A 55219-nucleotide genomic window follows, 5' to 3' on the forward strand; every position below is an offset into this window, starting at 1 on the left:
AGCTGCTGCCGATCGCCGTGCTCATCGGCACCATCTTCGTGATGGCCCGGCTGGCACAGAGTTCCGAATACACGATCCTGCGGACCAGCGGCCTCGGGCCCTGGCGGGCGCTGCGCACGCTGCTGCTGCTGGGGCTGGCCTTCGTGATGCTGACCTTCGCGATCGGCGACTACATCGCGCCGGCCTCGGACCGCACCGCGCAGCTGCTCAAGGCGCGCTACCAGCCTTCCCTGTCGCTGATCGGCAATACCGGTGCCTGGCTCAAGGAACGCCAGGGCGACTCCTCGTTCGCGGTCAACGTGGTCTCGATGGCGCGCAACGGCACGCTCAAGGACCCGCGCATCCTCGAATTCGACAGCCGCGGCTTCCTGGTCTCGCAGGTCTCGGCGCCCCTGGCGATGGTCGGCCATGGCCACTGGACGCTTGCCGGCGCCGAACGCCAGCAGTTCGACACCCGCGGCGCCGACAGCGCGCGGATCGTGACCACCACCGTGCCGATCCTCGAATGGCCGACCTCGCTGAGCAGCGAAATGGTCTCGGTGGCGCTGCTGCGCCCCGACCGCATGCGCACGCTCGACCTGTTCGACTACATCCGCCACCTGGAAGCCAACGGGCAGACCGCGCAACGCTACGAGATCGAGTTCTGGCGCAAGGTGTTCTATCCGCTGTCCTGCCTGGTGATGATCGTGCTGGCCCTGCCCTTCGCCTACCTGCATTTCCGGCAGTCGGGGATCACGACCTACGTCTTCGGCGGCGTGATGATCGGCATCAGCTTCTTCCTGCTGAACAACGTCTTCGGCTACCTCGGCAACCTGGGCAACTGGCGGCCATGGGTCACGGCGGCGGCGCCCGGCTTCATCTATTCGTTGATGTCGCTGGGGGCCTTCAGCTGGCTGGTCATCCGGCGCTAGCGACGATGCCCGGCGCACTCGGCATCGTCCTGTTCGCGCACGGCTCGCGCGACGAGCGCTGGCGGGCGCCGGTCGAGGCGGTGGCGCGCCAGGTGGCGACGCTCGACCCGACGGCGCTCGTGGCCTGCGCCTACCTCGAGCTGGTCGCGCCCGACCTGCCGACCGCGGCCGGCGCGCTGATCGCCGCGGGGGCGCGCCGCGTGCGCGTCGTGCCGCTGTTCCTCGGCATGGGCCGGCATGTGCGCGAGGACCTGCCGCAACTTCTCGACGAACTCCGGGCCAGGCACCCGGCCGTCGAATTCACGCTGCGCACGGCGGTCGGCGAAGACTCCGAAGTGGTCGCCCTGCTGGCCCGAAAGGCGCTCGAATCCTGAACTTTTGCTGCTTTTGATAGACCGAGAAGGCATAATGAATCCGAAAATGATACGGAATACGTTATGAATCTTCACCAGTTCAAGTTCGTTCAGGAAGCCGTCCGTCGCAACCTGAACCTCACCGAGGCGGCCAAGGCGCTCCACACCTCGCAGCCCGGCGTCTCCAAGGCGATCATCGAACTCGAGGAGGAACTGGGGGTCGAGATCTTCGCGCGCCACGGCAAGCGCCTCAAGCGCGTCACCGAACCGGGCCAGCACGTGCTGGCCAGCATCGAGCTGATCATGCGCGAGGTCGGCAACCTCAAGCGCATCGGCGAGCAGTTCAGCGCCCAGGACAGCGGCACGCTGTCGATCGCCACCACCCACACCCAGGCACGCTACGTGCTGCCGGTGCCGGTGGCCAAGCTGCGCGAGGCCTACCCGAAGGTCAACGTCAGCCTGCACCAGGGCTCGCCCGACCAGGTCGCGCGGATGGTGATCGACGAGATCGCCGAGATCGGCATCGCCACCGAATCGCTGTCCGACTACCCCGAACTGGTGACCATGCCCTGCTACGAATGGCAGCACGTTCTGGTGCTGCCGCAGGGCCATCCGCTGGCCGACAAGGAACGCATCTCGCTCGACGACCTGGCCCTCGAGCCGATCATCACCTACCACCCGTCATTCACCGGGCGCACGCGCATCGACCACGCCTTCGCGCAGAAGAAGCTGACGCCGCGCATCGCGCTGGAGGCGATCGACTCGGACGTCATCAAGACCTACGTGCGGCTGGGCCTCGGCGTCGGCATCGTCGCCGAGATGGCGGTGCGCGACGACACCAACGCGGACCTCGTGGTGCGGCCGATGGGCCACATCTTCGGCGTCAACATCGCGCGCGTGGCCTTCAAGCGCAGCGCCTACCTGCGCAACTTCGTCTTCAAATTCGCCGAGCTGCTCTCCGACCGGCTCGATCGCAACCTGATCGCCAAGGCCTTGAGCGGTCACCAACAGGACTACGAACTGTGAGTGCCATCGCCCGCACCCCCGAGATCCAGACCAAGCTGCCGGCCGTCGGCACCACCATCTTCACCGTGATGTCGGCGCTCGCGGCCGAGAAGAACGCGGTCAACCTGGGCCAGGGCTTCCCCGATTTCCTGTGCGACCCGAAGCTGCTGCAGGCCGTGGGCGACGCGATGGCGGCGGGGCACAACCAGTACCCGCCGATGCCCGGCGTGCCGGCACTGCGCGAGGCAGTGGCGGCCAAGATCGAGACCCTCTACGGCCGCCGTTACGACCCGGCCACCGAGGTCACGATCACCGCCGGCGCCACCCAGGCCATCATCACGGCGATCCTCGCGGTGGTGCGCCCGGGCGACGAGGTGATCGTGCTCGAGCCCTGCTACGACAGCTACGTGCCGAACATCGAACTGGCCGGCGGCAGCGTGGTGCGCGTGCCGCTCACGCCCGGCACCTTCCGGCCCGACTTCGACAGGATCGCCGCCGCCCTCACGCCGCGCACGCGCGCGATCATCGTCAACACGCCGCACAACCCGAGCGCCACGGTCTGGACCGAGGCCGAGATGCGCCGCCTCGAGGAATTGCTCGCGCCCACCGAGGTGCTGGTGATCAGCGACGAGGTCTACGAGCACATGGTCTACGCGGGCGGGCGCCACGAGAGCGCGGCGCGCTTCCCGGGGCTGGCGGCGCGCAGCTTCATCGTCAGCAGCTTCGGCAAGACCTACCACGTGACCGGCTGGAAGGTCGGCTACGTGGCGGCGCCCGCGCCCTTGAGCGCCGAGTTCCGCAAGGTGCACCAGTTCAACGTCTTCACGGTCAACACGCCGATGCAGCACGCGCTGGCGCGCTACATGGCCGACCCGGCGCCCTACATGGAGCTGCCGGCCTTCTACCAGCGCAAGCGGGACCTGTTCGCAGCCGGCCTCGCGAAGACGCGGTTCCGGCTGCTGCCGAGCGCCGGAACCTACTTCCAGTGCGTGGACATCAGTGCCCTGAGCGAGCTCGGCGAAGCCGATTTCTGCCAGTGGCTCACGCGCGAGATCGGCGTCGCGGCGATTCCGCTGTCGGCCTTCTACGGCGACGGCTTCGACCAGCGCGTGGTTCGCTTCTGCTTCGCCAAGAAGGACGAGACGCTGCAGACCGCGATCGATCGACTGGCCCGGCTCTGACAGCAAAGGTAGGCGGGCCCTGACTGCCGGAGGGCGCGCCTTCCCGCGATCCGCACGCGCTCCGAAGCAGAACATGAGGGCTTCCAAACAAGCAAAGCCCTAGGAGAAGTCCATGTCCCTCTCGTTGATTCTGCTGATCGTCCTGATCCTGCTGCTGGTGGGCGCACTGCCGAGCTGGGGCTACAGCCGCAGCTGGGGCTATGGGCCCAGCGGCGGTCTCGGCCTGGTGCTGGTGGTGGTGATCGTGCTGCTGCTCATGGGACGCATATAGTCCGCCGCCCGTTCGAACATGAAGGCCCGCTTCGGCGGGCCTTTTTGCGTCCGGCGCTCAGTGGCCGAGCTGGGCCCAGAGCTTGTCGAGGCGCTTGATGCTGACCGGCTGCGGCGTTCGCAGCTCCTGGGCAAAGAAGCTCACGCGCAGTTCCTCGAGCAGCCAGCGGAATTCGCTCATGCGCTCGTCGGCGGCGCCCTTGCGTTCGGCCAGCAGGCGCCAGTAGCGCTGCTCCTGCGGCCGCAGCTCGGCGAGCCGCTGGGCGTCCCGTGCCGGGTCGGCCCGCAGCTTGTCGAGCCTGAGCGTGATGGCCTTGAGGTAGCGCGCGAAATGCTGCAGCCGCGGCCACGGCGTGTCGGCGACGAAGCGCTTGCCGACCAGCCGCTGCAACTGCTGCGCGGCATCGGCCGTGGCCTCGGGCTGGATCTTGGTGTCCTTGATCTTGCGGGCCGCCAGGCCGTATTCCACCAGGATGAGGCCTGCCAGCCGCGCGATCTCGTTCGCGATCAGCGTGAGACGGCCACGACCCTCCTCGAGCCGCCGCTTGAAGGCGAACTCGTCGGTCGGCAACGGCTCCTGCAGGAAGGCGCGGTCGATCGCCACCTCGATCACCTGCGCCCGCAGTTCCTCCGCGGTGCCGAGCGCCATGTAGCTCACGGCCATCTTCTGCAGGTCGGGGATGTTCTTCTCGAGGTACTTGAGGGCATCCTTGAGCTGCAGCGCGAACAGGCGGCGCAGTCCCGCACGGTGCTTCGCGGCCGCCACCGCGGGCTCGTCGAAGACCTCGATCGTGACCGCCTCGCCGCCGTCGACCAGGGCCGGGAAGCCGATCAGCGACTGCGCACCGCGGCGCACCTCCATGAGTTCCGGCAGCTCGCCGAAACTCCAGGCTGTGTAGCGCTGGCCGGCGAGCAGGCTAGGTGCAGGGGGCTCGGCGGTCGCAGCGGCCGCCGATTCGATGCGAGCGCTGCCCGCCTTCGACGGCGCGTCCGGCGCAGCCGCGGGCGCGGCCCGCACATTGAGCCCCGCGAGCGCCTGGAAGGCCCCGCGTGCCTGCGTGCCGAGCTCGGCCTTGAGCGCACCCAGGCTCCGGCCCATGCCAAGCTGCCGCCCGTGCTCGTCGACCACCCGCAGGTTCATGAACAGGTGCGGCGGCAGCATGTCGAGCTTGAAGTCGGCGCGCTTGACATCGAGGCTGGTCTGGTCGCGCACGCGCTTCAACAGCGCATCGGTCAGCGAGCCGTGGCCGAAGACTTCGGGCGCGCCGAGCGACTCGGCCAGCCGGGCCGCCGATTCTGGCAGCGGCACGAGACGCGCACGCGGCTTCTGCGGCAGGCTCTTGAGAAGCGCCTGGATCTTGTCCTTGAGCATGCCCGTGACCAGCCATTCGCAGCGTTCGTCGCTCACTTGGTTCAGCACGAAGAGCGGCACGCTGACCGTCAGGCCGTCCCTGGCGTCGCCGGGCTCGTGCAGATAGGTCGCCGCGCAGTCGACGCCGCCCAGTCGCAGCGTCGGCGGGAACGACTGCGTCGTGATGCCCGCGGCCTGGTGTCGCATCAGCTCTTCGCGCGTGAGGAACAGCAGCCGTGGCTCCTCCTTCGAGCGCGTGCGGTACCAGCTCTCGAAGCCGGCGCCATTCGAGATATCGGGCGGCAGCTGGGCGTCGTAGAAGGCGTAGATCAGCTCCTCGTCGACCAGCACGTCCTGACGGCGCGACTTGTGCTCGAGGCCCTCGACCTCGCGCACCAGCTTGCGATTGGCCGCGAGGAAAGGCAGCCTGCTTTCCCACTGGCCGCCGACCAGCGCCTCGCGGATGAAGATCTCGCGCGCCGCCACCGGATCGACCTTGCCGAAATCCACGCGGCGCCCGCTGTAGACCACGAGCCCGTAGAGCGTGGCCCGTTCGAACGCCGCCACCTGCGCGCCCTTCTTCTCCCAGTGCGGATCGAGCAACTGCTTCTTCAGCAGATGGCCCGCCACCTGCTCGAGCCACTGCGGCTCGATGTTGGCGATGCCGCGGCCGAAGAGCCGCGTGGTCTCGACCAGCTCGGCGGCCACGATCCAGCGGCCCGGCTTCTTCTTCAAGTGGGCGCCCGGGTGGCGGTAGAACTTGATCCCGCGCGCGCCCAGGTAGGCCTCGTCGTCCTCGAGCTTCCAGCCGACGTTGCCGAGCAGGCCCGAGAGCATCGACAGGTGCAGCGGCTCGTAGCCCGCGGGCTGCGCATTGATGCGCCACTTGTGCTCGGTCACCACCGTGAGCAGCTGCGAATGGATGTCGCGCCATTCGCGCACGCGGCGGATGTTGATGAAGTTGGCGCGCAGCAGCTGCTCGTACTGCCGGTTGCTGAGCTTGTGGGTGTCACCGTGGCCGCCGCGCGCATCCGCAATCCACTTCCACAGCCGCAGGTAGCCGCTGAACTCGCTCTTCTCGTCGTCGAACTTCGAATGCGCCTGGTCGGCCTGCTGCTGCGCTTCCATCGGCCGGTCGCGGACGTCCTGGACCGACAGCGCGCTCGCGATCACGAGCACCTCTTCCAGCGCGCCCCGCGTGCGCGCCTCGATGATCATGCGGGCCACGCGCGGGTCGAGCGGCAGGCGAGCGAGCTCGCCGCCCATCGGCGTCAGCTCGTTGGCGTCGTCGACCGCGCCGAGCTCGTTGAGCAGCTGGTAGCCGTCGGCGATGGCGCGCCGCTGCGGCGCCTCGAGGAACGGAAAGCGCTCGACGTCGCCCAGGTGCAGCGACTTCATCCGCAGGATCACGCCGGCCAGCGAGGAGCGCAGGATCTCGGGGTCGGTGAAGCGCGGCCGGCTCTCGAAATCCTTCTCGTCGTAGAGCCGGATGCAGATGCCGTTGGCCACGCGTCCGCAGCGGCCCGCCCGCTGGTTGGCGGCCGCCTGGCTGATCGGCTCGACCAGCAGCTGCTCGACCTTGCTGCGGAAGGAATAGCGCTTGACGCGCGCGGTGCCGGCATCGATCACGTAGCGGATGCCCGGCACCGTGAGCGAGGTCTCGGCCACGTTGGTGGCCAGCACGATGCGCCGGCCGCTGTGGCTGTCGAAGATGCGCTCCTGCTCGGCCTGCGACAGCCGCGCGAACAGCGGCAGCACCTCGGCGCTGCGCATCAGCGGCTGATGGCTCAGGTGGCGCCGCAGGTGGTCGGCGGCCTCGCGGATCTCGCGCTCGCCGGGCAGGAAGACCAGGATGTCGCCCGCGTTGTGCGGGTCGCGCCAGAGCTCGTCGACGCCATCGGCGATCGCGTCGTTCAGGTCGTGGTCGCGCGACTCCTCGAAAGGACGGTAGCGCTGCTCCACCGGGTAGGTGCGCCCCGAGACCATGATGATGGGCGCAGGGATCATTGGCCCCCACGCTCCGCGCTCCGCGTCGTCGCTGCCCCCCGAGGGGGCTTCGCCCGCCTTGGGGCGGCCCTGCGGCGAAGCATCGTCGCTGCCCCCCGAGGGGGCTTCGCCCGCCTTGGGGCGGCCCTGCGGCGGGCGAGCCGACGCGAAATGCTGCGCGAAGCGGTCCGCATCGATCGTGGCCGAGGTCACGATCACCTTCAGGTCCGGCCGGCGCGGCAGTATCTCGCGCAGGTAGCCGAGCAGGAAGTCGATGTTGAGTGAACGTTCGTGGGCCTCGTCGATGATGATCGTGTCGTAGGCCTTCAGCAGCGGATCGGTCTGGGTCTCGGCCAGCAGGATGCCGTCGGTCATGAGCTTGACCGAGGCATCGCGCGAGAGCCGGTCCTGGAAGCGCACCTTGTAGCCGACCACCTCGCCGAGCGGCGTCTTGAGCTCCTCGGCGATGCGCTTGGCGACCGAGGTGGCGGCGATGCGCCGCGGCTGCGTGTGGCCGATCAGCCGGCCCTTGCCCGGCGGCGCGTTGCACTTGCCGCGTCCCAGCGCGAGCACGATCTTGGGCAGCTGCGTGGTCTTGCCCGAACCGGTCTCGCCGCAGACGATCACGACCTGGTGGGCCTCGATGGCCGCCATGATTTCGTCGCGCCGGGCCGACACCGGCAGGGATTCGGGGAACTCGATTCGAAGAGGGGACGAAGACAAGGCGTGCAGTTCGGGGAAAATCACCGATTATCTTGCGCCCGGCCCTGCTGCCACCCCGACCCTGCCAATGTCCACTGTCTTCAACTTCACCTTCGTCCCCTGGTTTCGCTCGGTGGCGCCCTACATCCACATGCACCGGGGGAAGACCTTCGTCGTGGCACTGGCCGGCGAGGCAATCGCGGCCGGCAAGCTCGCGAACATCGCGCAGGACCTGGCGCTGATCCAGAGCATGGGTGTCAAGGTGGTGCTGGTGCACGGCTTCCGGCCCCAGGTCAACGAGCAGCTGCGTGCCAAGGGCCACGAGGCGCGCTATTCGCACGGCATCCGCATCACCGACGAGGTGGCCCTCGACTGCGCCCAGGAAGCCGCCGGCCAGCTGCGCTACGAGATCGAGGCCGCGTTCAGCCAGGGCCTGCCCAACACGCCGATGGCCGGCTCCACGATCCGCGTCATCTCGGGCAACTTCATCACGGCGCGGCCTGTCGGGGTGGTCGACGGCGTCGACTTCCAGCATTCGGGGCTGGTGCGCAAGGTCGACACCGCGGGCATCCGGCGCGCGCTCGATTTCGGCGCCATGGTGCTGCTGTCCCCGTTCGGCTTCTCGCCCACCGGCGAGGCCTTCAACCTCACCATGGAGGAAGTCGCGACCAGCGTCGCGATCTCGATCCAGGCCGACAAGCTGATCTTCCTGACCGAGGTGCCCGGCATCGCCCAGGACCCGGCCCTGCCGATCGACGAGGACAACCCGATCGACACCGAACTGCCGCTGGATGCCGCCCGCAAGCTGCTGCTCGCGCTGCCGCCGCCGCAGCGCCCCACCGACACCGCCTTCTACCTGCAGCACTGCGTGAAGGCCTGCGAGCACGGCGTAGAGCGCAACCACATCCTGCCGTTCTCGGTCGACGGCTCGCTGCTGCTCGAGGTCTACGTGCACGACGGCATCGGCACCATGGTGATCGACGAGAAGCTCGAATCGTTGCGCGAGGCCACGGCCGACGACATCGGCGGCATCCTGCAGCTGATCGAGCCCTTCGAGCGCGACGGCACGCTGGTCAAGCGCAGCCGGACCGAGATCGAGCGCGATGTCGGCCAGTACACCGTGATCGAGCACGACGGCGTGATCTTCGGCTGCGCCGCGCTGTATCCGTACCCGGAAGCCAAGACGGCCGAGATGGCCGCGCTCACGATCTCGCCGCAATCGCAGGCCCAGGGCGACGGCGAACGCATCCTCAAGCGCATCGAGCAGCGCGCCAAGGCCTCGGGCCTCGAGAGCATCTTCGTGCTCACCACCCGCACCATGCACTGGTTCCTCAAGCGCGGCTTCCAGCAGGTCAACCCCGACTGGCTGCCCGAGGCGCGCAAGCGCAAGTACAACTGGGACCGCAAGAGCCAGGTGCTGGTCAAGAAGCTGTAGCCCATTCACCGTTTCCACCGAAGGAGTAGCGCGATGTTCCCCTGGCTCTGGTTCTGGTCCCCCACCCTGCACCTGCCCTTCAGCGGCAGCGTGGCGCAGCAGATCGAGCCCGACACGCGCTGGTTCTTCGCCGGCATCCCGGCCGAGGCCGGCAATGGCGAGATCGAGAAGAAGGCCTTCGAGGTCGCGAGCTACGGCAGCCAGCTCGGCTGGATTACCGAGGTGCTGCTGGCCAGCGCCAGCCCGGGCTCGGTGGAGCCGAAGCAGGCGGCGCGCTCGCTCGCCAGGCTCGAAAAGGCGCATGCCGAGATCGAGGCGGTCAAGAAGCGGAGCCGGGCCGAACTCGCCGCCGCAGCGAGCAATGCGCTGGCGAAGCTGCAGGAGGCCGATCCGGCCGCCTACGAGCAGTTGCTGGCCGCTGCGCCGCGACAGTCGCCGCGCCGGCTGCCGCGATAATCCAGGCCCATGAATCCCCTGCTCGCCAAACTGCAGCCCTACCCCTTCGAGCGGCTGCGACAACTGTTCGCGGGCGTCACGCCGAACCCCGACTACACGCCGATCAGCCTCGGCATCGGCGAGCCCAAGCACGCCACACCCGAATTCATCAAGAGTGCACTGGCCGCCAGCTTCGGCGCCCTCGCCGCCTATCCGGCCACCGCGGGCGACCTGGCGCTGCGCCAGTCCTTCACGGGCTGGCTGCAGCGGCGCTACGGCCTCGCGCTCGATGCCGCGACCCAGGTGCTGCCGGTGAACGGCTCGCGCGAGGCGCTGTTCGCGCTGGCCCAGACCGTGATCGACGCCAGCCGCAGCCCGCAGCCCGTGGTGCTGTCGCCCAATCCCTTCTATCAGATCTACGAGGGCGCGGCCCTTCTGGCAGGCGCAGAGCCCATCTACGTGCCGAGCGTGCCCGAGCGCAACTTCGCGGTCGACTGGGACAGCGTGCCCGACGAGGTCTGGGCCCGCACCCAGCTCGTTTTCGTCTGTTCGCCGGGCAACCCCACCGGCGCCGTGATGCCGCTTGGCGAATGGGAAAAGCTCTTTGCGCTGTCCGACCGCCACGGCTTCGTGATCGCCGCCGACGAGTGCTACAGCGAGATCTACTTCCGCGACGAGCCACCCCTGGGCGGGCTCGAGGCCGCGGCCAGGCTGGGCCGCAGCGACTTCCGCCGCCTGATCGCGCTGACCTCCCTGTCCAAGCGCAGCAACGTGCCGGGCCTTCGCAGCGGCTTCGTGGCGGGTGACGCGGCCATCATCAAGTCCTTCCTGCTGTACCGCACCTATCACGGCAGCGCGATGAGCGGCACGGTGGCCGCCGCCAGCATCGCGGCCTGGGGCGACGAGGCCCATGTGGTCGAGAACCGCGCCATGTACCGCGCCAAGTTCGCGGCCGTGACGCCGCTGCTCGAGCCCGCGCTCGACGTCCGGCTGCCCGACGCGGCGTTCTACCTGTGGGCCGGCGTGCCCGCCGCCTGGAACGGCGACGACGCCGCCTTCGCCCGCGCGCTCTACGCTCAATACAATGTGACGGTGCTGCCCGGCAGCTATCTCGCCCGCGAGGTGTCCGGCCGCAACCCGGGCCGCGGGCGCATCCGCATGGCATTGGTGGCCGACACCGCCGAATGCACCGAGGCCGCGCGACGCATCGTGAAATTCATCCAGGACTGAGCTACTCCAATGACCCAACAACTCCAGCAGACCATCGACGCCGCGTGGGAAGACCGCGCCAACATCTCGGCCGCCAGTGCGCCCGCCGAAGTCCGCGACGCCGTCGAGCACGTGATCGCCGAACTGAACAACGGCAAGCTACGCGTCGCCACGCGCGAGGCCGTCGGCCAGTGGACCGTCCACCAGTGGATCAAGAAGGCCGTGCTGCTGTCGTTCCGGCTCAAGGACAACGAGCAGATGCAGGCCGGCGCGCTGGGCTTCTACGACAAGGTGCCGACCAAGTTCTCGCACCTCTCGGCGGCCGAGCTCAAGGAAGCCGGCGTGCGCATCGTGCCGCCGGCCGTGGCGCGCCGCGGCAGCTACATCGCCAAGGGCGCGATCCTGATGCCCTCCTACGTCAACATCGGCGCCTACGTCGGCGAAGGCACGATGGTCGATACCTGGGCCACGGTCGGCTCCTGCGCCCAGATCGGTGCCAACGTCCACCTCTCGGGCGGCGTCGGCATCGGCGGCGTGCTCGAGCCGCTGCAGGCCGGTCCGACCATCATCGAGGACAACTGCTTCATCGGCGCACGCTCCGAAGTGGTCGAAGGCGTGGTCGTGGAAGAAAACTCCGTGCTGTCGATGGGTGTGTTCATCGGCCAGAGCACGCCCATCTACGACCGCGCCACCGACACCGTCATCTACGGCCGGGTACCCGCGGGCTCGGTGGTGGTCGCCGGCAACCTGCCCAAGCCGGGCGGCAAGTACAGCACCTATGCCGCCATCATCATGAAGAAGGTCGATGCCAAGACGCGCGCCTCGACGTCGCTGAACGACTTGCTGCGCGACTGAAGACGAAGCCGACGGCAACGGCCGCCTGAGGGGGCGGTCGGCCAGGTCCCCGAGAGTTCCGAGTTAAAGAAAACCCAACGCGAGGAGAAGTGCCGATGAACACGATGGAGCGAATTCTTCGACTGATGGCCGAGCGCAAGGCATCGGACATCTATCTGTCGGCCCACTCCCCGGCGCTGATCCGCATCAATGGCAACTGCATGCCGATCAATGCGCAGATCCTCCCGCCCGATGCGCCGCTGAGCCTGCTCAGCGAGGTGGTCCACGAGGCCCGCATCGCCGAGCTCGAACGCACCGGCGAACTCAACATGGCGATCGCGCTCGAGGGCTCGGGCAACTTCCGCATCAGCGCCATGCGCCAGCGCGGCACCTACGCGGTGGTGGTGCGGCACATCGCCTCCGTCATCCCGAGCTTCGAGGAACTGAACCTCCCCGAGATCCTCAAGACGCTCGTGATGGAGAAGCGCGGCCTGATCCTCATGGTCGGCTCGACCGGCGCCGGCAAGAGCACCACGCTGGCCTCGATGCTCGACTACCGCAACGAGCACGCTTCCGGCCACATCCTCACGGTCGAGGAGCCGATCGAGTTCACCTTCACCAACAAGAAGTCGATGGTGAACCAGCGCGACGTCGGCAGCGACACGCAGTCGCTGCAGATCGCGCTCAAGAACGCGCTGCGCCAGGCGCCCGACGTGATCCAGATCGGCGAGATCCGCGACCGCGAGACCATGACCGCGGCGATCGCCTATGCGCAATCGGGCCACCTGTGCGTGGCCACGCTGCATGCCAACAACAGCTACCGCGCGCTCAACCGCATCCTGAGCTTCTACCCGGTCGAGGTGCGCGCCACGCTGCTCGGCGACCTCGGCGGCGCGCTGCGCGCCATCGTCGCCCAGCGCCTGCTGCGCACGCCCAACGGGGCCCGCGTGCCGGCGCTCGAGGTGCTGCTCAACACCGCGCTGGTGGCCGAGCTCATCGGCAAGGGCGATTTCTCGGCTGTCAAGGAAGCCATGGAACAGTCGATGGCCGAAGGCTCGCAGACCTTCGAGGAAGACATCGCGCGCCTCATCACCGAAGAGCTGGTCACGCGCGAGGAAGGCCTCTCGCAGGCCGATTCGCCGACCAACCTGATGTGGCGGCTGCAAAACCGCAAGGCGCCCTCGGCCAAGGCCGACGAGCGCTCGCTGCTCGACCAGGTCGAGGAACCCACCTTCACGGACATCACGCTCGACGTGCGTCCCAACGGCCACTGATCCACCGAACTCTCGATGTCCCGAACGCTCCAGCTCGCCGAACAACTGATCTCCCGCCCCTCGGTCACACCGGACGACGGCGGCTGCCAGCAGATCCTCGGCGAGCGCCTGGCGCGGCTCGGCTTCCGGCTCGAGACCATCGAAAGCGGCCCGGCCGACTTCCGCGTCACCAACCTGTGGGCGGTGCGCGCAGGTGCTGCCGGCGGGCCGACCCGCACCATGGCGTTCGCGGGCCACACCGACGTGGTGCCGACCGGCCCGCTCGGCGAATGGACCAGCGATCCGTTCACGCCCACCCATCGCGACGGCCGCCTCTACGGCCGCGGCGCCTGCGACATGAAGACCTCGCTGGCCGCCTTCGTGGTCGCGATCGAGGATTTCCTCGCCGGCACGCCCGCGCCGCGCCTCACGCTCGCACTGCTGCTCACCAGCGACGAGGAAGGCCCGGGCATCGACGGCACGGTGGTGGTCTGCAACAAGCTCGCGGCGCGCGGTGAAGCCATCGACTACTGCATCGTCGGCGAGCCGACCTCGGTCGAGCGCTGCGGCGACATGATCAAGAACGGCCGTCGCGGCACCATGAGCGGCAGGCTCACGGTGCACGGGGTCCAGGGCCACATCGCCTATCCGCACCTGGCGAGAAACCCCGTGCATGCGCTGGCACCGGCACTGGCCGAGCTGGTGGCCATCAACGCGGCAGGTGGCTGGGACGCCGGCAACCTGCATTTCCAGCCCACCAGCTGGCAGGTCAGCAACATCCACGCGGGCACCGGCGCGAGCAACGTCATCCCGGGCAGCGCGGTGGTCGACTTCAATTTCCGCTTCTCGACCGAGTCGACGCCCGAGTCGCTGCAGCAGCGCGTGCAGGCGGTGCTCGAGCGCCACGGCCTCGAGCACGAACTGCGCTGGACCGTCGGCGGCCTGCCCTTCCTCACGGTGCCCGGCCAGCTGGTCGAAGCCGTCCAACAGTCGATCCGCGCCGAGACCGGCATCGACACCGAGCTGTCGACCAGCGGCGGCACCAGCGACGCGCGCTTCATCGCCAAGATCTGCAGCCAGGTGGTCGAGCTGGGCCCGGTCAACGCCAGCATCCACAAGATCGACGAACACATCGCAGTGGCCGACATCGAGCCGCTCACCGCCATCTATCGCGGCACGCTCGAGCGGCTCGAAGCGCTGCTTCATCCATGAACGCGCCCGGCCGCCCGAAGTGGCTCGCACCACAGCCGAAGACGAAGGTCGTCCGATGAGCACGGTCATCGAACTGATCGAGCACGGCGCAGCGCGGCTCGCCGAAGCCGGCGTGGCCTTCGGGCACGGCACCGCCAACGCCTTCGACGAGGCCGCCTGGCTGGTGCTGTGGCGCCTTCGTCTGCCGATCGACGACATCGATGCAGCGGCGGACAAGAGCGTGTCGCCGGCCGACGCCGCACAGGTCGGGGCACTGATCGAGGAGCGCATCGCCACGCGCAAGCCCGCCGCCTACCTCACCAAGGAAGCCTGGCTGCAGGGCGTGCCCTTCTACGTCGACGAGCGCGCGATCGTGCCGCGCAGCTTCATCGCCGAACTGATCGCCGACGGCAGCATCGACTACTGGCTCGGCGAGCACACCCGGCGCGTGCTCGACCTGTGCACCGGCAACGGCAGCCTCGCAGTGCTCGCCGCCCTCACCTACCCCGAAGTCGCGGTGGATGCCGCCGACCTCTCGGCCGAGGCGCTCGAGGTTGCCGCCATCAACGTCACGCGGCATGGCCTCGATGCGCGCGTCACGCTGATCGAATCCGATGGCCTCGCCCAGGTGCCGGACCGCTACGACCTGGTGCTGTGCAACCCGCCCTACGTCAACAGCGCGAGCATGGCCACGCTGCCGGCCGAGTACCGGGCCGAACCCGAACTGGCCCTGGCAGGCGGCAGCGACGGCATGGACTTCGTGCGCCGTCTGTTTGCCGACGCGCCCGCACGCATGAACGACCAGGCCGTGCTGGTGCTCGAGATCGGCAACGAGCGCGACTTCTTCGAGGCCGCCTTTCCGCGGCTCGAGGTAGTCTGGCTCGAGACCTCCGCGGGCGAGGACCAGGTGCTGCTGGTGACGAAGGCTGCGCTGGCAGCACTGGCCGCGCAGGGCGCCCCTTGCGCTTCCGGGACGCCCTAGCACCCGTTCATTCACCCGCCGCGCCCCGGCGCCCCCGCAGCAGACGCGCTGCGGATTCCCTCCATCCCGCGATGGCGCATTCCCCACTGTCACCGGGCCGAACGGGCCGCGCGGGATAATCGCCCCTACGCCTCCTTTTCCATGATCACTCTCAAGAACGTCATTCTTCGCCGCAGCGCCAAAGTGCTGCTCGACGGCGCCACCGTCACCCTCAACCCCGGCGAGAAGGTCGGCCTCGTGGGTCGCAACGGGGCCGGCAAGTCGACCCTGTTCGCGCTGCTCAACGGCACCCTGCACGAAGACGGCGGCGATTTCTCGGTGCCGAAGCACTGGCGCATGGCCCAGGTGGCGCAGAACATGCCCGAGACCGACGAATCGGCGACCGACTTCGTGGTCGGCGGAGACACCCGACTCGGCGAACTGCGCGCCGCACTGGCCGCCATCGAGGCCGCGTACGAGGCCAATCCCGACGATCCCGACATCGGCATGGAACTCGCGCATGCCTACACCGACCTCGCAGACGCCGGCGAGCACGACGCGGTGCCGCGCGCCCAGGCGCTGATCCTGGGTCTGGGCTTCAAGTCGCATGAGCTCGACGAGCCGGTCAACAGCTTCTCGGGCGGCTGGCGCATGCGGCTGCAGCTGGCGCGCGCACTGATGTGCCCGAGCGACCTGCTGCTGCTCGACGAACCCACCAACCACCTGGATCTAGACGCCCTGGTGTGGCTCGAGGCTTGGCTGCAGAAGTACGCCGGCACGATGATCGTCATCAGCCACGACCGCGAATTCCTCGATGCCGTGACCGGCGTCACGCTGCACATCGCCAATGCCCAGCTCACGCGCTATGGCGGCAACTACAGCAAGTTCGAGGACATGCGCGCGCTGCAGATGGAGCAGCAGCAGATCGCGTTCGGCAAGCAGCAGGAGAAGATCGCCCACCTGCAGAAGTTCATCGACCGTTTCAAGGCCAAGGCGAGCAAGGCCAAGCAGGCGCAGAGCCGGGTCAAGGCGCTCGAACGCATGGAGCGCGTCGCGCCGCTGCTGGCCGAGGCCGACTTCACCTTCGAGTTCAAGGAGCCCGGCAACATCCCGAACCCGATGCTGTCGATCAGCGATGCGAGCTTCGGCTACCGCGCCGAGGACGAGCCGCCAAAGACCATCCTGCGCGGCGTCAACCGCTCGGTGCTGGCCGGGCAGCGCATCGGCATCCTGGGCGCCAACGGCCAGGGCAAGTCGACGCTCGTGAAGACCATCGCGCGCGAGATGGGCGCACTCGCTGGCACCGTGACCGAAGGCAAGGGCCTCAACATCGGCTACTTCGCCCAGCAGGAACTCGACGTGCTGCGCCCGCAGGACACGCCGCTCGAGCACATGGTGCGCATGGCCCGCGAGCTCGGCAGCAATGCCCGGGAGGCCACGGGCGAACAGGCGCTGCGCGGCTTCCTCGGCAGCTTCAATTTCAGCGGCGACATGGTCAAGCAGGCCGTCGGCACCATGAGCGGTGGCGAGAAGGCCCGGCTGGTGCTGGCCATGATGGTCTGGCAGCGCCCCAACCTGCTGCTGCTCGACGAGCCCACCAACCACCTCGACCTCGCGACGCGCGAGGCCCTCGCGGTGGCCCTCAACGAGTTCGAAGGCACGCTGATGCTCGTGAGCCACGACCGCGCGCTGCTGCGCTCGGTGTGCGACGAGTTCTGGCTGGTCGGACGCGGCGTGGTCGGCGATTTCGACGGCGACCTCGACGACTACCAGCGCTACCTGCTCGACGAGGCCAAGCGCCTGCGCGAGGAAGCGAAGATCGCGACCCGCGACGCGGCCGCGGTGGTGGCATCGGCAGCTTCGGCCGAAGTGGCGAACATTCCGGCCGAAGTGCCGTCCCGCAACCAGCGCCAGCAGGACGCACAGGAGCGCCAGCAGCGCAACGACCAGGCCAAGCCTCTCAAGCGCGAGCTGGCGCAGATCGACCAGCGCCTGGGCGCAGCCGGCAGCGAGAAATCGGCGCTCGAGGAGCGTCTGGCCCAGCCCTTGCCGGCGACGGAAATCGCCGAAGCCGGCAGACGCCTCAAGATGCTGGCCGACGAGATCGGGCAACTCGAGGAGCGCTGGCTTGCGCTCTCGGATCAGCTCGAGACGCTCTCGGCCTGAAGCCCCGCCGAGGCTGCCGCCCCATGAGCTCTGCCATCGAACTCGCCCAGGGGGACCCGCAACTGATCGCGGCGGTCCGGCGCAGCCGCCGCCTGCTCGGCCGCAAGGCGCTGATGGCGGCCGCGGTCGGGGCGGTGCCCATCCCGGGCATCGACTGGGCCGCCGATGCCGCGCTGCTCGCACGCGTGGTGCCGCAGATCAGCGCCGAGTTCGGCCTCTCGGCGACGCAAGTGGAGCGGCTCGCGCCCCACGAACGCGAACGCATCCGCAAGGCGGCCGCGACCGTCGGTGCGCTGCTGGTCGGGCGGCTCGTCACGCGCGACCTGCTCCTCAAGCTCGCGAGCCATGCAGGCGTCAAGCTGACGGCCGGCCAGGCGGCAAAGTTCGTGCCTTTCGCGGGCACCGTGATCTCGGCCGGCCTGAGTTACGCAGCGTTACGCTCACTCGGCGAACTGCACATCAAGGACTGCGTTCGCGTGGCACGGTCGATCAGTCACCAGCTTCCACCGCCCGACGCCACTGCATCGCGGGGCGCGGTGGCTGCATCCGACGATTCGGGCCAGCCACCACGCTTCAGGTCGGTCAAATCGGCCTGGCATCGGTTGCGGCTCAGGTAGATCCGGCCAGTGCCGATCGGGCCGGCGCGCCCGACGGCCTGTTGGCCTACCACGACACAGGTGACAAGCGAATTGCGCACGAGGGTCATAATGGCCAGACTCGCGTCAGGGACAGGCCCCACAAACCGGATTGGATGGGAATCGGTTGGGGCGCAGGAGACAACGCGTTGAAACCAGAGTCGTTTCCGCACGACTGAACTCGGAGGAGCGGAACATGAACGAGATGGATCTTGCAGCGTCGGTGGAACGGCTCATGGCCCGGGTCGACTACTACCTGCATTGCGAACTCGATGAAGAGTACGACCACGAGCGGCCCGACACTGCGCGGCAACTGCTCGAGGCAGCGCTGAAGCAGGAGCTTGTCCGTGCCAGCGCCATCGGCCTGGTGTCGGCCGTCAGCCATGCACCCGACTCCCTGCTCGATCCGACCGACGGAACGCCTCACGCCGCCTGAGTTCTCACCACCCCGCCCACAGACCCGCTCTCTTGCGACAGCGGGTTTTTTCTTGCCCAGTCGCGGCCGGCTTCCATCGCCCTGGCGAAGCGGCCGGGTGGCGCAGAAGGTCTAAGCGCCTTGCGCCAACACACCCCGGTTGAACTCAATACGGCGGGTTGATTACCACGTAACCCGCGCCCTGTGGCTGGTACCAGACGCTGCCGCACTGCTGGTAGATCAGACCGCCGTAGTTCACGGGCACGCAACTCGGCGGCACGCTGTTCACGATCGATCCCACCACGGCTGCGGTCACGGCGACGCCTGCCGTCACCGCGGCCGCGGTCGCGACCGGGTGGTAGTGGTCGTTGTCCCAGCCGCGGTTGTTGTTGTTCACGACGACCGTGTTCCGGTTCACGTTGTTCACGTTGACGTTCCGGTTCGCGTTCACGTTCACGTTGTTGACGCTGGTGTTGCGCACGTTGTTGGCGCGGGCGTCGCGGTTCACGTTGTTGGCCTGCGGTCGGGCACCGCCCCCACCGCCACCGGCATGCATTCCGCCGCCACCGGCGCGTGCGCCTCCACCGTGTCCGCCCCCCATGCCGCCGCCGCCACCCGGGCGCGCCAACGCCTCGGGCGGCAAGGCCAGCGCCGCCATGGCAACGACCGAAAGCGAAACCAGGAAAGTCCGTGCGGATGTTGAATGCTTCATTTGGCTGCTCCTCATTTCGCGTCCAGCGCACGCAGTTCGACCTGCTTCGTGCCCGCGGGCGGCGCGAAGCGGAAGGCGTCTTCCCTGAAGCCGGGCTTCAGGTTCCAGTCGATCAGGGACATCGACTGCGGCCGCGCCTCGTCGGCGCGGTTGACGATCACGAGCTTGCGCGGCAGCGGCTGGCTGCCCGCCTTGATCCAGATCTGCCAGTCGTAGTTGCCCTGCCGGAAGGCATAGTGGTCGCACAGGTCGTTGCCGATGAAGTCCTGGCCTGCGTTCATGGCCGAGTCGATCCGGTCGAGCGGTGCGGCGTCGGTGCCCCAGAGGAACAGGTCGCTCAGCGGAATCTCCACGCCATAGCGCGATTCGAGGCGAGTGACGAGGCTGTCGACGTTGCCGGCGAAATCGACGGTGGAGTAGTACTTCTGCTGCGGCATGAACATGGTCACGCGCTGCCCGTCGAAGAAGATGACGCGCTCGGAGCGTGCGCTGAACATTCGCGCCCGCAGCTTGTTCGGGCGCAGGACGTCGATGTCGGCCGTGGCCGTGTGTTGCAGCTTCTGGCCGTCGGCCAGCACCACCTCGCCGGTCAGTTCGGTCGTGACACGAAATCGCTTGAGCGACTGCAGGTAGGCCCCCATGGCCTTGAGCGCCTGGATCGATGCGGCATTGACCGCGTTGGCGGGCGCCGCAGGAGGGGCAACTGCCGGTGTGGGCCTGGGTGCGGCCGCAACCGGCGCCGGTCCGCCAGCGGGTGGCGGATTCGGCGCCGTGGTGCCGCAGGCCACCAAGGACAGCGCCAGGACGGCGGGAACGAAGGTCTTGTACATCAAGCGGATCTCCTGGTGATGGCAGTTGAGATTCGGCCTCGCTGCCACATCACCCAGGGCATCGAGACCGCGATGTTCAGCAGCAGGCAGAGCAGGATGGCCGCCGTGACGCCGTGCTCCTGCGGAAAATTGGCCGCGGCCAGCGCCAGCGCGATGCCGGCGTGGCGCAAGGCGGTGGACAGCGCGAGCAGCGGCAGTACGACCGCGACGATCACCATTTCGTCACCTCAGCAGCGGCGGCACCGGCGACCACGCCAGCGCCATCGACACGATGTCGATCTCGCGCAGCAGATCGAAGACCTTGTCCAGCAGAAGAGCCAGCAGCGGCATGACGACGAACATCGCGATCAAGCATTGCAGGAAGAGCGAAGGCCGACGGCCGACGAAGAGCACATCGTCGACCGTGGCTTCGAGGCCTGAGCCGAAGACCGTTATCAGAATGCTCGCCTGCACGGCGAGGAGGATCAGATCATGGGTCGACATGGGGTGCCTGAGGGGCCCACCATACCTGTCGCCCGGCCGGGGCGCCATTGGCCTTTGGTGCAGGCGACGTCCCGTCACACGGCGCATCGCACGCCGCGCGGGCGAAAAAAAATCCCCAGATGCTCGAGGCAAATGGGGATTTCTCGGATGCTGGTAGGACGTACAAGATTCGAACTTGTGACCAACGGATTAAAAGTCCGCTGCTCTACCAACTGAGCTAACGTCCCGCGAAGATCGCGTCTATCGCCTTTTTCCTGCCGGCGTCGAATCCGGCAAAGCCTGAAATTATAGCGCGCCCTTGCGGGCTATCCGGTCGAGAACCCAGCCCGCGGCACATTGGCCGAAGGTCGCCGTCACGCTCACCACCGAGCCGTAGCCGTGGCAGTTGAGCGAGCCGTCGCCTTCGATCGCGCACGAGGGATCGGGCGGCGCCACGCTTTCGCGGCTGAAGACGCAGGCGACGCCGATCTTGCGGCCTTCGCGGGGCGCGCCGTGGTCCTTGCGGAGCCGCTGTCGGAGTTGCGCGAGCAGCGGGTCGTGCGTGACCTGCGACAGGTCCTCGATCTCGACCTGGTGCGCGAGGCGCTTGCCTCCCGCCGCGCCCACGGTGACGAAGCCGCTGCCCGTGCTGCGGGCCCAGGCCGCCATGGCGAGCTTGGCCTTGACCTGGTCGCAGGCATCGATCACCGCGCTCACATCGCCCTGGCCCTGTTGCGCGGTCGCAAGCAGTTGCTGCCAGTTCTCGGGCTCGACGAAATCGTCGATGGCGAGCACGCGGCAAGAAGGATTGATCTGTGCAATGCGGTCGCGCATCGCTTCGACCTTGGCCTGTCCCACGGTGGACTCGAGGGCATGAATCTGGCGGTTGATGTTGGACTCGGCGACGTGGTCGAGATCGATCAGCGTCAGGCGGCCCACGCCACTGCGGGCCAAGGCCTCGACCGCCCACGAGCCGACACCGCCGATGCCGACGACCAGCACGTGCGCATGACGGATGGCGGCCGCGCCCGGAACGCCGTAGAGGCGTTCCAGGCCGCCGAAGCGGCGCGCCAGATCGGCGTCGCCCTCACCGGCGGTGACGCCGGCAGCGGCGATGAGCGGACGCGCGGCGGTGTCCAAACGATACAGGCGACGACTAGCGCAGGCGCGAAAGGCGCTCGCGTCCGGCCTGCGCGGCCTCGGATTGAGGATAGGCCTTGGTCAGGTCCTCGAGCGTGCGCCGGGCCGCCTTGGTGTCCTTGAGCTCGATCTGGCAGTTGGCGATCGACAGCACGGCTTCGGGGGCCTTCGCGTGATCCGGCGCCAGCGAGAGCATGGAGCGGAAGTTCGCGATGGCCTCGTTGTAGTTGCGGGTCGCGTACTGCGCGTTGCCGAGCCAGAACAGCGCCGAGGCGTTGTAGCCGCTTTGCGGATAGCGCTTCACGAAGTCGGCGAAGGCGGTCTGCGCCTGAGCGAACTGGCCGGCACGGAAGATGCCCAGCGCGGCGTCGAAGTCGGCCTTTTCCTTGGGATCGGCATTGAACTCGCGGCCATCGACCGCGACCTTCGACGGCTCGTTGCTCTTGAGCCGGTTGTCGACGTCGGTCTGCTTTTGCTGCAGGTCGGTGACGGTCTTGGTGAGCTGCTCGTTCTGGCCGGTCATACGTGCCAGTTCGCCGCGCATCTGCTCGATCTGGTTCTGCAGGTCGAGCACGCTGCGGCGCAGCTGCGCGCTTTCGTCGTTCTGGCGCTGCTCGGCCTGCTGGCGCATGGTCTCGACGCGCTGACGCAGGTCGAGAATGGCGCGCCGGGCCTCGTCGTCCTCGAACAGCGCTGCCTGCGCGCCCATGGACGCACACAGCAGCGCAACCGCCGCGGCAGCGCCTCGCAATGAAACGCTGCGCATCATCAGCGGTAGGTGATCTCGGCGCGGCGGTTCTGGGCCCACGCGTCCTCACCGGCACCTTGCGAGGCCGGCTTTTCCTTGCCGAAGCTCACGGCTTCGATCTGGCCGTCGCTCACGCCGACCAGCACCAACGCACGGCGCACGGCTTCGGAACGCTTCTGGCCCAGTGCCAGGTTGTATTCGCGGCCGCCGCGCTCGTCGGTGTGGCCTTCGATCGACACGCGACGGTTCGGGTTCGCCTTCAGGAAGCGCGCATGGCCATCGATCAGCGCCTGGAACTCGGGCTTGACCGTGTAGCTGTCGAAGTCGAAATAGATGATGCGGGCAACGCCGACCGGACCCTGCGCGTTCTGCGCGTTCGGATCGATGGTGACCGGTGCCACGCCGCTGGCGGCGCCGCCGGAGCCCTGGCCGGCGCCACGGTCGACGACCGGCGTGTCGTTGAGCTTCGTGCCCGACGAGCAACCGGCGATAAGGGCCACGATGGCCAACGAATAGATCGTACGTTTCAACATTTCGAGCTCCTCAAGTTAATCATTGCTTTTGAAACGGACCCCAGTCCGGTTCCCGGATGTCTCCTGCCTGCCCCGCCAGCCGCGCCTTGATCTTGCCGTCGAGCGTGGTCGTCATGAGCGCCTCGCGGCCTTGCAGCTTGGTCGCATAGACGATCAGCTTGCTGTTGGCCGCAAAACTGGGGTTCTCGTCGGCCGTGGTGTCGGTGATGGCCTGCACGTTGCCGGTTGCCAGCTCCATCACATGCAATTTGAACCCGCCGCCGACGCGAGAGATGTAGGCCAACCACCGGCCGTCGGCGCTGACCGACGGAGAGATGTTGTAGGTGCCGCTGAAGGTCACGCGGGTCGGGCTGCCGCCATTGGCGCCCATCTTGTAGATCTGGGGTGCACCGCCGCGATCGCTCACGAAGTAGATCGTGCTGCCGTCGGCCGAATAGACCGGCTCGGTGTCGATGCTGTTGCTCTGCGTCAGTCGGCGCGGCTCGCCACCGCCCGACGGGATGGTGTAGAGCTGCGAGCCGCCGTCGCGGCTGAGCGTGACCGCGAGCGTGTTGCCGTCGGGCGACCACGCCGGCGCGCTGTTGGAGCCGCGGAAGTTGGCGACCAGGCGGCGCTGGCCGCTCGCCACGTTGTGCACGTAGACCACCGGCTTGCGCGACTCGAACGACACGTAGGCGAGTTGCTGGCCGTTGGACGACCACGAGGGCGAGATGATCGGCTCGGGGCTGGCCAGCGCGGCCTGCGCGTTCTCGCCGTCGGCGTCGGCCACCCAAAGCGTGTAGCGGTTGCCGGCCTTGGTGACGTAGGCGATGCGGGTCGAGAAGATGCCGCGCTCGCCCGTGAGCTTCTCGTAGATGAAGTCGGCTATGCGGTGGGCGGCAAGCCGCAGGTCGGCCGTCGGCACGGTGTAGCTCTGGCCGCCCAGGTCGGCCCCGCGCACGACGTCCCAGAGTCGGAAGCGGACGTCCCAGCGGCCATCGGCCAGCCGCGACACGCTGCCGACCGCGAGCGAATCGGCACCGCGCCCGCGCCACAGGCTGAGGTCCGGACGCGATGCCTCGTCGAGCGACTGGCCCGCGGCATCGACACCGCGGAACTGGCCGCTGCGCTCGAGGTCGGCCAGCACGATGGCGGAAATCTTCTGCGGCGATGCGTCCTCGCCCTTGAACGGAGCGATCGCTATCGGCAACTGCGTCACGCCGACGCCCGACACCTCGACCCGGAACTGGGCCAGGGCCGGAAGCATGGGAGAGGCAGCGAGGGCCGCGACGAGGGCGCGGCGGGCGAAGAACGATGAAGAAGGGGTTGGGGAAAGGTCTTGCAACGGCTTTTTCATGCAGTTCGGATGGGTTTCCGAGGAATTAGTTTCTTGACTCGGACAGAACACCCGACATGGTACACATCGCAATGGTCACGACGTCACAAAACGTGTATGACCCGGCGCGGTCCTACATGAACGGCGCCCGTAGAATGCGCCGCCATGCAGCCTTCCCCTGCCGCCGAAGCGGCGCGCCTCCCCCTCACCCAAAGACTCGCGCGCCTGATGACCTGGTTCGGCGGCTCGCGCCGCTGGTGGGCGCTGGGCATTGCGACTGCCGCGGTCGCCGCGCTCACCGAGCCCCTGCTCGCTGCCATGCTCAAGCCGCTGTTCGATCGCGGCTTCACGCGCGGACAGCTGGCGTTGTGGATCGTGCCGGTCGCGATCATCCTGCTGTTCCTGGTGCGCGGGCTGGCGCAGTTCATCTCGCAGTACGCGCTGGCGCGCATCGCCAACGAGGGCATGCAGCGGCTGCGGCGCAGGCTCTTCCAGCGCCTGCTCGAGGCCGAGCTGGCGCTGTTCTCGCGCCAATCGGCCAGCGCGCTGTCGAACACGGTGGTGTACGAGGTGCAGACCGGCGGCATCCTGCTCGTGCAGGCGCTGCTGAGCCTGTCGCGCGACGGCTTCGTGACGGTGGCGCTGCTCTTCTACCTGATCTACCTGAACTGGAAGCTCACGCTGATCGTCGGCGTGATGGTGCCCGGCGTGGCCTGGATCATGAAGGTGCTGTCCAAGCGGCTCTATCACCTCACGCGCCTGGGACAGCATGCCACCGACGAGCTGGCCTACGTGGTCGAGGAGAACGTGCTGGCCCACAAGGTGGTGCGCCTGCACCATGCCGAAGCCGCCCAGAGCGAACGCTTCGAGCGGCTGAGCCACAGCCTCAACCGCCTGGCCGTGAAGTCGACCATCGCCCAGGCCGCGATGACACCGCTCACGCAACTGTTCGCGGCCTTCGCGCTGTCGATCGTGGTGATGATCGCGCTCTGGCAGGCCGGCGAGAAGGGCCTGACGGTCGGCGGCTTCATCTCGTACGTCACGGCGATGCTGATGTTGATCGCGCCGATCAGGCGCCTGGCAGACATGGCCAATCCGATCACGCGCGGGCTCGCGGCTCTCGAGCGCGGCCTGGCGCTGATCGACGACGTGCCCTCGGAATCGCAGGGCCGCTTCGAGCTCGACCGCGCCGCCGGCCACATCGAGCTGCGCGACGTGCGGGTCAACTACCGCGGCGAAGACGAGGCGCGCGCGCTCGATGGCGTCAGCCTCGAGATCGAGCCCGGCGAGGTGATCGCGTTCGTCGGTCCTTCGGGCTCGGGCAAGACCACGCTCGTCAACCTGCTGCCGCGCTTCGTGCTGCCGAGCGCGGGCCAGGTGCTGCTCGACGGCCACGAGGTCGGCGAATGGCAGCTCGCAAGCCTGCGTGCGCAGTTCGCGATGGTCAGCCAGGACGTGGTGATGCTCAACGACAGCCTGGCGGCGAACGTCGCGCTCGGCGCCGAGATCGACCGCCAGCGCGTGCTCGAATGCGTGGCGGCAGCCAATCTCGCGGTTCACGTCGAAGGCCTGCCCGAGGGCATCGACACGGTGCTGGGCCACAACGCGACCCAGCTCTCGGGCGGCCAGCGCCAGCGGCTCGCCATTGCGCGTGCGCTCTACAAGAACGCGCCGATCCTGTTGCTCGACGAGGCCACCTCGGCGCTCGACACCGAATCCGAGCGCCAGGTGCAGGAGGCGCTGCAGCGCCTGATGCAGGGCCGCACCACGCTGATCGTGGCGCACCGCCTGTCGACGATCCAGCACGCCGACCGCATCGTCGTGATGGAGCACGGCCGCATCGCCGAGCACGGTACGCACGAACAGCTGATGGCGCTCGACGGGCTCTATGCAAGGCTGCAGACCAACGCGATCCGCACGGCACCGGCGGGGCAGCCTGCGACGCTCTGACCGAGCGCGGTCTTTTTCGCGGAACCCCGCGGAACCGGCTTTGCCGGGCCGCCGGGGTTGCCCCCCGGGCGGCTACACGAAGTGAGCCAACCTGGGGGGCGAGCTAAAGCAAGACGATGTCGTACTGGCCCTGCCCCATGGCGGGCTCGGCCTGCAGCGAGATCGGCTTGCCGATGAAGTCGCTCAGGCCCGCGAGGTGCTGGCTCTCCTCGTCGAGGAAGAGCTCGATCACCTGCGGCGACGACACGATGCGGAACTCGCGCGGCGTGAACTGCCGCGCCTCGCGCAGGATCTCGCGCAGCACGTCGTAGGCCACGCTGCGCGCGGTCTTCACGATGCCCTGGCCGTTGCAGGCCAGGCAGGGCTCGCACAGCATGTGGGCCAGCGATTCGCGCGTGCGCTTGCGCGTCATCTCGACCAGGCCCAGTTGCGAGAAGCCGCCCGCGGTGGTCTTCACGCGGTCGCGTGCGAGCTGCTTGCGGAACTCGCCCAGCACCTGCTCGCGATGGTCGTCGCGCGCCATGTCGATGAAGTCGACGATCACGATGCCGCCCAGGTTGCGCAGGCGCAGCTGCCGTGCGATGGCCTGCGCGGCCTCCAGGTTGGTCTTGAAGATGGTGTCGTCGAAATTGCGCGCACCCACGAAGCCGCCCGTGTTGACGTCGACCGTGGTCAGCGCCTCGGTCTGGTCGACCACGAGGTAGCCGCCGGACTTGAGGTCGACCCGGCGGCCGAGCGCCTTGGCAATCTCCTCGTCGATCGAATAGAGGTCGAAGATGGGCCGCTCGCCCTTGTAGAGCTGCAGCTTGCCGGCCGCCTGCGGCATGAACTCCAGGCCGAACTTGAGCAGCGATTCGAACTGCTCGCGCGAATCGATGCGGATGGTCTGCGTGTCCTCGACCGTCATGTCGCGCAGCACGCGCTGCAGCAGGCTCAGGTCCTGGTGCAGCAGCGACATCGGCGGCTTGCGCGTCGACAGCTCGCGGATCCGGGTCCAGGTCTTGCGCAGGTACGCGATGTCCTCGGCGAGTTCGGCGTCGCTCGAATCCTCGCCGTTGGTGCGCAGGATGAAGCCGCCCGTGTTGGCTGGCACGACGCCGCCGCTGTCGGCCGCGGCCGCGGCATCGATCAGCGCCTGCATGCGGCTGCGCAGCGCATCGCGCAGGTCGGAAGGAATCTTCTGCGAGACGCCGATGTGGTTGTCCTGCGGCAGGAAGACCAGCAGGCGTCCCGCGATGCTGATCTGGGTCGACAGCCGCGCGCCCTTGGTGCCGATCGGGTCCTTGATCACCTGCACGAGCAGCGACTGGCCTTCGAACACCTGCTTCTCGATCGGCACCATGGCACCGCCACGATGGTCGCGCTCGGGGGTCGGGCTGCTGGGCCGCGAGCCGGGCGTGAACGGCGCCACGATGTCGGCCACGTGCAGGAAGGCCGTGCGGTCGAGGCCGATGTCGATGAAGGCCGACTGCATGCCCGGCAGCACGCGCGACACGCGGCCCAGATAGATGTTGCCGACCAGGCCGCGCTCGAGCGTGCGCTCGACATGAAGCTCCTGCACGGCGCCATGTTCGACCAGCGCGACGCGGGTCTCCTGCGGGGACCAGTTGATCAGGATGTCTTGCATTTTTTTATGTGTCCAGGCCGGCCCGGCGCAGCATCTCTGCGGTCTCGAACATCGGCAGGCCCATGATGCCCGAATGCGAGCCGCCGATGTGCGCGATGAAGGCCGCTGCGCGGCCCTGGATCGCATAGGCGCCGGCCTTGCCCAGCGGCTCGCCGCTCTCGACGTAGGCCGAGATGCGCGACGGCGTGAGCGCCGCGAAGCGCACGTGCGAGACGTTGAGCGCGGCCTGACGCCGGCTGCCGTGCTGCAGGGCGACCGCGGTCATCACGCGGTGCGTGCGATTCGACAGTTGCCCGAGCATGCGCGCCGCATCGGCCGCGTCTTCGGGTTTGCCGAGAATCGTCCGGCCGATCGCCACCGTGGTGTCGGCACACAGGATGGGCGCGGGCGGCAGGCCGCGGTGCGCGTGGCGGGCCACGGCGGCATCGAGCTTGAGCGCCGTCACGCGCTGCACGTAGGCGGTCGGCGATTCGCCGCGCAGCACGGCTTCGAGCGACTCCGCATCCTCGTCGGCATCGGCCAGGAGCAGTTCGTGCGCGACGCCGATCTGCGCCAGCAGCTGGGAGCGGCGCGGGCTCTGCGAGGCCAGGTAGATGAAGCCGGGCACGCTCATTCGCGGTGATACGGATGGCCGGCATTGACCGACCAGGCACGGTAGAGCTGCTCGACCAGCAGCACGCGCGCCATCGCATGCGGCAGCGTGAGGTCGGACAGCCGGATGCGTTCGTGCGCCGCGGCCTTGAAGGCAGGGTCGAGCCCGTCGGGTCCGCCGATCACCAGCGCAACGTCGTCGCCCTCCCCCTGCCAGGCCGAAAGGCGCGCGGCCAGTGCCTTGGTGGTGAGCGCCGTGCCGCGTTCGTCGAGCGCGACGATGCGCATGCCCTTGGCGATCGCGCCTTCGATGCGCTCGCGCTCGGCGGCGTAGAGCGTCTCGAGGGTCTTTGAGCCGCGCGGCTCGGTCTTGACCGCGCGCAGTTCGAGCTTGAGTTCGGGCGGGAAGCGCTTGGCGTAGTCGTCCCAGGCGGTCTGCGCCCAGTCGGGCATGCGTTGCCCGACCGCGACCACCAGCAGCTTCATGACCTCGGCGCGGCGGTCTTGCGTGCGGTCTTCTTGGCTGCCGGCGCGGCCTTCTTGGCGGCCGCCTTCTTGGCAGGTGCCTTGTTGACGACCACGGTCTTCACGGGCGTCTTGCTTGCCGGCGTCTTGCGGGCCGCGGTCTTTTTGGCGGCGGGCTTCTGCTTCTCGGCCTTGGCGGCCAGTTCGGCCGAGCGGATCGCGGTCTTGGCGGCGCTCGAGCGGCGCAGCGAGGTCGGCGCCTTCTTGGCAGCCGGCGCCTTTTCCTCGGTTTCCTTCGCGGTGGCCGGCTTGGCGGCACCGAGCTTGGTGCGCACCGGCTTCTCGCCCCAGATCTCCTCGAGGTGGTAATAGCGCCGGATGGCCGGCTGCATGATGTGGGCCACGGCCGCACCGCAGTCGACGATGATCCACTCGCCGTTGGCCTCGCCTTCCACGCGCGGCTTGTTGAAGCCGGCGTCGCGCACGGCGTCGCGCACGCTGGCGGCCAGCGCCTTGGTCTGGCGATTCGAGGTGCCGGAGGCGACGATCACGCGCTCGAACAGCGGCGAGAGATGCTCCGTGTCGAATACCTGGATGTCCTGCGCCTTGACGTCCTCGAGGCCGTCGATGATGGCCCGCTGGAGTTTCTGGGTGTCTTTTTTGGCGGCAGCTTCAGTGGTCATCAGGCGGATCGGTAAAGGAGGTGTTTGTCAATATAGCGTGCAACCGCCGGCGGAACCAGACCACCGAGGGCTTCCCCGCGGGCCGCACGCGCCCGTATGTCGGTCGCGCTGACGTCCATGGAGGGAAGCTCGAGGGGTTCGAATCGCGCGCCGGACGGGAGATTCGGCAGGACGCCGGGGTCGAAGGGACCGCTGGAGCCCGTGGCTTGTGCGCGATTTGCTACCGAAATTATAGCAATGGCCAGAATCTCCTCGAAGCCGTGCCAGCTCGGCAGCGCCAGCGCCTGGTCGGCGCCGACGATCAGCACCGGCTGCGCGAGGGGCTGCTCGCGCTTGAGCTCGCGCAAGGTGTCGAGCGTGTAGGTCGGTCCGGGGCGCAGGGTTTCGCGCTCGTCGACGCGCGCGCCCGCGATGCCGTCGAAGGCCAGGTGCGCCATCGCGAGTCGGTCCTCGGCCGCACTCAGGCGGCGCGCCTTGTGCCAGGCCTGGCCGGTCGGGAAGATGCGCAGCTCGCTCAGCTGCAACTGGGCCAGCGCCGCCTGCACCAGCGCGACGTGCGCGAGATGCGGCGGGTCGAAGGCACCGCCGAAGACGCCGAGACGCGGCACCGCGGGATCGGCTAGAGCCATTCGCGCCGCACGATGAAGTCGCTGTAGAGCGCCGCCTCGGGGCTGCCGGGCTCGGGCTGGCGGCGGTAGGCCCAGCTCGCCAGCGGCGGCATCGACAGCAGGATCGATTCGGTGCGGCCGCCCGACTGCAGGCCGAAGTGCGTGCCCCGGTCCCAGACCAGGTTGAACTCGACATAGCGCCCGCGGCGGTAGAGCTGGAAGGCCCGCTCGCGCTCGCCGTAGGCCATCTCGCGGCGGCGCTCGACGATCGGCAGGTAGGCCGGCAGGAAGGCGTCGCCGACCGCACGCAGCATCTCGAAGCTGCGCTCGAAGCCGAGCTCGGAGAAATCGTCGAAGAAGATGCCGCCGACGCCGCGCTGCTCGTTGCGGTGCTTCAGCGTGAAGTAGTCGTCGCACCAGGTCTTGAAGCGCGGGTACTTGTCGTCCCCGAAAGGCGCCAGCGCATCGCGGCAGCTGCGGTGGAAGTGCAGCGCGTCCTCTTCGAATCCGTAGCAGGGCGTGAGGTCCATGCCGCCGCCGAACCAGCAGACCGGTTCGCGACCTTCGGGCAGCGCCGCCAGCATGCGCACGTTCATGTGGACGATCGGCACGTAGGGATTGCGCGGATGGAAGACCAGCGACACGCCCATGGCCTCGAAGGGCGCCCCGGCGAGCTCGGGACGGTGCTGCGTCGCCGACGGCGGCAGGCGCGGTCCGCGAACCTGCGAGAAGCCGCAGCCCGCGCGCTCGAACAGCGCACCGTTTTCGAGGATGCAGGTGAGGCCGCTGCCCTGCAGCGCTTCGCCGGGCGCCTTTTGCCAGGGGTCGCGCACGCAGCGGCCGCCGTCGGCGGTTTCGACTGCGTCGACGATGCGCTGCTGCAGGCCGCGCAGATAAGCAACGACGTCCTCCGGCCGGGTCGGGTCGCCGCTGCCGGACATCGCTGCCGCCGACATCAGCTGGCGCTGCCGCGCGCGTGGACTGCGCGGTGGCCGATGTCCTTGCGGTACTGGGCGCCGTCGAACTGGATGCGCGCGGCCACCGCGTATGCGCGCTGCTGGGCCAGCTTGACGCTGTCGGCCAGCACCGTGACGCACAGCACGCGGCCGCCGCTGGTCGTGAGCTCGCTGCCCTCGAGCGTGGTGCCGGCATGGAATACCACGGCATCGGGCGCCTCGGGCGGAATGCCCGTGATGCGGTCGCCCTTGCGCGGCGAGAGCGGGTAGCCGTGCGCCGCCATCACGACGCCCAGCGCCACGCGGCGATCCCATTCGAGCTCCACCTGGTCGAGCGTGCCGTCGGTCGCGTGCCAGAAGACCTCGAACAGGTCGGACTTGAGGCGCAGCATGATCGGCTGCGTTTCGGGATCGCCCATGCGGCAGTTGAACTCGAGCGTCTTGGGATGGCCCTTGGCGTCGATCATGAGGCCGGCATAGAGGAAGCCGGTGTAGGGAATGCCGTCCTTCTCCATGCCGCGGATGGTCGGCAGGATGATCTCGCGCATGGCGCGCGCATGGACCTCGGCCGTGACCACGGGCGCCGGCGAATAGGCGCCCATGCCGCCGGTGTTCGGGCCTTCGTCGCCGTCCTGCAGCCGCTTGTGGTCCTGGCTGGTGGCCAGCGCCGTCACGTTCTTGCCGTCGCACAGCACGATGAAGCTGGCTTCCTCGCCTTGCAGGAATTCCTCGATCACGACGCGCGCGCCGCCCTCGTTGTGCGAGACGCCGAACTTGTTGTCGAGCAGCATGAAGTCGATCGCCTCGTGCGCCTCGGCCAGCGTGGTCGCGACGACCACGCCCTTGCCGGCCGCCAGGCCGTCGGCCTTGACCACGATCGGCGCGCCCTTGGCATCGACATAGGCATGTGCGGCCACCGCATCGGTGAAGGCCTCGTACTCGGCGGTCGGGATGTTGTGGCGCTTCATGAAGGCCTTCGAGAAGGCCTTGGAGCTCTCGAGCTGCGCCGCAGCCTGCGTCGGCCCGAAGATGCGCAGGCCGTGGGCCCGGAACTCGTCGACCACGCCGGCCGCCAGCGGCGCCTCGGGGCCGACCACGGTGAGGCCGATCTTCTCCTTCTGGGCCCATGCGCGCAGCTCGGCCGGTGCCGACAGGTCGACGCATTCGTAGCGGGCGTCCGAACGCGTGCCGCCGTTGCCGGGCGCGACGAACACGCGGCTCACGCGGTCGGACTGCGCCAGGCGCCACGCCAGGGCGTGCTCGCGGCCGCCGCCTCCAATCACCAGTACCTTCATTCGCGGGCTTTCGTTCGCGCTGCCGTCATTCGGACAGCGCGGCGTTGTGATAGACATCCTGCACGTCGTCGAGGTCCTCGATGACGTCGAGCAGCTTCTGCATGCGGGCCGCATCCTCGCCGGCCAGCTCGATCGTGTTCTCGGCCCGCATCGTGACCTCGGCGATCTCGGGCTTGAGCCCGGCGGCCTCGAGCGCGTTCTTGACGGCTTCGAAGTCGGCAACCGCCGTCAGCACCTCGACGGCGCCGTCGTCGTCGGTGACGACGTCCTCGGCACCGGCCTCGAGCGCGACTTCCATCACCTTGTCCTCGTCGGTGCCGGGCGCGAACACCAGCTGGCCGCAGTGCTTGAACTGGAAGGCGACCGAGCCTTCGGTGCCCATGTTGCCGCCGTACTTGGAGAAGGCATGGCGAACCTCGGCGACCGTGCGCACGCGGTTGTCGGTCATGGTGTCGACGATGATCGCGGCGCCGCCGATGCCGTAGCCCTCGTAGCGGATCTCCTCGTAATTGACGCCTTCGAGGTTGCCCGTGGCCTTGTCGATGTTGCGCTTGATGGTGTCGATCGGCAGATTGACCGCCTTCGCCTTCTCCACCGCCAGCCGAAGCCGCGGATTGGCGCCGAGGTCGCCGCCGCCATTGCGCGCGGCCACCGTGATCTCACGTATTGCACGGGTCCAGAGCTTGCCGCGCTTCTCGTCCTGCCGCCCTTTCCGGTGCTGAATGTTCGCCCATTTGCTGTGTCCGGCCATGGCTCAATCTCTCGCAATCTTGTGTTTTCAAACCAGGCAGCGAGTTTACTGTCCGGCGCCTGCAACTGCCGGGCCCGTCCGACAGGAGCGCCAGAGGCTTTTTGGGATAATTCGCCGGCTTCCAGAATGCAGATTCCCAATTCCGCCGCATGACCCCAACGAAAACAACTCACTCCACCGGCGCGGCCGCCTCACCGGACTGCGACGTGCTCGTGATCGGCGGCGGTCCGGCCGGCGCCACGGCCGCAGCGCTGCTCGCGCGCCAGGGGCGACGGGTCGTGATGCTCGAGAAGGCGCACCATCCGCGCTTTCATATCGGCGAATCGCTGTTGCCCGCCAACGTGGCGCTGTTCGACCAGCTGGGCCTGCGCGAGGAGCTCGAGCGCATCGGCATGCCCAAGTGGGGCGTCGAATTCGTGTCGCCCGACCATGACCACGTGACCCGGCTCGAATTCGCCGAGGCCATGGACAAGTCCATGCCCTACGCCTGGCAGGTCCGCCGCTCGGAGATGGACGAGATCCTGTTTCGCCATGCCGCGGCCCAGGGCGCCGAGGCCATCGAGGGCTGCCGCGTGCGCGAGGTCGCATTCGATGCCGACGGCGCCGACGTCAAGGCCGTGATGGACGATGGCGCCGAGCGCCACTGGCGCGCGCGCTTCGTGCTCGACGCATCGGGCCGCGACACCTTCCTCTCGAACAAGCTCAAGGCCAAGCAGAAGAACCCCAGGCACAACAGCTCGGCGCTGTTCGGCCACTTCACGAACGCCGAGCGCGCCGAGGGCAAGCTCGAGGGCAACATCACGATCTTCTGGTTCGCCCACGGCTGGTTCTGGTACATCCCGCTGGCCGACGGCCAGACCAGCATCGGCGCAGTCTGCTGGCCCTACTACCTCAAGTCGCGCAGCAAGCCGCTCAAGGAGTTCTTCGCCGACACGATCGCGATGTGCGAGCCGTTGGCGCAGCGCCTGAAGGACGCCACGCTGGTCGACGATGCGGTCCACGCCACCGGCAACTACTCCTACACCAGCACCCACTGCAGCGGCGAGCGCTACCTGATGCTCGGCGATGCGTATGCCTTCATCGACCCGGTGTTCTCCTCGGGCGTGTATCTCGCGATGCACAGCGCCTTCGTCGGCGCCGAAGTGGTCGCCACCGCGCTCGACCAGCCGGCGCGGGCCGCCGCAGCGCGCAAGCGCTTCGAGGCCGACATGCGCAAGGGGCCGCGCGAGTTCTCGTGGTTCATCTTCCGCGTCACCAACCCGACCATGCGCGAGTTCTTCATGTATCCGCAGAATCCCATGCGCGTGAAGGAGGCGCTGATGTCGCTGCTGGCCGGCGACATCTACGGCAAGACCCCGATCTGGCGGCCGCTGCGGGTGCTGAAGACCATCTACTTCGCAATCTGCGCCTCCCATCCGCGCCGCAGCTGGAACGCCTGGCAGCGCCGTCGCCGCAACATCCGCGACCTCGGTCCCCTGGCCGGCGAAAACGTGGTCGAGGTCCGGTGACCGCCCGACTTCACCTGGGCGCACCGCCCCTGCGCGTGCAGCGCCTCCAGCTGGCCGACGCCCTGGCGCTCGCACCCGGTGATGCGTCGCCCTGCGACGTGCTCGGTGCCATCGCCTATGGCCCGCCAGACAGCCCGGGCGGATTGCCGACCGTGAACGCCAGCGTGCTGTGCGCCGGCGGGGCGATGGCCGACGCCTGGCGCGCGAGCGAGCACGTTGCATCCGGCACCACCGGCGCGGTGCGCTGGCGCTGTGACGGCCACTGGATGTTCGGCGCGATCGACCTCGACGAGCGCATCGAGCAAACCGGTGTCGCCGCGCTGGCCGAGCGCGCGTATCGCGACCTCTTCGCTGCGCTCGCTGAAACCGGCTGCACCCATCTGCTGCGGCTCTGGAACTATCTGCCGCAGATCAACGGCGACGGCGGCGGCATGGAGCGCTACCGGCAATTCAATGTCGGACGGCACCGGGCCTTCGTCGACGCCGGCCAGGCCGCCTTCGAGGGCGCACCGGCGGCATGTGCACTGGGCATTCATCGAGGTGCGCTGGGCATCCGCTTCCTGGCCGGCCGCACGGCCCCGGTCGCAATCGAGAACCCGCGGCAGGTTTCCGCCTACCGCTATCCGACGGACTACGGGCCGCGCGCACCGAGCTTCTCTCGCGCCGCGCTGGCCGACATCGGCGGCGGCGACGTCGCCCTCTTCATCTCGGGCACCGCCAGCATCGTGGGCCACGAGACCGTGCACGCAGGCAGGCTCCTGCCGCAGGTGCAGGAGACGCTGCGCAACCTCGCCGCCGTGATCGCGGCGGCCGAGGCGCACACCAGCGCCCGCTTCGACCTCGCCGCGCTCGATTGCGTGGTGTACGTGCGCCACGCGTCCGATGCCGCGCTCGTGCGGCAGGCGCTGCAAGAGGCGCTGGGCTCAGCCGCCCACACCGTGATGCATGCGGTCTACCTCGAAGCCGACATCTGCCGCCAGGACCTGCTGGTGGAGATCGAGGCCCATTCGGTCGCTCGCGGCGCTCTGCGCGCCTGAAGGGCCCGGCCTTCCATGAACCGACTGCTGCGCCTGGCGCTCACGATCCCGGTCGCGCTGGTGCTCTACGCGCTGCTGCTCCTGCTCGGTGCCATCACCCTGCCCTGGAACATTGTCGCCATGGTGCTCTACCCCGTCTTGCCCGAGGCCATCGGGCGTCGGCTGGGCCGGAGCGCCATCGCGTTCTGCTATCGCTCCTTCTGGGCCGCAGCCTCGCTGAGCGGCATGATGCGCATCGATGCCGACTGCCTGGACGCCCTGCGCGAAGAGCGCGGACTGATCCTGATGGCCAACCATCCCACGATGCTCGACGCCCTGCTGCTGGTGGCGCGCCTGCCGCGCAGCGCCTGCATCATGAAGGCCGAGCTGATGCGCAACATCTTCCTGGGCGGAGGCGCACGCCTTGCCCGCTACATCCGCAACGATTCCGCCCGCACCATGGTGCGGCTGGCGGTCGACGACCTGAAGAACGGCGGCCAGCTCGTGATCTTCCCCGAGGGCACGCGCACCGTGACGCCGCCGCTCAATGCCTTCAGGCCCGGCGTCACGCTGATCGCCAAGCTCGCGCAGGCACCGATCCAGACCGTCTTCATCGACACCGAGTCGCCCTATCTGTCCAAGGGCTGGCCGCTGTGGCGCGTGCCGCCGCTGCCGATCGTGTTCCGGCTCAGCCTGGGCCAACGCTTCGCACCGTCGCAGGACAGCAATGCGCTGCTGCAGCAGATCGAGCTCTACTACCGCCAATCCATGGAACAGCGCGCGCCCGGCGCGCAGCCCGCATGCCAGACGTCTCGCGCACCCACCTTGTCCTGATCCCCAGCTACAACACAGGCGAACGCCTGTTCTCGACGGTCGAGGCGGCGCGCGCGCAGTGGAACCCGGTGTGGGTGGTGGTCGACGGCAGCACCGACGGCACGGGCGAGCGCCTGCAGCAGATGGCCGCCGCCGATCCCGGACTGCGCGTCTGGCTGCTGCCGAGCAACCAGGGCAAGGGCGCTGCGGTGCTGCACGGCCTGCGCGAGGCGCGGCAGGCCGGCTTCACGCATGCGCTGACGATGGATTCCGACGGCCAGCATCCGGCCGACCTGATCCCGGCCTTCATGCAGGCTTCGCGTGCGCGGCCCGAGACCATGGTGCTCGGCCGCCCCGTGTTCGACGCCAGCGCCCCGCTGCTGCGGGTGCGCGGCCGGCGCGTGTCGAACGGCTGGACCCAGCTCGAGACGCTGTTCGCGGGCATCGGCGATTCGCTCTACGGCTTTCGCGTGTACCCGGTCCCGGAGCTGATCGCAGTCATGCAGCGCCAGCCGTGGATGCGCCGCTTCGACTTCGACACCGAGGCCGTGGTGCGGCTGGCCTGGCGCGGCGTGAAGCCGGTCAACATCGACGCCCCGGTCAAGTACCTCACGGCCGAGGAAGGCGGGGTCTCGCATTTCCGCTACGGGCGCGACAACGTGCTCCTGACCTGGATGCACGCGCGGCTGATGGTCGAGTTCGTGCTGCGGCTGCCGTTGCTGCTGCTGCGCCGCGTGCGGCGTGCGCCACCGTTCCAGGATTGAGCGACGGCGCAGCCGGCACGCGGCCGGGCCCGTTTATTGCGATGCAGGCGCAAGACCGCCGCCTAGAATGAGCGACGGCTTTTTCACCCCTTTTCCATCCCACTGTTCCAGGAACCACATGAGCTCCATCAACTTCATCGGCGGCGAAAAGGGCGGGGTCGGCAAATCGGTCACCGCTCGCGTGCTGGCTCAGTACTTCATCGATCACAGCCGCCCGTTCGTGGGCTACGACACCGATCGCTCGCACAGCTCCTTCACGCGCTTCTACGAGGGCTTCGCCTCGCCGGTGGTGGTCGACAGCTTCGAGGGCCTCGACACCGTGGTCAACGGCTTCGAGAGCAATCCGCAGCAGAGCGTGATCGTCGACCTCGCGGCCCAGACACTGGCGCCGCTGTCGCGCTGGATCAAGGAATCGGACCTGTTCGACGTCTTCGCCGAACTGGGCGTGGCGGTCAACTTCTGGCACGTGCTCGACGACGGCAAGGATTCGAGCGACCTTCTCGGCACGCTGATCGACACCTTCGGCGACCGGCCCAACTACATCGTGGTCCAGAACTACGGGCGCGGCAACGACTTCGGCCTGCTGCTCGGCTCGCAGTCGCTCAGCAAGGCCGCCGCCCATGGCGCCCGCGTGATCGCCCTGCCCCGGCTGCACGATGCCAGCATGCGCAAGATCGACGGCGGCAACACCAGCTTCTGGAAGGCGGTCAACGACCGCGAAGGGCCGCATGCGCTGGGCCTGCTCGAGCGTCAGCGCGTGAAGACCTGGCTGGCGACCGCTTACGCCGCCTTCGACACCTTGCCGCTGTAGGGCGGAGGCCGGGCGCCGCCGGGCGCTGTGCCGGGCGGCTCAGGCCGTGGTCTTGGCCGCCGGTCGGATCGGCGGCCGGCGGAAGGCGCGCGACAGCAGCACCAGCAGCAGCACCGAGAACACGGTGAAGGCAATGAAGGACCAGTTGGCGATCGACAGGCCCAGGAAGGTCCAGTCGACCTGCGAGCAGTCGCCGGCGCCGCGGAAGATCATCGGCAGCGCGCGCTGCAGCGGGAAGGTCTCGATCATCCCGTAGATGTCGCGCCCGCACGTGACCACCTCGGGCGGATACCACTGGAGCCAGCTCTGGCTGGCCGCGGTGTAGGCGCCGCCGATCGCCGCAACCAGCGCGAGCAACATGGCGACGAAGCGAAACACCCTGCCACCGCTGGCGGCGCCGATCGCCGCGAAGACGGCCACCAGGATCAGCGCGTAGCGCTGCACGACGCACATCGGGCACGGCTCGAGCCCCACCACGTGCTGCAGATACATGCCGAAGGCCAGCATCGCCACGCAGGCCAGGCAGACGAGAGCCAGTGCGCGCCGCGGCGCGCCGAAAAACCAGTCGATCACATTCAAGGCGAAACCCATTCCTCTACGAACACCCGGGCCTTGCGCGGCGTGGCGACGACGGTGTCGCCCTCGCTGAGACCCAGGTCCCGGAACTGTTGCGCAGGGAGTTGCGCCTCGATGATGGTTCCGGAGCCCGGATTATCGGGATTCGACTCGACCGGTTCGAGTTCCAGGCGCGCGATGGGTCCGACCACGATCGCGCGGCTCAGGATGGCGACGATGCCGGTGGCGCCCGGTGCGTAGCGCTCGACGCTGAGGTCGTGCGGCCGCACGTAGGCCAGCGCCTTGCCGTCGCGCAGCCCCGGCTGCTCGGGCGTGTCGATGCGGATGCCCTCGACCTGCACCTCGCCTTCGAGCGAGCGGCCGTGGAACAGGTTGACGTCGCCCAGGAAGCCGTAGACGAACGGGCTGGCCGGATGGTCCCAGACGTCCTGGGGCGAGCCCACCTGCTCGATGCGGCCGCTGTTCATCAGCACCACGCGGTCGGCCACCTCGAGCGCCTCTTCCTGGTCGTGGGTGACGAAGATGCTGGTGACGTGCAGCTCGTCGTGCAGGCGACGCAGCCAGCGGCGCAGTTCCTTGCGCACCTTGGCGTCGAGCGCGCCGAAGGGCTCGTCGAGCAGCAGCACCTTGGGCTCGACCGCGAGCGCCCGGGCCAGCGCGATGCGCTGGCGCTGGCCGCCCGAGAGCTGCGAAGGGTAGCGATCGGACAGCCAGTCGAGCTGCACCAGCTTGAGCAGGTCGTGCACCTTGGTCTTGATCTGCGCTTCGGACGGCCGCTGGCCGCGCGGCTTGACGCGCAGTCCGAAGGCCACGTTCTCGAACACCGTCATGTGGCGGAACAGCGCGTAGTGCTGGAACACGAAGCCGACCTGGCGGTCTCGCACGTGGACGTCCGTGGTGTCCTCGCCCGAGAACAGGATGCTGCCGGCGCCCGTGGTCTCGAGGCCCGCGATGATGCGCAGCAGCGTTGTCTTGCCGCAGCCCGAGGGCCCCAGCAGCGCCACCAGCTCGCCCGAGGCGACGTCCAGGTTGACGTCGCGCAGCGCGTGGAAGTCGCCGAACTGTTTGCTGACGTTGCGAATTTCGATGCTCATGATGTCTTCTCTTTCAGGCGGCCGCGGGCGTCGGACGCTCGGGCGGCAGTTCGGCCAGGGCCTTCATCTCGCGCTCGTGGCGCCACTCGATCACCGACTTGATCACCAGCGTGACCAGCGCCAGGATCGCCAGCAGCGAGGCCACCGCGAAGGCGGCCACCGACTGGTACTCGTTGTAGAGCACCTCGACGTGCAGCGGCATGGTGTTGGTCTGTCCCCGGATATGGCCGGAGACCACCGACACTGCGCCGAACTCGCCCATGGCCCGCGCATTGCACAGGATCACGCCGTACAGGAGGCCCCACTTGATGTTGGGCAGCGTCACGCGCCGGAAGGTCTGCCAGCCGGTGGCACCGAGCACGATCGCGGCCTGCTCCTCGTCGGTGCCCTGGGCCTGCATCAGCGGGATCAGTTCCCGCGCGATGAACGGGAACGTCACGAACACGGTCGCCAGCACGATGCCGGGCACCGCGAAGATGACCTTGATGTCGTGCGCCTGCAGCCACGGGCCGAACCAGCCCTGGGCGCCGAAGACCAGCACGTAGATCAGGCCGGCGACCACGGGCGACACCGCGAACGGGAGGTCGACCAGCGTCGTCAGGACCGCCTTGCCGCGGAACTCGAACTTGGCGATGGCCCAGGCCGCGGCGACGCCGAAGACCAGGTTGACCGGCACTGCGATGGCGGCCACCAGCAGGGTCAGGCGGATCGCGCTCCAGGCGTCGGGCTCGCGCAATGCGTCGAGGTAGGCCCCGACGCCCTTGCGCAGCGCCTCGGCCGCGACCGCGGCCAGCGGCAGCACCAGGAACAGGAACATGAAGGCCAGCGCGATGCCGATCAGCGTGCGGCGCACCCAGGCCGACTCGGTCGTGCCGGACTGCACGCGGCGCACGGCGGAGGAAGAAGATCCGCTCATCAGATGCCTCCCGATCGGCGGCGTTGCCAGCCCTGCAGGCCGTTGATGACCAGCAGCAGCGCGAACGAGATCACCAGCATCACGAGCGCGACCGCGGTGGCGCCTGCGTAGTCGTACTGCTCGAGCTTGCCGATGATGATCAGCGGCGTGATCTCCGAGACCATCGGCATGTTGCCGGCGATGAAGATCACGGAGCCGTATTCACCGATCGCACGCGCAAACGCCATCGCGAAGCCCGTGAGCAGCGCCGGCATGATCGACGGCAGGATCACCTTGGTGAAGGTCTGCAGCCGCGATGCACCGAGGCTGGTGGCGGCTTCCTCGAGTTCGCGTTCGGTGTCCTCGAGCACCGGCTGCACCGTGCGCACCACGAAGGGCAGGCCGACGAAGATCAGCGCGATCACGATGCCCGCAGGCGTGAAGGCCAGCTTGATGCCGAGCGGCTCCAGAAACTGGCCCACCCATCCGTTGCCGGCGAGCAGCGCGGTCAGCGAGATGCCGGCCACCGCGGTGGGCAGCGCGAACGGCAGGTCGACCAGCGCGTCGATGATCCGCTTGCCCGGAAACTTGTAGCGCACCAGCACCCAGGCCACCAGCAGGCCGAACACCAGGTTGACCAGCGCGGCCAGGAACGACGCACCGAAGGTGAGCCGGTAGGAGGCCATCACGCGCGGGGCGCTGACCGCGACCCAGAACTGATCCCAGTTCATCGTGAAGGTCTTGAAGACCAGCGCCGACAACGGGATCAGCACGATCAGGCTCAGGTAGAGCACCGAGTAGCCGAATGTCAGCTGAAAGCCCGGCAGCACGCGCCGCGAGACGCCCTTGGCTCCCACGCGCGCAATCGGCGCCGCCCCGGAGGGCAGCGCCGAGGTGGCAACACCGCTCATTTACTTCGCGCCGGGCGTGTAGAGCTTGTCGAACTGGCCGCCGTCGTTGAAGTGCACCTTCTGGGCTTCGCCGAGGCTGCCGAACAGTTCCTGCACCGTGAACAGCTGCAGCGGCTTGAAGGTCGCGGCATTCTTCTTGAGCACGGCTTCGGAGCGCGGGCGCAGCGCATGCTTGGCGGCGATTTCCTGCGCTTCGTCGGAATAGAGGAAGTCGAGGTAGGCCTTGGCCAGCTCGCCGGTGCCCTTCTTGTTGACCGTGCGTTCGACCACAGCGACCGGGTTCTCGGCCAGGACGCTGATCGAGGGATACACGGCATCGACCTTGCCGGTGCCGAACTCGCGGTCGATCGAGACCACTTCGGACTCGAAGGTGATCAGCACGTCGCCGATGTTGCGTTGCAGGAAGGCAGTGGTGGCGTCGCGGCCGCCGCGCGCCAGGATCGGCACGTTCTTGAACAGCTTGGCCACGAACTCGGCCGCCTGGGCGTCGGTGCCGCCCTTCTTCTTCACGTAGCCCCAGGCCGCGAGGTAGGCATAGCGGCCGTTGCCGCCGGTCTTCGGATTGACGACCACGACCTGCACGCCGGGCTTGATGAGGTCGTCCCAGTCCTTGATGCCCTTCGGATTGCCGTTGCGCGTCAGGAACAGCATCGTCGAGGTCGTCGGCGATGCGTTGTAGGGGAATTTCTTCGGCCAGTCCTTGGCGACGACGCCGGCGTTGGCCAGGAAATCGATGTCGGTCGAGGTGTTCATCGTGACGACGTCGGCATCGAGGCCGTCGGCAACGGCGCGGGCCTGGGCGCTCGAACCGCCGTGCGACTGGTCGATCTTGACGTCCTTGCCGGTGGTCTTCTTGTAGTGGGCCGCGAAGGCGGCGTTGTAGTCCTTGTAGAACTCGCGCGCCACGTCGTAGGACGCATTGAGCAGCGTCTGGGCCGAGGCTGCGCCACTGGCCGCGAGCACGACGGCGCCGATGAGGGTCTTGATTCTGGAAGTCATAGAGTTGCCGAGGTTTCGAAATTCTTGCGGCCGCCCATCAAGGGGGTCGGCTCGTCGGTCAGTGATTGGAGCAGCGCCAGGCCCAAGGGCCAGTCGCCGTGTCCGGATTCGATGTTGATGTGGCCGGCATTCTGCATGCGGACGAATTCGCTGCCCCAGGCACGGGCATAGGCGCCGGCCAGTCGCACCGGGCAGAAAGGGTCGTTGCTGCTGGCGACGACGATGCTGCGGTACGGCAGCCGAGCGAACGGCACCGGCGCGAAATCGGTCAGCGCGGCGCGGCGTTCGGGATCGGCGGGCGCCACCAGCAGCGCGCCTGCGATGCGCGAGGCGGCCGCGGCCGACAGATGCGTGGTTGCGATGCAGCCGAGGCTGTGGGCGGCAATCACGACCGGCCCGGGGCTTTGCAGCACGGTTGCCTCGAGCGCGGCGACCCAGGCGGCACGGCTCGGCGTGATCCAGTCGTCCTGCACCACGCGCACCGCGCCCTGCATGCGCTCGGCCCAGAGGCTCTGCCAATGGCCGGGGCCGGAATCGCGCCAGCCCGGCACGATCACGATGGTCGGTGTGCTCACGCAGTCCTTGTTTGTTGCGGTGGGGTCGCCATTCTGCGGAGCAAGGCTAGGAACACAAACGAATATCTATTTGTTTGGTTATGGGGTTTTGGGCATAAGCCGGTCAACCAGCCAGGGCATGGGGCTCTGCACCGTCGAGGTTCTCGACCAGGAAATCGATCAGGCGGCGTACCGCAGGCACCAGCGCCCGGCGCGCCGGGAACACGGCATGGCAGATGCCGGGGCCCGGCCCCCAGCCCGGCAACACCTCGACCAGCTTGCCGGCATTGATCTCGCGCCGGCACATGTAGTCGGGCAGCACCGACGCGCCGGTGCCCTGCACCACCGCGAACTGGAGCGTGAGCAGGTCGTCCGCCACGTAGCGCGGCGTGTGGGTGTGGACCACGATCTTGCCGGTCGGCCCTTCGAGCCGCCAGCTGGCCTTTCCCTCGCCGGTCGACATCGCGACCGAATCGAGGCGGCCGAGGTCGGCCGGCGTCAGCACCGGTCCCTGGCGACTCAGCAACTCGGGCGTCGCCACGAGGATGCCCCGGCTGACGCCGAAGTTCTTGGCCACCAGCGTGGCGCTGTCCTCGATCACGGGGCGCACGCGCAGGGCGAGGTCCACGCCCTCCTCGACCGGATCGACGGGGCGGTTCAGCACCCGCATCTCGACCCGCACCTGCGGATAGCGGCGCAGGAACTCGGGCAGCAACGGGCCGACGCTGCTGTGGGCCAGCGTCACCGGACAGCTGAGCCGGACCGTGCCGGTCGGCTCGGTCTGCACCTGCGCCACGGCCTCGGAGGCCGCCTGGGCGGCATCGCGCATGGCGGCGCAGTGCTTGAGGTAGATCTCGCCCGCGGGCGTGAGCGAGAGCCGGCGCGTGCTGCGCTGCATCAGCTGGACGCCGAGGCGGGCCTCCAGATCGGCCACCCGGCGCGAGAGCCGGGACTTCGGAATGCCGAGCGCCCGGCTGGCGGCCGCGAACCCGCCGCGTTCGGCCACTTCGGCGAAGAACACCATGTCGTTGAGGTCTTGCATCGGCTGATTGTCCTATTCTTGGAACGAACTAAGGCATTTTTACAGACTTATCAATTAATCGCTTCAAAAATAGAATTCTCCCCACGCCGACCGATTTCCGTGCCGGCCCCTCAAGAAAGGCATTCACCATGAAGCTGCTGCACGTCGATTCCAGTGTCCTCGGAGGCAACTCCGTTTCCCGCCAACTCACCGCGGAAGTGGTGGCCGACTGGCGCAAGACCCATCCCGACACCACGGTCGAATACCTCGACCTGGCGGTGGACACGCCCAACCATTTCAGCGCCGATGCGCTCGGGATCAAGGTCGGCGCCCAGGCCGAGCCGACCGCCGCCCAGCGCTTCGAGAACGAAGTCTCCGAGCGGCTCGTGAGCCAGTTCCTGGCCGCCGACGTGATCGTCGTCGGCGCCCCGCTCTACAACTTCACGGTGCCGACCCAGCTCAAGGCCTGGATCGACCGCCTGGCGCAGGCCGGCCGCACCTTCAAGTACACCGAGAAGGGTCCCGTGGGCCTGGCCGGCGGCAAGACCGTGATCGTGGCCTCGACCCGCGGCGGCGCCTACTCGACCAGCGATGGCGGCCAGGCGATGGAGCACCAGGAGAGCTACCTCAAGGTGGTGTTCGGCTTCTTCGGCATCACCGACGTGCGCATCGTGCGCGCCGAGGGCCTGGCGATGGGCGATGCCGCCAAGGCCTCGGCGCTGGCGGCAGCGCGTGCCGACATCGGCACGGCGACCGGCAAGGCCGCGAACCAGGACCAGGCGGCGCTCGCGGCCTGATGTTCGGGACCGGACGCCTCGTGCGTCCGGACAATGAAAAGGGGCGGCCCACATCGAGCGGGCCGCCCCTTTTTCGTCGTCGCGCAGGCTACTTGCCGACGTGAAGATTGATCCAGGCCACGTACTTGTCGACCCAGCCCTGGAGGAACTGCTTGCTGGTCTCGGCGATGTGGCCCTTGTCGTCGAACATGCCTTCCTTGTTCTGGATGTAGACCTCGGGCTGGTTGAGGGTCGGCATGTCGAGGTAGGCCAGGATCGGCCGCAGGTGCTGCTGCGCGGCCGCGGTGCCGATCGGGCCCACCGAGACGCCGACCACGCCAGCCGGCTTGCCGGCCCAGGCGCTCTGGCCGTAGGGACGCGAGGCGTTGTCGATCGCGTTCTTGAGCACGCCGGGAATCGAGCGGTTGTACTCGGCCGTCACGAACAGCACGCCGTCGGCGGCCGCGATCTCGCTCTTCAGGCGCCGCACCGACGCCGACTGGTTGCCGTCCTCATCCTGGTTGTAGAGCGGCAGATCGTCGATGCGCACATGCTCGAAGGTGAAATCCGCGGGCGCCAGGTGCGCGATCGCAAGCGCGAGCTTGCGGTTCAGCGAATCCTTGCGCAGGCTGCCGATGACGACGGCGATCTTTTTCTGGCTCATGAAGACTCCTTGCAGACGGGGGGTTGGGGAGGAACGCTCGACGATAGCTCAGGCCCGGTGCCGCGGGGGCGCGTTCTGCACGCTGGCCTGCGACACGCTGGCGCCGGCCGGCACGTCGTCGGTGATCCAGACGTTGCCGCCGATGACGGCGCCGCGACCGAGCGTGACGCGGCCGAGGATGGTGGCGCCGGCGTAGATCACGACGTCGTCCTCGACCACCGGATGGCGCGGCAGGCCCTTCTGCAGGTTGCCTTCGGCGTCGGTCGGGAAGCGCTTGGCGCCGAGCGTCACGGCCTGGTAGATGCGCACCCGCTTGCCGATCACGGCGGTCTCGCCAATCACGACGCCGGTGCCATGGTCGATGAAGAAGCCGGCATCGATCTTCGCGCCCGGATGGATGTCGATGCCGGTCTGGCCGTGCGCGAGCTCGGCCGTGATGCGCGCCAGCAGCGGCAGGCCGAGCCCGTAGAGCTGGTGCGCCAGCCGGTGATGGATCATCGCCAGGATGCCCGGATAGCACAGCAGCACCTCGTCGACGCTGCGCGCCGCCGGGTCGCCTTGGAAGGCGGCCAGCACGTCGCCGTCGAGCAGCCGTCGGATGCCGGGCAGCGCGGCCGCGAAAGACTGCACCGCCTCGGCCGCCTGGGTGTCGATCTCTTCGGGGGGGCGCGGCTGGTGGCGCGCCATGTAGCGCAGCTCGAGCCGGGCCTGTGTCAGCAGCGACTGCAGCGCCGCGTCGAGCGTGTAGCCGACATAGAAATCCTCGCTGTCATGGCGCAGTTCCGGCGGCCCGAGCCGCATCGGAAACAGCACGCCCTTGAGCGATTCGACGACGCCCGCGAGCGCCTCGCGCGAAGGAAACTCGCGGCTGCCGGGCTCGCGCGAGCGCTGCTGCGAATCGCGCCATTCATCGCGCGCCTCGTGCAGCGCCGCAACCACCTGGCCGACATCGAATAACGGCATGGACACTTCTCCGTTCGTGGGGACTTGGACGATGCATCATCGCGCAAGTCCCCACGGCGGAGGGGTCTCTTCCTCAGAGCTTGGCGATCGAGACCTCGGTCGACTTCACGAGCGCGACCACGTCCGACCCCGGCTTCAGTTGCAGTTCGTCGACCGAGCGGGTCGTGATGACCGAGGTCACGATGCCCCATGCGGTCTCGACATCGACCTCGGACACGACGTCGCCACGGATGATTTCGCGCACCTTGCCCTTGAACTGGTTGCGCACGTTGATGGCTTGAATGGACATGGAAGACTCCTGATGGGTGGGATGAAAAGGGGGTGGATCAGAGCGCCCAGCGCAGCAGATGTGCCGGGCCGTCGGTCCAGTGGGTGTCGTTGGCAGGCTCGATGTCGGAGTCGGGCTGGCCGGGCTTCTGCAGCACGCGGTCAAGGATGCGTTTCTCGATGGCCGCGAACGCCGCATCGCCCTGGGAGCGCGGCCGCGCGAGCGTGATGTGCTCGTCGAGCGCGATGCGGCCGTCCTCGATCAGGATCACGCGGTCGGCCAACGCCACCGCTTCCTGCACGTCATGCGTGACCAGCAGCGCGGTGAAGCGGTGCTGCTGCCAGAGGCTCTCGATCAGGCGGTGCATCTCGATGCGCGTCAGCGCATCCAGGGCGCCGAGCGGCTCGTCGAGCAGCAGCAGACGCGGCTGGTGCACCAGGGCGCGTGCCAGTGCAACCCGCTGGCGCTGTCCGCCCGAGAGTCGCGCCGGCCATTCGCCCGCGCGTTCCGCCAGGCCCACCTGGGCCAGCACTTCGGCGCCGCGCGCCCTGCCCGCCTCGGACAGGCCCAGCGCGACGTTGTCGAGCACGCGCCGCCAGGGCAGCAGGCGCGCCTCCTGGAACATGATCCGCGTGTCGTCGTGCAGGCCGTCGACCTGCCGGCCGTCGGTGCTGAGCGTGCCGGCGGTCGCCGGCTCGAGGCCCGCCACCAGCCGCAGCAGGGTGCTCTTGCCGCAGCCGCTGCGGCCGACGATGGCGATGAACTGCCCGGGCTCGATGTCGAGCTGCGTGTTGCGCAGCACCTCGCGATCGCCGTAGCTCTTCGACAAGCCCTGGATCTCGAGATGGACGCCCGCTGGCGATTCGGGACGCGGTGCGGGTTGAAGCACGGCACTCATTTGGAAGCTCCTCCATAGGCGGGATGCCAGCGCAGCCACCAGCGCTCGAGGCCGCGCGCCAGCAGGTCGGCCAGCTTGCCGAGCAGCGCGTACAGCAGGATGCCGACAAGCACGATGTCGGTCTGCAGGAATTCGCGTGCGTTCATCGTCAGGTAGCCGATGCCCGACTGCGCCGAGATGGTCTCGGCCACGATCAGGATCACCCACATCAGGCCGAGCGAGAAGCGCAGGCCCACGAGGATCGAGGACACCGCGCCCGGCAGGATCACTTCCTTGTAGAGCTGCCAGCGGGTGAGGCCATAGGTGCGCCCCATCTCGATCAGCTGCGGATCGACGTTGCGGATGCCGTGGAAGGTGTTGAGGTAGATCGGGAAGAACACCGACACCGAGATCAGGAACAGCTTGGCCGACTCGTCGATGCCGAACCACAGGATCACGAGCGGGATCAGCGCCAGTGCAGGGATGTTGCGCACCATCTGCAGCGTCGAGTCGAGCAGGGTCTCGAAGAACTTGACGGAGCCGGTCAGGAGGCCGAGCAGCAGCCCCAGGCCGCCGCCGATGGCCAGACCCGCGAGCGCCCGGCCGGCGCTGATCTTCACGTGGGTCCAGAGTTCGCCCGAAGCGGTGAGTTTCCACGCCGCCTTCACGACCTCGATCGGTGCCGGCAGCACGCGGGTGGAGAGCCAGCCCAGCGACGAGGCGATCTGCCAGAAGGCGATCAGCGCCACCGGCACCAGCCATGGCACGAGGCGGCGGCCGACGCCGAGCACGAAGGCCTTGGCGCCGCCGAGCGAAGGTGCCTGCAGCGGAAGGGCCTGTACTTGTTCGGTCATGGCGTGGCCTCAGCTTTGCGACTGCAGCCGCGAGGGCGCGTCGAGATTGGCGACCACTTCGCCGAACGGGCCGCTCAGCACCTGCCCCGGCAGCCCCGGGCGGTGCTTCCGCGGCAGCAGCGGGAACACCAGTTCGGCGAAGCGGTAGGACTCCTCGAGGTGCGGATAGCCCGATAGGATGAAGTTGTCGATGCCGAGCGCGGCGTACTCCTCGATGCGCGCCGCCACGGTCTTCGGATCGCCGACCAGTGCGGTGCCGGCACCGCCGCGCACCAGCCCGACGCCGGCCCACAGGTTGGGGCTGATCTCGAGCGCCTCGCGCGTGCGGCGGGTGCCGCCTGCATGCAGCGCGGCCATGCGGCGCTGGCCTTCGGAATCCATGCGCGCGAAGGCGGCCTGCGCCCGCGCCACGGTCTCGTCGTCGACCCGGCTGATGAGCGATTCGGCCGCACGCCAGGCCTCGTCCTCGGTCTCGCGCACGATCACGTGCAGGCGGATGCCGAACTTCACGCTGCGGCCGTGGCTGGCCGCGCGCTCGCGGACGTCGGCGATCTTCTTCGCCACCTCGGCCGGCGGCTCGCCCCAGGTCAGGTAGGCATCGACCTGTTCGGCCGCGAGGTCGTGCGCCGCGGCCGACGAGCCGCCGAACCAGACCGGCGGGTACGGCTGCTGCACCGGCGGAAACAGCAGCTTGGCGCCCTTCACGCTCAGGTGCCTGCCTTCGTAGTCCAGGGCCTGGCCGTCGTGGCTGCGCGCGATGATCTCGCGCCAGATGCGGATGAACTCGGCCGACTGCTCGTAGCGTGCCGCATGGTCGAGGTAGACGCCGTCGCCCTCGAGCTCGGCCTGGTCGCCGCCCGTGACCAGGTTCACCAGCAGGCGGCCGCCTGACAGGCGATCGAAGGTCGCGGCCATGCGCGCGGCCAGGCTCGGCTGGTGCAGCCCGGGGCGTACCGCGACCAGGAACTTGAGCCGCCGGGTGGCACCGATCAGGCTCGAGGCGATGACCCACGGGTCTTCGCAGGAGCGCCCGGTCGGGATCAGCACGCCTTCGTAGCCGAGCGAGTCGGCGGCACCGGCGATCTGCTGCAGGTATTCGAGGTCGACCTTGCGCGCGCCCTCGGTGGTGCCGAGGTAGCGGCTGTCGCCGTGGGTGGGGAGGAACCAGAAGACTTGCATGGGAAACTTCAGACGGCTGCCTCGAGCAGGTTGATCTTCCTGGGGATCAGCCCGAGCGAGAGGAAGGTGTCGGCGATCTGCTGCTGCTCGCCGAGGATCGCCTTGGTGATCGGCCCGGTGCCGAACTGGCTGCGCGACACCGACAGCTCGACCACCGGTTGCGGCAGGCCCCACAGCGCAGCCAGCTCGGCCGCGAAGGCGCCGCGGTTGGCCTGGCCCCACTGATCGACGCGGTCGATTTCCTCGATGAGGATCTTGATGACGTCGGCGTTCTTCGCCGCATAGTCGAGCGACGAGAAGTAGAAGGCGCGGTTGCCCACCACGCCGGTGGCATCCGCGAGCACGCGGGCGTCGAGCGTCTTCTGCGCTGCGGCGAGGAACGGGTCCCAGATCACCCAGGCGTCGATCGAGCCCTTTTCGAAGGCGGCGCGCGCATCGGAGGGCGGCAGGAAAACGACGTTGACGTCGCTGTACGAGAGGCCGTTTTTCTCGAGCAGCTTGACCAGGAAGTAATGGACGTTGCTGCCCTTGTTGAGCGCGACCTTCTTGCCCTTCAGGTCCTTGACCGACTGGATCGCGGAGGTCTTCGGCACCAGCACCGCCTCGGACTGCGGCCGCGGAACGGTGGCCGCCACGTAGGCCAGCGGCGCACCGGCGGCCTGCGCGAAGATCGGCGGCGCCTCGCCGACGTCGCCGAAGTCGATCGAGCCGACGTTGAGCGCCTCGAGCTGCACCGGTCCGGCGGTGAACTCGGTCCACTTGACCGTGACGCCCAGGGGGGCCAGCCGCTTCTCGAGCGTGCCGCGGCCCTTGAGCAGGCTCAGCGTGCCCTTCTGGTTGCCGATGCGCAGCGTGCGCGCCGGTGCCTGGGGCTGGGCCAGCGCCGAGAGCGATGGTAGCGCCAGGGCCGCGGCGGCGCCCTGGATCAGCCGTCGACGGCCGGATGCATGAACGGTGAGAACGGGTCGCATTGGGTTTCTTTCAGGCAAGGGTTGCCCCGCGCCGCTCGGCGGCGATTTCGTTTCGGGACCGGGATGAAAAATCGGAAGCGGCGACCGGGCGCCGCCGGCGGAGGCGTCAGACGCTACATCGCACCTGGGCGAAATCGACCGGTTCGAAGCCCCAGGTCGGCGGCAGCCGGAGCCCTTCGCTGGCCAGCGTCTCGACCGCATCGTCGAGCCGCTGGGCCAGATCGGCCTGCAGCTGGTAGGCGCCCTCGGGCTGCAGCGTGACCTGGCCGTCGGTGGCGTAGACGCCGGGCAGGATATGACGCGCCGCCAGCGACTGCAGCACCGGCCGCAGCGCGTAGTCGAGCGCCAGCATGTGGTGCGGACTGCCGCCGGTGGCCAGCGGCAGCACGGTCTTGCCCTTGAGCGCCGACTGCGGCAGCAGGTCGAGAAAGACCTTGAGCACGCCGCTGTAGGCCGCCTTGTAGACCGGCGTCGCGATCACGATCACGTCGGCACGCCGCAGCTGCTCGACCGCGTGCTGCACCGACGGATGCGAAGCCTCGCCGAGCAGCAGCGCATGGGCCGCCAGCTCGCGGATCGCGAGCCGCTCGACCGGCACTTCGCGCAGGGCCAGGCGGGCGGCGACCGCATCGAGCAGCACCGCCGAACGCGAGGGCGCCGAGGGACTGCCGGCAATCAGGAGAACGGACATCGGGAGCCGGCTCGCGCTTTACTTCTGCTTGGCCAGGTAGATCTGGTCGAAGGTGCCGCCGTCGGCGAAGTGCACCTTGTCGGCCTTGCCCCAGCCGCCGAACGCGTCGTCGATCGTGAACAGCGTGAGCTTGGGGAACTGGTTCGCGTACTTGGCCTTGGCCTTGTCCGAGGTCGGACGGTAGTAGTTGCGGCCCGCCACGTCCTGGCCCTCGTCCGAGTACAGGTACTTGAGGTATTCCTCGGCCACGGCGCGCGTGCCCTTCTTGTCGACCACCTTGTCGACCACCGCCACCGAGGGCTCGGCCAGGATGCTGATCGACGGCGCCACGATGTCGAACTTGTCGGCACCGAACTCCTTCTGCGCGAGGTAGGCCTCGTTTTCCCAGGCCAGCAGGACGTCGCCGACGCCGCGCTGCACGAAGGTGATGGTCGAGCCGCGGGCGCCCGTGTCGAGCACCGGCACGTTCTTGTAGAGGTTGCCGACGAATTCCTTCGCCTTGTCGTCGCTGCCGTACTTGCGCTTGGCGAATTCCCAGGCCGCGAGGTAGTTCCAGCGCGCGCCGCCCGAGGTCTTGGGGTTGGGCGTGATCACCTGCACGCCGGCCTTGGTGAGGTCGTCCCAGTCCTTGATGCCCTTGGGATTGCCCTTCTTCACGAGGAAGACGATGGTCGAGGTGTAGGGCGCCGAGTTGTGCGGCAGGCGCTTCTGCCAATCCGCCTTGAGCAGGCCGCCGTTGGTGACCAGCGCGTCGACGTCGCCCGCCAGTGCCAGCGTCGCGACATCGGCGTCGAGGCCGTCGATGATCGAGCGCGCCTGCTTGCCCGAGCCGCCGTGCGACTGCTTGATCGTCACGTCCTGGCCGGTCTTGCCCTTCCAGTAGGCGGCGAAGGCCTTGTTGTAGTCCACGTAGAGCTCGCGCGTCGGGTCGTAGGAAACATTGAGCAGGGTCACGCCCTGCGCAAACGACGGCACAGCCGTCAGGGCGATGCCGGCCGTGAAGGCGGCAGCGAGGGAAAGCTTGATAAAGTCGCGGCGGAGGCGCATGGTCTTGTGCTCGTAAAAGGCATGAAGCTGAAGCCACGTATTCTGAATACGGCATATGGAATCGCGAACGACCGAGTTCTCAGTTCCAAATAACCAAATCAACTAAGACAACCCACATAAGGCAGGCATCTATGGCACGCATGGTCCAGTGCATCAAGCTCGGCAAGGAAGCCGAAGGGCTCGACTTCCCCCCCTATCCGGGCGAACTCGGCAAGCGACTGTGGGAAAGCGTGAGCAAGGAAGCCTGGGCCGCGTGGCTCAAGCAGCAGACGATGCTGGTCAACGAGAACCGGCTCAACCTTGCCGATGCGCGGGCTCGCCAGTACCTCGCGCGGCAGATGGAAAAGCACTTCTTCGGCGACGGCGCCGACGCGGTGCAGGGCTACGTGCCGCCGCCCGCGGCCTGAACGACCACATCGCAGATTTCCGCGCGGCCCATGGCTGAGCCCGTCGAATGGCGCGCCGACGGCATTCCGCGCAGCGCGCGCTTCGACGACATCTACCACACCGAAAGCGGCGCCGCCGCCCAGGCCCGCCATGTGTTCCTCGGCGGCTGCGGCCTGCCGGCAGCCTGGGCTTGCGCACCGCAATGGCGGATTCTCGAAACCGGCTTCGGTTTCGGCCTCAATTTCCTGACTGTCTGGCGCGCCTGGCGCGATGACCCGCAGCGCGCGCGGCTGCTGCACTTCGTGTCGATCGAGGCGCACCCGGTGTCGCGCGAGGACCTGCTTCGGGCCGCCCTCGCCTACCCCGAGCTGCGGCCGCTGGCCGAGGTCCTGGCCGCGCAATGGCATGGGCTCCTGCCGGGCTTCCATCGGCTCGCGTTCGATGAGGGCCGGGTGCTGCTCACGCTGTGCATCGGCGATGTGCAGGCCATGCTGCGCGCACAGCGCTTCGAGGCCGACAGCCTGTTCCTCGACGGCTTCAGCCCGCAGCGCAACCCCGCCATGTGGTCGCCGGACACGCTCAAGGCCCTGTCGCGCTTCGCGCGCCGCGGCACGCGCCTGGCGACCTGGACCATCGCGCGCGCCGTCTGCGACGCGCTGGCGCAGAACGGCTTTGCGCTCGTCAAGGCGCGGGGCTTGCCACCCAAGCGCGACTGCCTGCAGGGAGAGTTCGCACCGGCCTGGGAACCGCGCCGGCGCGCGCCCGAGCCGCAGAAGGTGTCGCCCGGGCGCTGCGTCGTGATCGGCGCCGGCCTGGCGGGTGCCGCGGTGGCGTCCAGCCTGGCGCGCCGAGGCTGGCAGGTGGAAGTGCTGGATGGCGCCGACCGGCCCGCGGCCGGTGCCTCCAGCCTGCCGGCCGGGCTGCTGGCGCCGCACGTCTCGCCCGACGACGCCCTGCTCTCGCGGCTCACGCGGGCCGGCGTTCGCGCGACCTGGCAGCAGCTCGAACAGCAGCTCGTGGAGGGCCGCGACTGGCGCGCCAGCGGCGTGCTCGAGCGCCGCGCCGAGGGCGACGACCGGCTGCCGGCCCACTGGTGCGCGGATGGCGCCAACGAAAGCTGGCATGCCGATGCGGCCCGGCTGCACGCCGCCGGACTGCCACCGGATGCGCGCGCACTCTGGCATGCGCGAGCCGGCTGGGTGGTGCCGGCGCGGCTGATCGAATCGTGGCTCGCGCAGCCCGGGATCACCGTGCGCCTCGGTGCGCGGGTGGCTCGGATCGAGCGCGGCGAGGCCGGCACGGCCTCGTGCTGGACCGTGCGCGATGCCGCCGGCCGACCGTTGGCCGAGGCCGACCGGGTCGTGGTCGCGGCCGGCTTCGAGAGCGGTGCCCTGGCGTCCGGCATGCCGCTGCAGCCGGTTCGCGGACAGGTCGACGGCGGCGAGATCGACGCCGCCATGCAGTTGCCGGAGGCACCCGTGAACGGCGACGGCCACCTGATCGCGGGCGTGCCGGGCCCGCAAGGGCCGATGTGGTTCGCGGGTGCGACCTTCGACCGCGACAGCATCGACATGCAACCCCGCGCCGCCGATACCGACTTCAATCGCGAGCGCCTGGCTCGCCTGCTGCCGCTCGCGGCGGCACAGGTCAGCGCCCAGTTCGAGGCCGGGCATACGACGCCCTGGACCGGCGTGCGCTGCGCCTCGGCCGACCGGCGCCCGCTGGTCGGACCGCTGGCCCCCGACGACCCCGAAGGCATCTGGCTGTGCACCGCGCTGGGCTCGCGCGGCCTGAGCTTCGCGGCCCTGTGCGCCGAACTGCTGGCGGCCCGCTGGCACGGCGAGCCGCTGCCGCTGCCTGCCAGGCTGGCGCAGGCCCTCGCCACCGAGCGTGTCGTCGCTCAGAGGTTGGCCAGCGCCATGTAGTCGAGCAGCGTCGATCCGCCCAGGGTCGCGAAGGGCAGCAGGATGGCCTTGAGCAGCGGTTGCTGCCAGAAAGGCGCGAACGCGCCTTCGTTCAAGGCCTCCACCCGCCCATGCAGCAGCCTGAGCTGCTCGGCCGTGGGATCGTCGGCCGCGGCCAGCGGATCGCGCTGCGGCGGCGCCGCGCTGGCGCGCATCAGCGCATCGCGGATCAGCTCGAGCGCATTGCGGCGCGAGGCCTCGGCCGCGAGCCGCAGCGCGAGCGCGCAGCCGACCGCGATCGCAGCGCCCGCCGCCGCCAGCACGATGGTGCTGGTCGGCATGAACCAGTCGTCGAAGGCGGCACTGCGCGACAGCAGCAGCAGCGACAGCACGATGAAGGGGTAGTAGATCAGTCGCGTCACGCAGCGCGTGCGCATGGCGACGAACTGCAGGTCGATCCAGCTGTCGAGAAATGCCTTCGGCACGCCGAGCTGCGACTGGAAGGCCTGCATGGTCGAAGGCGGCCAGTTGGCAGGCTGCTGGCGCAAGCCGGCGACGAAGCCCACGCACAGGGTGGTGGCGTCGACCACGAAGAACTCGAGGTAGTACATCGCGATCACCGCGGGCACCAGCAGCAGCGTGTGAAGCCGACGCGACAGCTCGCCGCGATGCGGCACGAAGAGATCCTCGCCGAGCGCCTGCAGCAGCAGGTAGCTG

General features: G+C 68.4%; 58 protein-coding genes and 1 tRNA gene (2 of these 59 cut by a window edge). 24 read left to right on the forward strand and 35 right to left on the reverse strand.

What is annotated here, in order from left to right; translation table 11 throughout:
* The 5 genes from lptG to QTH87_RS13075 all read left to right on the forward strand — a co-directional run.
* Positions 1-911, forward strand: partial view of an LPS export ABC transporter permease LptG gene (gene lptG / locus QTH87_RS13055; RefSeq protein WP_286609522.1) — the 3' portion only. Its footprint begins 196 nt before the window's first position; the window shows 911 of its 1107 coding nt (coding positions 197-1107); its start codon lies off the left edge, out of view; the stop codon is at positions 909-911.
* 5 nt (positions 912-916) lie between these two features.
* A complete protein-coding gene (locus tag QTH87_RS13060) occupies positions 917-1285 on the forward strand; it encodes a sirohydrochlorin chelatase (RefSeq protein WP_286609524.1) in 369 nt (122 codons plus the stop codon).
* A 63-nt stretch (positions 1286-1348) separates the two neighbouring features.
* The gene (locus tag QTH87_RS13065) at positions 1349-2290 is read left to right on the forward strand and encodes a CysB family HTH-type transcriptional regulator (RefSeq protein WP_286609525.1); all 942 of its coding nucleotides are present in this window, start codon (positions 1349-1351) and stop codon (positions 2288-2290) included.
* Positions 2287-3450 carry a pyridoxal phosphate-dependent aminotransferase gene (locus tag QTH87_RS13070; RefSeq protein ID WP_286609526.1) on the forward strand — a complete coding sequence of 388 codons (1164 nt, stop codon included), beginning with the start codon at positions 2287-2289 and terminating at the stop codon, positions 3448-3450. The genes QTH87_RS13065 and QTH87_RS13070 overlap by 4 nt, the downstream gene beginning before the upstream one ends.
* Before the next feature lie 112 nt (positions 3451-3562).
* A complete protein-coding gene (locus tag QTH87_RS13075) occupies positions 3563-3721 on the forward strand; it encodes a DUF3309 family protein (protein ID WP_286609528.1) in 159 nt (52 codons plus the stop codon).
* Positions 3722-3778: 57 nt separating this feature from the next.
* On the opposite strand, the gene hrpA is transcribed toward QTH87_RS13075, so the two are convergent.
* Positions 3779-7711 (reverse strand): ATP-dependent RNA helicase HrpA, encoded by a 3933-nt coding sequence (gene hrpA / locus QTH87_RS13080; RefSeq protein WP_444812793.1) that lies wholly within the window; start codon positions 7709-7711, stop codon positions 3779-3781.
* A 136-nt stretch (positions 7712-7847) separates the two neighbouring features.
* Here hrpA and argA point away from each other — a divergent pair, with 136 nt between their 5' ends.
* From argA to QTH87_RS13130, 10 genes are all read left to right on the forward strand, one after another.
* A complete protein-coding gene (gene argA / locus QTH87_RS13085; protein ID WP_286609532.1) occupies positions 7848-9194 on the forward strand; it encodes an amino-acid N-acetyltransferase in 1347 nt (448 codons plus the stop codon).
* Between the two features lie 33 nt (positions 9195-9227).
* The gene (locus tag QTH87_RS13090; protein ID WP_286609533.1) at positions 9228-9650 is read left to right on the forward strand and encodes a hypothetical protein; all 423 of its coding nucleotides are present in this window, start codon (positions 9228-9230) and stop codon (positions 9648-9650) included.
* A gap of 9 nt (positions 9651-9659) precedes the next feature.
* Positions 9660-10859 carry a succinyldiaminopimelate transaminase gene (gene dapC, locus QTH87_RS13095; RefSeq protein ID WP_286609535.1) on the forward strand — a complete coding sequence of 400 codons (1200 nt, stop codon included), beginning with the start codon at positions 9660-9662 and terminating at the stop codon, positions 10857-10859.
* A 9-nt stretch (positions 10860-10868) separates the two neighbouring features.
* Positions 10869-11693 (forward strand): 2,3,4,5-tetrahydropyridine-2,6-dicarboxylate N-succinyltransferase, encoded by an 825-nt coding sequence (gene dapD / locus QTH87_RS13100; protein WP_286609537.1) that lies wholly within the window; start codon positions 10869-10871, stop codon positions 11691-11693.
* Between the two features lie 95 nt (positions 11694-11788).
* Entirely contained in the window at positions 11789-12946 is a 1158-nt protein-coding gene (locus tag QTH87_RS13105; protein ID WP_286609539.1) for a PilT/PilU family type 4a pilus ATPase, read from the forward strand.
* Between the two features lie 15 nt (positions 12947-12961).
* Positions 12962-14137 (forward strand): succinyl-diaminopimelate desuccinylase, encoded by a 1176-nt coding sequence (gene dapE / locus QTH87_RS13110; protein ID WP_286609540.1) that lies wholly within the window; start codon positions 12962-12964, stop codon positions 14135-14137.
* Positions 14138-14192: 55 nt separating this feature from the next.
* Positions 14193-15098 (forward strand): 50S ribosomal protein L3 N(5)-glutamine methyltransferase, encoded by a 906-nt coding sequence (gene prmB, locus QTH87_RS13115; RefSeq protein WP_286609542.1) that lies wholly within the window; start codon positions 14193-14195, stop codon positions 15096-15098.
* Positions 15099-15239: 141 nt separating this feature from the next.
* Complete coding sequence (locus QTH87_RS13120; RefSeq protein WP_286609544.1) at positions 15240-17243, forward strand: ABC-F family ATP-binding cassette domain-containing protein; 2004 nt, start codon at positions 15240-15242, stop codon at positions 17241-17243.
* A gap of 23 nt (positions 17244-17266) precedes the next feature.
* Positions 17267-17860 (forward strand): hypothetical protein, encoded by a 594-nt coding sequence (locus QTH87_RS13125; RefSeq protein ID WP_444812785.1) that lies wholly within the window; start codon positions 17267-17269, stop codon positions 17858-17860.
* Between the two features lie 214 nt (positions 17861-18074).
* A complete protein-coding gene (locus tag QTH87_RS13130; RefSeq protein ID WP_286609546.1) occupies positions 18075-18314 on the forward strand; it encodes a hypothetical protein in 240 nt (79 codons plus the stop codon).
* A gap of 145 nt (positions 18315-18459) precedes the next feature.
* On the opposite strand, the gene QTH87_RS13135 is transcribed toward QTH87_RS13130, so the two are convergent.
* From QTH87_RS13135 to tolB, 9 genes are all read right to left on the reverse strand, one after another.
* Entirely contained in the window at positions 18460-19005 is a 546-nt protein-coding gene (locus QTH87_RS13135) for a hypothetical protein (protein ID WP_286609547.1), read from the reverse strand.
* A gap of 11 nt (positions 19006-19016) precedes the next feature.
* Positions 19017-19835 (reverse strand): DUF2092 domain-containing protein, encoded by an 819-nt coding sequence (locus tag QTH87_RS13140; protein ID WP_286609548.1) that lies wholly within the window; start codon positions 19833-19835, stop codon positions 19017-19019.
* Positions 19835-20053: a hypothetical protein gene (locus tag QTH87_RS13145; RefSeq protein WP_286609549.1), complete on the reverse strand. Its 219-nt coding sequence runs from the start codon at positions 20051-20053 to the stop codon at positions 19835-19837. The genes QTH87_RS13140 and QTH87_RS13145 overlap by 1 nt, the downstream gene beginning before the upstream one ends.
* A 4-nt stretch (positions 20054-20057) precedes the next feature.
* Entirely contained in the window at positions 20058-20318 is a 261-nt protein-coding gene (locus tag QTH87_RS13150) for a hypothetical protein (RefSeq protein WP_286609550.1), read from the reverse strand.
* A 151-nt stretch (positions 20319-20469) separates the two neighbouring features.
* Positions 20470-20545 (reverse strand) — tRNA-Lys (locus QTH87_RS13155).
* Between the two features lie 58 nt (positions 20546-20603).
* Positions 20604-21437: a tRNA threonylcarbamoyladenosine dehydratase gene (locus QTH87_RS13160; RefSeq protein WP_444812786.1), complete on the reverse strand. Its 834-nt coding sequence runs from the start codon at positions 21435-21437 to the stop codon at positions 20604-20606.
* A gap of 16 nt (positions 21438-21453) precedes the next feature.
* Positions 21454-22203, reverse strand: coding sequence for a tol-pal system protein YbgF (gene ybgF, locus QTH87_RS13165; protein ID WP_286610391.1), 750 nt, complete (start codon positions 22201-22203; stop codon positions 21454-21456).
* A 2-nt stretch (positions 22204-22205) separates the two neighbouring features.
* Positions 22206-22718: a peptidoglycan-associated lipoprotein Pal gene (gene pal / locus QTH87_RS13170; RefSeq protein WP_286609551.1), complete on the reverse strand. Its 513-nt coding sequence runs from the start codon at positions 22716-22718 to the stop codon at positions 22206-22208.
* Between the two features lie 19 nt (positions 22719-22737).
* Positions 22738-24054, reverse strand: a complete 1317-nt coding sequence (gene tolB, locus QTH87_RS13175; protein ID WP_506555331.1) for a Tol-Pal system beta propeller repeat protein TolB — start codon at positions 24052-24054, stop codon at positions 22738-22740.
* 144 nt (positions 24055-24198) lie between these two features.
* Here tolB and msbA point away from each other — a divergent pair, with 144 nt between their 5' ends.
* Positions 24199-25983 (forward strand): lipid A export permease/ATP-binding protein MsbA, encoded by a 1785-nt coding sequence (gene msbA / locus QTH87_RS13180; protein ID WP_286609554.1) that lies wholly within the window; start codon positions 24199-24201, stop codon positions 25981-25983.
* Between the two features lie 103 nt (positions 25984-26086).
* Here msbA and rng read toward each other — a convergent pair whose 3' ends face one another.
* From rng to QTH87_RS13220, 8 genes are read right to left on the reverse strand one after another with little or no spacing between them, the layout of a single operon-like run.
* Positions 26087-27610, reverse strand: a complete 1524-nt coding sequence (gene rng, locus QTH87_RS13185) for a ribonuclease G (RefSeq protein WP_286609556.1) — start codon at positions 27608-27610, stop codon at positions 26087-26089.
* Positions 27611-27614: 4 nt separating this feature from the next.
* Complete coding sequence (locus tag QTH87_RS13190; RefSeq protein WP_286610393.1) at positions 27615-28217, reverse strand: Maf family protein; 603 nt, start codon at positions 28215-28217, stop codon at positions 27615-27617.
* Positions 28218-28219: 2 nt separating this feature from the next.
* Positions 28220-28687: a 23S rRNA (pseudouridine(1915)-N(3))-methyltransferase RlmH gene (rlmH, locus tag QTH87_RS13195; RefSeq protein ID WP_286609558.1), complete on the reverse strand. Its 468-nt coding sequence runs from the start codon at positions 28685-28687 to the stop codon at positions 28220-28222.
* Positions 28684-29349: a ribosome silencing factor gene (gene rsfS / locus QTH87_RS13200; protein WP_286609559.1), complete on the reverse strand. Its 666-nt coding sequence runs from the start codon at positions 29347-29349 to the stop codon at positions 28684-28686. Before rsfS ends, rlmH begins: the two co-directional genes overlap by 4 nt.
* Entirely contained in the window at positions 29349-29978 is a 630-nt protein-coding gene (gene nadD / locus QTH87_RS13205) for a nicotinate (nicotinamide) nucleotide adenylyltransferase (protein ID WP_286609561.1), read from the reverse strand. The genes rsfS and nadD overlap by 1 nt, the downstream gene beginning before the upstream one ends.
* Positions 29969-30913, reverse strand: a complete 945-nt coding sequence (hemF, locus tag QTH87_RS13210) for an oxygen-dependent coproporphyrinogen oxidase (protein ID WP_286609563.1) — start codon at positions 30911-30913, stop codon at positions 29969-29971. The genes nadD and hemF overlap by 10 nt, the downstream gene beginning before the upstream one ends.
* Entirely contained in the window at positions 30913-32208 is a 1296-nt protein-coding gene (purD, locus tag QTH87_RS13215; RefSeq protein ID WP_286609565.1) for a phosphoribosylamine--glycine ligase, read from the reverse strand. Before purD ends, hemF begins: the two co-directional genes overlap by 1 nt.
* A gap of 25 nt (positions 32209-32233) precedes the next feature.
* Positions 32234-32959, reverse strand: coding sequence for a YebC/PmpR family DNA-binding transcriptional regulator (locus QTH87_RS13220; protein ID WP_286609567.1), 726 nt, complete (start codon positions 32957-32959; stop codon positions 32234-32236).
* A 149-nt stretch (positions 32960-33108) separates the two neighbouring features.
* Here QTH87_RS13220 and QTH87_RS13225 point away from each other — a divergent pair, with 149 nt between their 5' ends.
* The 5 genes from QTH87_RS13225 to QTH87_RS13245 all read left to right on the forward strand — a co-directional run bounded on the left by QTH87_RS13225 (position 33109) and on the right by QTH87_RS13245 (position 37871).
* Positions 33109-34467, forward strand: coding sequence for an NAD(P)/FAD-dependent oxidoreductase (locus QTH87_RS13225; RefSeq protein WP_286609568.1), 1359 nt, complete (start codon positions 33109-33111; stop codon positions 34465-34467).
* Positions 34464-35504 (forward strand): chorismate transformation FkbO/Hyg5 family protein, encoded by a 1041-nt coding sequence (locus QTH87_RS13230; protein ID WP_286609570.1) that lies wholly within the window; start codon positions 34464-34466, stop codon positions 35502-35504. The genes QTH87_RS13225 and QTH87_RS13230 overlap by 4 nt, the downstream gene beginning before the upstream one ends.
* Positions 35505-35519: 15 nt before the next feature.
* Entirely contained in the window at positions 35520-36317 is a 798-nt protein-coding gene (locus QTH87_RS13235) for a lysophospholipid acyltransferase family protein (protein WP_286609571.1), read from the forward strand.
* Positions 36284-37060, forward strand: a complete 777-nt coding sequence (locus QTH87_RS13240; protein ID WP_286609573.1) for a glycosyltransferase family 2 protein — start codon at positions 36284-36286, stop codon at positions 37058-37060. Before QTH87_RS13235 ends, QTH87_RS13240 begins: the two co-directional genes overlap by 34 nt.
* Before the next feature lie 118 nt (positions 37061-37178).
* Entirely contained in the window at positions 37179-37871 is a 693-nt protein-coding gene (locus tag QTH87_RS13245) for a P-loop NTPase family protein (protein ID WP_286609575.1), read from the forward strand.
* A gap of 39 nt (positions 37872-37910) precedes the next feature.
* Here the strand turns inward: QTH87_RS13245 and QTH87_RS13250 are convergent, their stop codons facing one another.
* The 7 genes from QTH87_RS13250 to QTH87_RS13280 form a co-directional block, all read right to left on the reverse strand.
* Positions 37911-38462, reverse strand: coding sequence for a disulfide bond formation protein B (locus QTH87_RS13250; protein WP_286609577.1), 552 nt, complete (start codon positions 38460-38462; stop codon positions 37911-37913).
* Positions 38447-39541 (reverse strand): sulfate/molybdate ABC transporter ATP-binding protein, encoded by a 1095-nt coding sequence (locus QTH87_RS13255; RefSeq protein WP_286609579.1) that lies wholly within the window; start codon positions 39539-39541, stop codon positions 38447-38449. The genes QTH87_RS13250 and QTH87_RS13255 overlap by 16 nt, the downstream gene beginning before the upstream one ends.
* Before the next feature lie 13 nt (positions 39542-39554).
* Complete coding sequence (cysW, locus tag QTH87_RS13260) at positions 39555-40457, reverse strand: sulfate ABC transporter permease subunit CysW (protein ID WP_286609580.1); 903 nt, start codon at positions 40455-40457, stop codon at positions 39555-39557.
* Positions 40457-41347 carry a sulfate ABC transporter permease subunit CysT gene (gene cysT, locus QTH87_RS13265; protein WP_286609583.1) on the reverse strand — a complete coding sequence of 297 codons (891 nt, stop codon included), beginning with the start codon at positions 41345-41347 and terminating at the stop codon, positions 40457-40459. The genes cysW and cysT overlap by 1 nt, the downstream gene beginning before the upstream one ends.
* The gene (locus QTH87_RS13270) at positions 41348-42346 is read right to left on the reverse strand and encodes a sulfate ABC transporter substrate-binding protein (RefSeq protein ID WP_286609585.1); all 999 of its coding nucleotides are present in this window, start codon (positions 42344-42346) and stop codon (positions 41348-41350) included.
* The gene (locus QTH87_RS13275) at positions 42343-42921 is read right to left on the reverse strand and encodes an RBBP9/YdeN family alpha/beta hydrolase (RefSeq protein ID WP_286609588.1); all 579 of its coding nucleotides are present in this window, start codon (positions 42919-42921) and stop codon (positions 42343-42345) included. The genes QTH87_RS13270 and QTH87_RS13275 overlap by 4 nt, the downstream gene beginning before the upstream one ends.
* Before the next feature lie 103 nt (positions 42922-43024).
* Positions 43025-43942, reverse strand: a complete 918-nt coding sequence (locus QTH87_RS13280; protein ID WP_286609589.1) for a LysR family transcriptional regulator — start codon at positions 43940-43942, stop codon at positions 43025-43027.
* 128 nt (positions 43943-44070) lie between these two features.
* Here QTH87_RS13280 and QTH87_RS13285 point away from each other — a divergent pair, with 128 nt between their 5' ends.
* Positions 44071-44718, forward strand: coding sequence for an FMN-dependent NADH-azoreductase (locus QTH87_RS13285; protein WP_286609591.1), 648 nt, complete (start codon positions 44071-44073; stop codon positions 44716-44718).
* An 88-nt stretch (positions 44719-44806) separates the two neighbouring features.
* On the opposite strand, the gene QTH87_RS13290 is transcribed toward QTH87_RS13285, so the two are convergent.
* The 9 genes from QTH87_RS13290 to QTH87_RS13330 all read right to left on the reverse strand — a co-directional run bounded on the left by QTH87_RS13290 (position 44807) and on the right by QTH87_RS13330 (position 52211).
* Positions 44807-45361, reverse strand: a complete 555-nt coding sequence (locus tag QTH87_RS13290) for an NADPH-dependent FMN reductase (RefSeq protein ID WP_286609592.1) — start codon at positions 45359-45361, stop codon at positions 44807-44809.
* A gap of 48 nt (positions 45362-45409) precedes the next feature.
* Positions 45410-46324 (reverse strand): serine O-acetyltransferase EpsC, encoded by a 915-nt coding sequence (gene epsC, locus QTH87_RS13295; protein ID WP_286609595.1) that lies wholly within the window; start codon positions 46322-46324, stop codon positions 45410-45412.
* Positions 46325-46397: 73 nt separating this feature from the next.
* Complete coding sequence (locus QTH87_RS13300) at positions 46398-46613, reverse strand: TOBE domain-containing protein (protein ID WP_028250350.1); 216 nt, start codon at positions 46611-46613, stop codon at positions 46398-46400.
* A gap of 37 nt (positions 46614-46650) precedes the next feature.
* Positions 46651-47490, reverse strand: coding sequence for an ATP-binding cassette domain-containing protein (locus QTH87_RS13305; RefSeq protein WP_286609596.1), 840 nt, complete (start codon positions 47488-47490; stop codon positions 46651-46653).
* Complete coding sequence (ssuC, locus tag QTH87_RS13310; protein WP_286609597.1) at positions 47487-48323, reverse strand: aliphatic sulfonate ABC transporter permease SsuC; 837 nt, start codon at positions 48321-48323, stop codon at positions 47487-47489. The genes QTH87_RS13305 and ssuC overlap by 4 nt, the downstream gene beginning before the upstream one ends.
* A gap of 9 nt (positions 48324-48332) precedes the next feature.
* Positions 48333-49502, reverse strand: coding sequence for an FMNH2-dependent alkanesulfonate monooxygenase (gene ssuD, locus QTH87_RS13315; protein ID WP_286609599.1), 1170 nt, complete (start codon positions 49500-49502; stop codon positions 48333-48335).
* Positions 49503-49510: 8 nt separating this feature from the next.
* Positions 49511-50473 carry a sulfonate ABC transporter substrate-binding protein gene (locus tag QTH87_RS13320; RefSeq protein ID WP_286609601.1) on the reverse strand — a complete coding sequence of 321 codons (963 nt, stop codon included), beginning with the start codon at positions 50471-50473 and terminating at the stop codon, positions 49511-49513.
* A 106-nt stretch (positions 50474-50579) separates the two neighbouring features.
* Positions 50580-51164, reverse strand: a complete 585-nt coding sequence (gene ssuE, locus QTH87_RS13325; RefSeq protein ID WP_286609603.1) for an NADPH-dependent FMN reductase — start codon at positions 51162-51164, stop codon at positions 50580-50582.
* A gap of 18 nt (positions 51165-51182) precedes the next feature.
* Positions 51183-52211, reverse strand: a complete 1029-nt coding sequence (locus QTH87_RS13330) for a sulfate ABC transporter substrate-binding protein (protein WP_286609605.1) — start codon at positions 52209-52211, stop codon at positions 51183-51185.
* Positions 52212-52342: 131 nt separating this feature from the next.
* On the opposite strand from QTH87_RS13330, the gene QTH87_RS13335 reads away from it, so the two are divergent.
* Positions 52343-52618: an oxidative damage protection protein gene (locus QTH87_RS13335; RefSeq protein WP_286609606.1), complete on the forward strand. Its 276-nt coding sequence runs from the start codon at positions 52343-52345 to the stop codon at positions 52616-52618.
* Between the two features lie 30 nt (positions 52619-52648).
* Positions 52649-54523: a bifunctional tRNA (5-methylaminomethyl-2-thiouridine)(34)-methyltransferase MnmC2/FAD-dependent 5-carboxymethylaminomethyl-2-thiouridine(34) oxidoreductase MnmC1 gene (mnmC, locus tag QTH87_RS13340; protein ID WP_286609607.1), complete on the forward strand. Its 1875-nt coding sequence runs from the start codon at positions 52649-52651 to the stop codon at positions 54521-54523.
* On the opposite strand, the gene QTH87_RS13345 is transcribed toward mnmC, so the two are convergent.
* A protein-coding gene (locus tag QTH87_RS13345; RefSeq protein ID WP_286609609.1) for a hypothetical protein crosses the window boundary here: on the reverse strand, positions 54499-55219 show its final stretch. Its footprint extends 2516 nt past the window's final position; the window shows 721 of its 3237 coding nt (coding positions 2517-3237); the start codon falls outside the window, past its right edge — the gene reads right to left on this strand; its stop codon occupies positions 54499-54501. The genes mnmC and QTH87_RS13345 overlap by 25 nt on opposite strands.

The organism is Variovorax jilinensis, from assembly GCF_030316885.1.
GTDB lineage: Bacteria > Pseudomonadota > Gammaproteobacteria > Burkholderiales > Burkholderiaceae_C > Variovorax > Variovorax jilinensis.

Bases quoted from the DNA above. Each gene is read 5' to 3' on its own strand.
- epsC (WP_286609595.1), bottom strand. From the start codon at position 46,324: ATGCCGTTATTCGATGTCGGCCAGGTGGTTGCGGCGCTGCACGAGGCG.
- dapC (WP_286609535.1), top strand. From the start codon at position 9,660: ATGAATCCCCTGCTCGCCAAACTGCAGCCCTACCCCTTCGAGCGGCTG.
- prmB (WP_286609542.1), top strand. From the start codon at position 14,193: ATGAGCACGGTCATCGAACTGATCGAGCACGGCGCAGCGCGGCTCGCC.
- QTH87_RS13060 (WP_286609524.1), top strand. From the start codon at position 917: ATGCCCGGCGCACTCGGCATCGTCCTGTTCGCGCACGGCTCGCGCGAC.
- rng (WP_286609556.1), bottom strand. From the start codon at position 27,610: ATGCAAGACATCCTGATCAACTGGTCCCCGCAGGAGACCCGCGTCGCG.
- QTH87_RS13300 (WP_028250350.1), bottom strand. From the start codon at position 46,613: ATGTCCATTCAAGCCATCAACGTGCGCAACCAGTTCAAGGGCAAGGTG.
- QTH87_RS13250 (WP_286609577.1), bottom strand. From the start codon at position 38,462: ATGGGTTTCGCCTTGAATGTGATCGACTGGTTTTTCGGCGCGCCGCGG.
- QTH87_RS13150 (WP_286609550.1), bottom strand. From the start codon at position 20,318: ATGTCGACCCATGATCTGATCCTCCTCGCCGTGCAGGCGAGCATTCTG.
- nadD (WP_286609561.1), bottom strand. From the start codon at position 29,978: ATGGCTCTAGCCGATCCCGCGGTGCCGCGTCTCGGCGTCTTCGGCGGT.
- ssuD (WP_286609599.1), bottom strand. From the start codon at position 49,502: ATGCAAGTCTTCTGGTTCCTCCCCACCCACGGCGACAGCCGCTACCTC.
- argA (WP_286609532.1), top strand. From the start codon at position 7,848: ATGTCCACTGTCTTCAACTTCACCTTCGTCCCCTGGTTTCGCTCGGTG.
- ybgF (WP_286610391.1), bottom strand. From the start codon at position 22,203: ATGCGCAGCGTTTCATTGCGAGGCGCTGCCGCGGCGGTTGCGCTGCTG.
- QTH87_RS13290 (WP_286609592.1), bottom strand. From the start codon at position 45,361: ATGAGCCAGAAAAAGATCGCCGTCGTCATCGGCAGCCTGCGCAAGGAT.
- QTH87_RS13140 (WP_286609548.1), bottom strand. From the start codon at position 19,835: ATGTACAAGACCTTCGTTCCCGCCGTCCTGGCGCTGTCCTTGGTGGCC.
- QTH87_RS13090 (WP_286609533.1), top strand. From the start codon at position 9,228: ATGTTCCCCTGGCTCTGGTTCTGGTCCCCCACCCTGCACCTGCCCTTC.
- ssuC (WP_286609597.1), bottom strand. From the start codon at position 48,323: ATGACCGAACAAGTACAGGCCCTTCCGCTGCAGGCACCTTCGCTCGGC.
- QTH87_RS13135 (WP_286609547.1), bottom strand. From the start codon at position 19,005: ATGAAGCATTCAACATCCGCACGGACTTTCCTGGTTTCGCTTTCGGTC.
- cysT (WP_286609583.1), bottom strand. From the start codon at position 41,347: ATGAGCGGTGTTGCCACCTCGGCGCTGCCCTCCGGGGCGGCGCCGATT.
- QTH87_RS13255 (WP_286609579.1), bottom strand. From the start codon at position 39,541: ATGAGCATCGAAATTCGCAACGTCAGCAAACAGTTCGGCGACTTCCAC.
- rsfS (WP_286609559.1), bottom strand. From the start codon at position 29,349: ATGACCACTGAAGCTGCCGCCAAAAAAGACACCCAGAAACTCCAGCGG.
- QTH87_RS13105 (WP_286609539.1), top strand. From the start codon at position 11,789: ATGAACACGATGGAGCGAATTCTTCGACTGATGGCCGAGCGCAAGGCA.
- QTH87_RS13280 (WP_286609589.1), bottom strand. From the start codon at position 43,942: ATGCAAGACCTCAACGACATGGTGTTCTTCGCCGAAGTGGCCGAACGC.
- QTH87_RS13145 (WP_286609549.1), bottom strand. From the start codon at position 20,053: ATGGTGATCGTCGCGGTCGTACTGCCGCTGCTCGCGCTGTCCACCGCC.
- rlmH (WP_286609558.1), bottom strand. From the start codon at position 28,687: ATGAAGCTGCTGGTGGTCGCGGTCGGGCAACGCATGCCCGACTGGGCG.
- QTH87_RS13320 (WP_286609601.1), bottom strand. From the start codon at position 50,473: ATGCGACCCGTTCTCACCGTTCATGCATCCGGCCGTCGACGGCTGATC.
- QTH87_RS13245 (WP_286609575.1), top strand. From the start codon at position 37,179: ATGAGCTCCATCAACTTCATCGGCGGCGAAAAGGGCGGGGTCGGCAAA.
- QTH87_RS13235 (WP_286609571.1), top strand. From the start codon at position 35,520: ATGAACCGACTGCTGCGCCTGGCGCTCACGATCCCGGTCGCGCTGGTG.
- tolB (WP_506555331.1), bottom strand. From the start codon at position 24,054: ATGAAAAAGCCGTTGCAAGACCTTTCCCCAACCCCTTCTTCATCGTTC.
- QTH87_RS13305 (WP_286609596.1), bottom strand. From the start codon at position 47,490: ATGAGTGCCGTGCTTCAACCCGCACCGCGTCCCGAATCGCCAGCGGGC.
- QTH87_RS13125 (WP_444812785.1), top strand. From the start codon at position 17,267: ATGAGCTCTGCCATCGAACTCGCCCAGGGGGACCCGCAACTGATCGCG.
- hrpA (WP_444812793.1), bottom strand. From the start codon at position 7,711: ATGGCGGCCATCGAGGCCCACCAGGTCGTGATCGTCTGCGGCGAGACC.
- QTH87_RS13075 (WP_286609528.1), top strand. From the start codon at position 3,563: ATGTCCCTCTCGTTGATTCTGCTGATCGTCCTGATCCTGCTGCTGGTG.
- dapD (WP_286609537.1), top strand. From the start codon at position 10,869: ATGACCCAACAACTCCAGCAGACCATCGACGCCGCGTGGGAAGACCGC.
- dapE (WP_286609540.1), top strand. From the start codon at position 12,962: ATGTCCCGAACGCTCCAGCTCGCCGAACAACTGATCTCCCGCCCCTCG.
- QTH87_RS13220 (WP_286609567.1), bottom strand. From the start codon at position 32,959: ATGGCCGGACACAGCAAATGGGCGAACATTCAGCACCGGAAAGGGCGG.
- QTH87_RS13240 (WP_286609573.1), top strand. From the start codon at position 36,284: ATGCCAGACGTCTCGCGCACCCACCTTGTCCTGATCCCCAGCTACAAC.
- mnmC (WP_286609607.1), top strand. From the start codon at position 52,649: ATGGCTGAGCCCGTCGAATGGCGCGCCGACGGCATTCCGCGCAGCGCG.
- hemF (WP_286609563.1), bottom strand. From the start codon at position 30,913: ATGTCGGCGGCAGCGATGTCCGGCAGCGGCGACCCGACCCGGCCGGAG.
- QTH87_RS13330 (WP_286609605.1), bottom strand. From the start codon at position 52,211: ATGCGCCTCCGCCGCGACTTTATCAAGCTTTCCCTCGCTGCCGCCTTC.
- msbA (WP_286609554.1), top strand. From the start codon at position 24,199: ATGCAGCCTTCCCCTGCCGCCGAAGCGGCGCGCCTCCCCCTCACCCAA.
- ssuE (WP_286609603.1), bottom strand. From the start codon at position 51,164: ATGTCCGTTCTCCTGATTGCCGGCAGTCCCTCGGCGCCCTCGCGTTCG.
- QTH87_RS13225 (WP_286609568.1), top strand. From the start codon at position 33,109: ATGACCCCAACGAAAACAACTCACTCCACCGGCGCGGCCGCCTCACCG.
- purD (WP_286609565.1), bottom strand. From the start codon at position 32,208: ATGAAGGTACTGGTGATTGGAGGCGGCGGCCGCGAGCACGCCCTGGCG.
- pal (WP_286609551.1), bottom strand. From the start codon at position 22,718: ATGTTGAAACGTACGATCTATTCGTTGGCCATCGTGGCCCTTATCGCC.
- cysW (WP_286609580.1), bottom strand. From the start codon at position 40,457: ATGAGCGGATCTTCTTCCTCCGCCGTGCGCCGCGTGCAGTCCGGCACG.
- QTH87_RS13065 (WP_286609525.1), top strand. From the start codon at position 1,349: ATGAATCTTCACCAGTTCAAGTTCGTTCAGGAAGCCGTCCGTCGCAAC.
- QTH87_RS13335 (WP_286609606.1), top strand. From the start codon at position 52,343: ATGGCACGCATGGTCCAGTGCATCAAGCTCGGCAAGGAAGCCGAAGGG.
- QTH87_RS13285 (WP_286609591.1), top strand. From the start codon at position 44,071: ATGAAGCTGCTGCACGTCGATTCCAGTGTCCTCGGAGGCAACTCCGTT.
- QTH87_RS13130 (WP_286609546.1), top strand. From the start codon at position 18,075: ATGAACGAGATGGATCTTGCAGCGTCGGTGGAACGGCTCATGGCCCGG.
- QTH87_RS13120 (WP_286609544.1), top strand. From the start codon at position 15,240: ATGATCACTCTCAAGAACGTCATTCTTCGCCGCAGCGCCAAAGTGCTG.
- QTH87_RS13270 (WP_286609585.1), bottom strand. From the start codon at position 42,346: ATGACTTCCAGAATCAAGACCCTCATCGGCGCCGTCGTGCTCGCGGCC.